A 45,221-nucleotide genomic window follows, 5' to 3' on the forward strand; every position below is an offset into this window, starting at 1 on the left:
TCTCTCGTAAAGGAAATTGTTTGGACAATTCACCAATGGAAAATTTCTTTAGTCTTTTGAAACAAGAAGTATATCATGGACAAGTTTTTCATAGCTACGAAGAACTAGAGAGAACAATCGTCACATTTATCGACTATTACAATCACAGAAGAATCAAACGGAAACTCGATTGGATGAGTCCAATCGACTATCGTAAAGAAATTCAGAACGCCGCTTAGGGTTAGAAGTTTCTTGCGGATAAAAGTAGAAAAAAAGAAGTGGATTTCTCCACTTCAAAAAAGTCTAATATTTGGGGGTCACTACATGAACCATATTTGCTGCTGCCTATTGCTTTCGGCATGCTACTAGTCAATTTACCGCTGGCCCATTTAATGCTGCCACCTGAAAATGGCTCGAACGGAGGTCTATTGTATTACATTTATCAAGGAACAGAATTAGGCATTTATCCTCCGCTGATTTTCCTCTGTTTAGGCTCGACGATCGATTTTGGGCCTTTGATTGCCAATCCAAAAACACTTTTACTGGGTGGAGCAGCACAAATTGGGATTTTTGTTGCTTTCTTTGGCGCTCTTTTGCTTGGTTTGACACCTTTAGAAGCAGCTTCGATCGGAATCATTGGTGGTGCAGACGGACCAACTGCTATTTACTTGACGACCCAATTGGCCGAGCATTTATTGCCCATTATTGCCTTAGCTGCTTATTCTTACATGGCGCTCGTCCCCATTATTCAACCACCGATCATTCGATTATTGACGACGAAAGAAGAACGCAAAATTGAAATGAAGCAACTTCGGGTAGTAACGAAAAAAGAAAAAATTTTATTTCCTATTGTGACGACAATTTTTGTTTTGTTGCTTGTTCCATCTTCTGCACCGCTTATCGGTATGTTGATGTTAGGGAATCTAATTAAAGAATCTGGCCAAGTCCCAAAAATCACCGATGTTCTTCAGCATTCATTGATGTATATCGTGACGATTTTATTAGGTGTCTCAGTTGGTGCTAAAGCTGAGGGCGATTTGCTTTTGACTGTTGCCACTTTGAAAATCATTGCTTTAGGTCTCATTGCTTTTGCTGCCGGAACAGCAGGTGGTGTTTTGATGGGGAAACTGATGTGTAAACTGACAAAAGGTGAGATCAATCCAATGATTGGTGCTGCAGGAGTTTCTGCTGTACCTATGGCTGCTCGTGTTGTGCAAAAAGAAGGCATAAAAGAAAATCCTTCTAATTATATACTGATGCATGCGATGGGGCCTAATGTTGCAGGAGTTATCGGATCAGCAGTAGCTGCAGGAGTTCTGCTTGCTTTCTTCAGCTAAGGCTTCGTTATTTTTCAGCATCTCCTCGAGAAAGAAAAGTGGCTTTTAAAATAGATCATGGTTTTGTTTTCGTGAAAGTCTTGCTATAATTTATTCATGTCATGAAAAGAGTCAGGAGGAGTGCTGATGGAAAATGCACTTGAAAAACAATATACTGAGTTGAAAAAACTCTATCAACAATACCTGAATGATCCGGTGAATCTAAATTTAAAAAGAGGCGTTCCTAGTAAAGAACAATTGGCTTTATCAGAACCTATGCTGACCGTTTTAAATGAGACAGATTCATTTGTCAGCAAAGATGGAACAGATATTCGAAACTATGGAAGCTTAACAGGGATCATAGAAGCTAAGGAATTTTTTGCAGATTTATTGGAAGTAGAGGCTCATGAAGTGATCGTGGGTGGAAACTCCAGCTTGCAATTGATGCATCTTGTTTTGTCTAGCTTGATAAAACACAAAAAAGACATTGCAGCTAATAGTTGGAAAAATGAAGGCAAACGAAAAATGCTATGCCCTAGTCCTGGTTATGATCGACATTTTGCTTTAGCTGATTACCTTGGATTTGAATTGGTCCCAATCACATTAAAAGAAGATGGACCTGACATGGAACAGGTACAAACACTGGTTGCCAATGATGACAGTATCAAAGCAATCTGGTGTGTACCAACTTATAGCAATCCAACGGGGATCACCTATTCTAATGAAGTGGTGCATGCTTTATCACATATGCAAACAGCTGCTGAAGACTTTACCATTATGTGGGACAATGCTTATGTTGTTCATCACTTGAATCAAGAACATGAAGCAGCTCTTAATTTACTAGAAGCTTGTAAAGAAGCTGGCAACCCCGAGCGACCATGGTTATTTTGCTCAACTTCAAAAGTAACTTTCCCTGGAGCTGGAGTAGCGGCTGTAGCCTCTTCTGAAAAGAACATCAAGTGGTTAAGCGAACCATTATCTTTTCAAACGATCGGTTTTGACAAATTGAATCAAATGCGTCACGTAAAATTTTTGAAAGACCGTAAACATTTGCTGGAACACATGGAAAAACATGCGGCTATTCTAAAACCGAAGTTTGATTTGATCGTTCATCAGTTGGAAAAAAATTTCCAAGGAAAAGAGATCGTTCAGTGGACCAATCCAAATGGCGGTTATTTTATTCATTTAACGACGCAAGAGAATTGTGCTGAAAAAACAGTTGAAGCATTGGGAGCTATTGGTGTGCACTTGACTGAAGCAAATGCAACCTATCCTTATGGAGAAAACCCTTTGGATAATAGCATTCGATTAGCTCCAACTTCTGTTTCGCTTTCGGATCTAGAAATGGCGATGGATAGGATTTGTTTATGTCTTGAATTGGTTGCGCTAGAAAATAAAATTAGGAAAAAATGAAATCTAGACCATTCTTTTTTAACGATCAAAGCAGAAAAAGAGAAGAAAAAGTAAAAAAAGTGTATGATAAAAGAAAACAAATATTTTTTGATCGGAAAGGAAGAGCGAGATGTCAAAAGGAACGTTTTGGTTAGGAGCACTCATTGGAGGGGTATCTGCATACGCTGCAGCTTACTTATTTGCACCGAAATCGGGATATGAACTTCAAGAGGAATTGTTCGATAAAGCAAATGAAACAAAAGAAGCAACACAAGGCTATTTAGAAGTGGCGCAAGAGACAAGTCAAGATTTAAAAGCAATGCTGCAAGATGCCTCAACAGGTGTAAAAGAAAGCTTCAGAACAGCTTCTGATGATCTGAAGGGACAATTTAAGGAAGATGCCAAATTCCTTAAAAGCGATGTTGAAGGAATCAAAGAGCAAGTTCCTGGAAGTGTCCGAAACTTAAAAGAAACGGTTGCGGCTAGTATGAAACAGAAAAAAGAGACCACTTTGGATTTAAAACAAGATCTCTCAGCAGTCACTCAAGAAGCAAAAAGTGATTCTGCTGGAATTAAAGACGAACGGATGCAAGAAGTAAAAGAAGTTCAGCAAGAAAATGAACAAAATACTGAATACGAGCTGTATCAAGAAGCATTTGAAAAAGAGTTGGATTTAGATGATACATTTAAAAAATAAACAGTATGTTGATGGTTTATACTCTTAAAATGAAAAAGCGGGGAAGAATGGACTAGCCATTTCCCCGCTTTTTAGCATATATTGTTTTTTCCTCTTCTAACGCTGGTAAAGAAATTTCCTCCAGTCGATGGGCTGCTAAAATTTCTAGAAGTAGAATACTAACGAGTTTAGCCTGAAAAAGGAATGGTTTTTTACTGACCAATGTTAAATATTGTAGAACCCATACATTTTAAGAAAATCTATGAAGTTGGATTGCTTCGAGCCGCTAAAGTATTAAACAAAAGAGGTCTTGACTAAGATTGTTTTTCGCCATTTTCTTTGTATTTAATGACATGACTATCTTTGTTGTCTGCTATTTCTTTGGCTCTTTTGACAGCTTCTGCCTTTGTATTGAATGAATCTGCTGCGTGTTTTGCTTTTACTGTTTTGACTTGCCATTTACCATCTTCATGATAAACTTTAACATCATTATCTAATAAGTCAGGAATTTTGCTTTTTGTATCATGCTTATCATCTTTTTTTGGCGGATCTTCTTTTTTGAATGCTTTCTTTTCTTTTTCGGAAGCATTTTCCATCCACTCTTTCGCTTGCGAAGTTGCAATTGGAATCGCATGATCATCGTTGTAACCTTCCGCTAAAAGAGCATTTGCAATGTCGATGGCCTTTTTTCGCAATAAGGGGTCAAAGTTTTTAAAAGATGCGGGGTAGTCGTTCATGTTCCAAGGCATATTGTTCATCCTTTCTTTTTACTTCATTATCATCAGCTTAGCACCTTTTCTTACCGCATTCAAAATATCTGATTGAGGCAAAATGTCTAATTTTTTTATAATTTTATGAAAATGGTGGTTTGCCGTGTTATAGTTGAAAAGATAATAGAAATGACGTTTTTATTTAGGAATAAGAATGAAACAACGATCAATTTCATATATTAAGGAGCTTTTAAAGTGAAAAAAATAGACCAAGCAAAAAAATTTTTAACGGAACAAATGTCATTGTTTCAATGTCCTGTTTGTAAAGAACCTTTTGAAAAACTACAAGAGCATAGTTTGATTTGTCGCAATGGACATGTCTTTGATCTTTCGAAAAAAGGAACCCTTTATTTTTTAAAGAAAGCTTCTAAAAATGAATATGATAAAAATATGCTCTCCGCTCGCTTTGCCATTGCACAGGCTGGTCTGTTTGACCCTCTCATTGAAATGGTTTATAAAAACATAACGCGAAAGGAAGATGGAACGGTATTAGATGTTGGTTCAGGTGAAGGCTCTCACTTAGATAAGCTGGTGCACTTGGGATTAAAGGGGAATTTAGTAGGTTTCGATATTTCAAAAGATGCCATTATCTTAGCTGCCAGCCATTTTACATCAGCTTTTTGGTGTGTTGCCGACTTGGCTCAGTCTCCTTTTGCAGCTAACCAATTTGATACCATTTTAAATATTTTTTCACCTTCTAATTATCAAGAGTTTGAACGGTTATTGAAAGAAGATGGACAAGTGATTAAAGTCGTGCCCGATGCTGATTATTTAATTGAATTAAGAAAACTTTTTTATCTGGACCAGCAAGAAAAACAGCGCTACTCAAATGAACATGTGATTCAAAAATTCCAAGAACATTTTTCTGAAACAACGATCGTACCTATTCGTTATACTTTTCCACTTGACAGTGAGCTTTTTGATCAATTGATGCTAATGACACCGCTTGGATGGGGCGCAACAGCAGAAGGTAAGCAATATGCCATGCAGCATCCTTTACAAAGCGTGACAGTGCATGTACAAATGCTGATCGGTAAAAAAGGGTCTTAAACGTAAAGAATGCATTTTATTTGTAGTTTATCTAACCTCGCACTATACTTAAATTAAGTTAGTGAAATGGGGAGGAATAAACATGAGTATGTTGAATGAACAAGAAATTAATCAATTGATCGATGATGCAAAGAAAGAATTGGATAGAGTAATGGATAGACGCTCAGAAGACTTAGGAAACTCAGTCCATTTTATTGAAAATGAACTCCAAATAGTGAACTTAAAAGGACAAATTACGGCTTATCAACAAATTTTAAATAATCAAGAAGAGACTCCAATCGAGTAAAATAGGTAAATAAAACACCATAAAAAGTTCTTCATCTATGAATATTAACTTTTTCTCTTGCATAAATGCTGAGTTGGTGTTACATTTATATTTACAAGCCGCAGTTGGTTCATTCGTTTTTATCAGGAATCCATCAGATGTTGATAAAAGTTAATGAATTTAAAGGCTTCACTAACGTATCGCTTCGCAGTGTCTACCACCGAAGCGATACGTTTCTTTGTGTTGATCAAGTTTTTTTATCTTTTATTGTGCCTTTTTCTTTTCAGTTTATAGCAAATCTTTATATTTTGTTTTAAAATAGAAGGGACTGCTAATGCTTTTTGAAAGGAGAAGAAAGATGTCAACTGGAGCTGCTTTAAAAGAACGCATCATCGCAGAGAGCAAAAAGATCGGCATAGATAAAATCGGTTTTACAACAGCAGAACCTTTTGAGGGACTGGAAGAACGACTCCATGCTCAACAAGAAAAAGGGCATCACTCTGGATTTGAACATAAAGTGATCGAAGAACGCGTTTACCCGGAATTGATTTTTGATGAACCAAAGTCAATTATTGCTATTGCATTGGCTTACCCCACTAAAATAGCAAATAAACCACCACGAGAAAAAGGTGTACGTCGTGGAGAATTTGCTCGCGCTTCATGGGGAACTGATTATCATGACATCTTAAGAGAAAAAATGGACCGGCTGATTGAGTATATTCGTGAAGAAGCGGCAGAAGAAGTAACGTTCAAACCAATGGTGGATACAGGGGAACTTGTAGATGTGGCTGTTGCCCAACGAGCCGGACTAGGGTTTATAGGTCGTAATGGACTATTGATCACAGAAGAGTTCGGCAGTTATGTCTATCTAGGTGAAATCATTACAAATCTTTCTTTTCCTGCTGATGAACCTGTTCCATTTGGTTGTGGAGATTGTACACGTTGTATTGATGCTTGCCCTACAGGAGCGCTGCTTGGCGATGGTAGAATGAATGCACAACTTTGCTTGTCTTATCAAACACAAACAAAAGGCATGATGGATGAGAAATTCAGAAGAAAGATTGGCCATGTCATTTATGGCTGTGATATTTGTCAAATCGTTTGTCCATATAATAAAGGAAAAGACTTTCATTTCCACAAAGAAATGGAGCCTGATCCTGAAGCAGTTATGCCGAAACTGAAACCGTTGTTAACGATCAGTAACCGTGAATTTAAGGAGAAATTTGGTCACATGGCTGGTTCGTGGAGAGGGAAAAAGCCTTTGCAAAGGAATGCCATCATTGCGCTTGGTAATTCGCGTGACAAATCAGCCTTGCCGGACTTGTTGCAATGTGTAGAAAAGGATATACGCCCAGTGATTCGCGGCACAGCCGCATGGTCTATTTCAAAGATCGTCACAAGCAGAGACGAGATGGTCGTAGAATTTCTTGAAGAAGCTCTTGAAAAAGAAACAGATAAAGAAGCTTCCCAAGAAATGACTAAAGCGATCGAAACCATTAGAAATAAAAATGAAAAACGTAGAAGATAGTCAGGAGAGAATGTTTGTTATGAATCATATTGCTTTATTTGAACCCCTTATTCCAGCTAATACTGGAAATATCGCTAGAACATGTGCTGCAACCGATACGCGTTTGCATCTGATCGAACCACTTGGATTTAAAACGGATGATAAGCATTTGAAAAGAGCTGGCTTAGATTATTGGCATGATGTGGATATTGTTTATCACCGCAATCTGGAAGAATTTGTTGAATCAGTGGGAGACGGAGAATTATTTTTAATCTCAAAATTTTCTCATAAAGTCTATACGGATGTCGATTATTCAAACACTGAAAAAGATTACTATTTCTTGTTTGGAAAAGAAACAACAGGTCTTCCGGAAAACTTTATGCGGGAAAATGAAGATAAATGTTTGCGCCTGCCAATGGATGATACACATGTTCGTTCATTGAATTTATCTAATACAGCTGCGATCATGATTTATGAAGCATTACGACAACAGCAATTTGCTGGGCTAGAGCTGACGCATCACTATACAAACGATAAATTAGACTAAAAACGAAACGAATGAGCTTGAGACGCCTTCGAATGATCGTTTCTTATGCATCATCAAATTGATTTTAATAAAGAGAAAAGAGCAGGTGGAGCATTGAAAAAAATATTTATCCTTTTGATTAGAGGTTATCAAAAAGGCATCTCGCCGATGTTTCCAGCAAGCTGCCGATACCAACCAACTTGTTCTCAATACACCATCGAAGCCATTCAGCAGCATGGAGCGTTAAAAGGCGCTGTAATGGGAACAGCTCGGATCATGCGTTGTCATCCATTTGTCAAAGGCGGTTATGATCCTGTTCCTGACCATTTTAGTTTGAAACGAAACCAAAAAAAGAGAAACCAAAACGAGTAGAACAGTTTTGGTTTCTCTTTTTTATTGGTTTGATCCTGCTTATTTAAGGATGCAGCGAAAGCTGTTCTTACATTTGATCAGGCGCTTCTACACCTAGAATACGCAAGTCTTCTTTCAATAAGTCCGCCACAGCTTTTACTAAAGCTAATCTTGCAGGTTTTTCTTCGTCTTCTACAAGTACACGGCTGTTTGCATAATATTTGTTAAAAGCTTGTGCCAAGTGAAGGGCATGTTTAGCAATAACAGAAGGTTCAAATTTTTCAAATGCACGACGAAGCGTTTGATCATATTCTTGGATCAACTTGATGACTTCCCAACTGTAATCATCTGTCAGTGAATAGTTATCCGCTACTGGTACCTCATTGATCTCAGCTTTGCGCAAAATGCTCATGGCACGGGCTCGTGTATATTGTACATAAGGTCCCGTTTCTCCTTCGAATTGTACGATTTCTTCAATCGTAAAGTCAAAGTTGTTTACCCGTTCATTCTTAAGGTCGTGGAAGATAACAGCACCGACACCAACTTGATCGGCAACTTTTTCTTTATTTGGCAAATCAGGGTTCTTAGCTTCGATTTGTTTTAAAGCTGTTGCAACCGCATCATCCAGCACTTCATTTAAGAGAACGATTTTCCCTTTACGTGTAGATAATTTTTTACCGCCTTGTGTGATCAATCCAAATGGAATATGGTGCATATCATCTGACCAGTCGTAACCCATTTCTTTTAAAACAGCTTTTAATTGTTTAAAGTGGTTAGCTTGCTCGTTTCCAACAGCGTAAAGAGACATGGCAAAGTCATACGTGCGTTTCCGGTAAATCGCTGCAGCTAAGTCACGTGTGATATAAAGCGTTGCGCCATCTGATTTTTTGATCAAGGCAGGGTTCAAGTTGTATTTCTCCAAGTCGACGATCGTTGCGCCGCGATCAACTGTTAAAATATTTTTTTCTTCCAATAAGTCGATGACTTCTTGCATCTTGTCATTATAAAATGCTTCACCATTATAAGAATCGAAAGTAATGTTCAAACGGTCATAGATTTGATTGAATTCTTTCAAAGATTCAGAACGGAACCATTTCCATAATTCTGTTGCTTTTTCATCACCGTCTTCAAGTTTTTTGAACCATTCACGACCTTGCTCATCAAGTTCAGGATTTTTCTCTGATTCTTCGTGGAAACGGACATACAATTTCAATAATTCTTGGATCGGATTTGCACGAACAGCTTCTTCAGATCCCCATAGTTGGTAAGCAACGATCAACTTCCCAAACTGTGTGCCCCAATCGCCTAAGTGATTGATTTTAACGGGTTGATAGCCCATTTTTTCGACGATATTTGCTAATGCATTACCAATAACAGTCGAGCGCAAATGTCCAAGAGAAATAGGTTTAGCAATGTTTGGAGAAGACATATCGATCGGAACATTGCGATGATCGCCCAAATTAGTATTGCCATATTCAGTTCCTGCTTCAAGCATTTCTTTCAATACTTGTGAGCTGATCAGTTTTTTATCTAAGAAAAAGTTTAGATAAGGACCGACAACTTCAATTTTTTCAACATAGGGGGAAGAAACGTTTTCGCCAATTTCAGCTGCGATTTGTTGAGGCGCTTTGCGGAAAAGCTTAGCCAATGAAAAAGCAGGGAATGCAATGTCGCCGTGACTGGCTTGTTTTGGTTTCTCTAATAAAGTTAAAATTTCTTCAATTGTCAAGGAATCACCGATTTGTTCGTGTAAAGCTTCAGCAACTTTTAATTTGTAATTCATAAGTTTTCCTCCATTACCATTTATTTTTGATTGTTGTGATGAAAAAAAGGGTATAAAAAAAGCCTCTTTCTAGTCTGCAAAAAGACTAAAAAGAGACGAGTTATTCCCGCGGTACCACTCTTGTTGTTGTGTTTGGAACACAACCACTTGTTTCTGTCATAACGGCTGAAATGGCCGGAACTGATCAGTAAAAACTGACTTCATTCTCTCCGAAGTACGATTCCTGCAAATTTCCGTGATTGGCTCCCACCGTCCCAACTCGCTATTGACTTCCATCAGCAGTACTTTCTTCATCAACGATCATTATTTGATTTTTTCCTGTTCATTATACCAATTTGCTCAAGCGATAGCAACTAAGAAAAGAAGAAAGAATTTTTATTCATCCATTTGTAAAAAAAATGCTAAAGTTAACCGTTTTCTAGTCGACTTTGTTATAATACATGTATGAGCATAATGATGAGGGAGGTTCACCGAATGAAAAAATCGGAAAGACAACTGGCCATAAAGCAAATCATTACAAATTTTGAAGTAGCGACCCAAGAAGAGTTGCTGAAACATTTGAAAGAAGAAGGAGTCAATGCAACACAGGCAACGATCTCAAGGGATATTAAAGAGATGCATCTTGTAAAAACAACCACTCCACAAGGAAATGTAAAATATACTTTATATCAAAACAATCAACTGACGAATGAAGAAAGACTGCAGACAACGATCGGTGATGTGGTTACTCAAATCAGTAAAGTACAATTTATGACGATCGTGGTTACGATCCCTGGAAATGCACATGTTGTAGCGGCACTGATCGACGCGCTGGATTATCCAGAGATCGTCGCAACAGTTGGCGGGAATGATACGATCGCTATTATTTCTAAAGATGATGCTGATGCAGATAAAGTGTATAAATATTTAAACCAATTCATTGAAGAATAGTGATCAGAAGAAAACAGTAAAGAAAGGAAGTAAAAAAACATCATGGATCAACAATCATTATTAGACCTACAGAATGGTTCAGATATTCGTGGAGTGGCAACTCAAACGCCGGAAAAAGAAACAACACTGACAGAAGAAAACATCGAAAAAATCGGTTACGGTTTTGCTGTTTGGCTGAATGATGTAAAAAAACTGAAACTAGATGTACCGGGCCAAATGGTGAAAGTAGCTGTTGGACAAGATAGCCGTCTATCCGGAAATAGAATCAAAGACCTATTGATCCAGTCACTTGAAAATGCGGGTATAACGGTTTTTGATGTGGGATTAGCGACAACACCAGCTATGTTTATGGCAACAAAATACGAGGATTACGATGCAGATGCGGCTATTATGATCACTGCCAGTCATTTGCCTTCAGAGTATAACGGATTGAAGTTCTTTACAAAGGATGGCGGAGCTGAACACGAAGACATTACTTTTATTTTAGAACATGCTGATCGTGAACACATTTCCTGGCCAGCTGAGCAAGGAGAGACCATTAAAAAACATCTTTTAAGAGATTATGCGCATGATTTGAAAGAAAAAATTCGTTCTGGTATTAAACATGCAGCTGATCCTGAGAAACCTTTGAAAGGAAAACACATTATCGTAGATGCAGGAAATGGTGCTGGCGGCTTTTTTGCTGATGCTATGTTAGCAAAATTGGGAGCGAATACAGAAGGCAGTCAATTTTTAGAACCCGACGGTAATTTCCCGAATCACGTTCCAAATCCTGACAATAAAGCGGCAATGAAAAGTATCCAAGATGCTGTGATCAGACACCAAGCGGATATGGGCATTATTTTTGATACAGATGTAGACCGGTCAGCACTTGTTGACCGCAATGGAATGACCTTGAACCGCAACAATTTAATTGCTGTTATTTCTGCTATTTTGATCAAAGAGAATCCGGGGACGACTATCGTTACCAATTCAACAACGACAGACCATTTAAAAGATTTTATTGAAAAGTTGGGAGGAAAACAAGATCGCTATCTGACTGGCTATCGTAATGTGATCAACCGTGCATTAGCTTTAAATGAGAAAGGAATCTCGACCAGCTTAGCGATTGAAACAAGCGGGCATGCTGCCTTAAAAGAAAACTACTTTTTGGATGATGGTGCCTATTTGATTGCTAAAATATTGATCGCCGATGCTGAATTACAAAAAGAAGGCAAAGACTTTTCCAGCTTGATTGCTTCGTTGAAACAGCCAGAAGAAACAGATGAAGTGCGCTTTAAAATCTTATCTGAGGATGTTCAAGAAGCAGGAGACCAAATATTGAAAGCATTTGAAGCTTACGTTAAGAAGACCGTTGACCTGCAAATCGAACCACAAAACTTAGAAGGCGTTCGTGTGAATACAGCAGGACAATTTGGTTCTGGCTGGTTGTTGTTGCGTATGAGTTTGCATGAACCGCTTTTAGTATTAAATTTGGAGAATGATGAAGCAGGTGCCATTGTAAAAATCAAAGAAAAATTGAAAGATTTCTTCTATGAACAATCCTTGCTAGATGCATCTCGCTTGTAACTTCAATGATCAATCTACTAAGATAGTAAGTGGATAGAAAAGAAGAATAAGGAAGTGGAATAAAATGGAGAAACCCTTATTGAAGAGTATAGAAATGTATAATGGTGTAAAGATTCCGCAAATTGGTTTGGGTGTCTTTTTGATGAAAGATGAAGAAGAGCTGGTTTCAGCTGTGAAAGCAGCGGTTGAATCAGGCTATCGTCATTTCGATACAGCAAAAATTTATGGAAACGAAGAATACTTAGCAAGAGGCTTGAAAGAATCAGGCGTTGCTAGAGAAGACATCTTTTTAACATCCAAAGTTTGGAATTATGATCAAGGATTTGAAGAAACAAAAGCTGCTTTTGAAGAATCGCTGCGTAAGCTAGATACAGATTACTTAGATCTCTATCTTATCCATTGGCCAGCACCGAAATATATCGAAACATGGAAAGCTTTAATGGAATTATACGAAGAAGGGAAAGTTCGTGCAATTGGCGTATCGAACTTTCAAATTCATCATTTGGAAGAATTAAAAAAACAAGAACTTATGCAGCCAATGATCAACCAAATCGAAACGCATCCTGAATTTCCACAGAACGAGTTGCATGAATACATGAAAGAAAATGGCATTGTTCATGAAGCTTGGGGTCCGATTGGTCAAGGAAAAACAGGTTTGCTTTCTAATCCAGTATTGGTAGCTATTGGGAAAAATTATCAAAAAACGCCTGCTCAAGTGATTTTACGTTGGCATGTCCAACGCGGAGAAGTAATCATTCCAAAATCTGTCCATGCAGAACGTATTAGAGAAAACAGTGATATTTTTGATTTTTCTTTAACAGATGAAGAAATGGATTTGGTGGCTAGTTTAGAAACGGGCACACGTTATGGCTCTGATCCTGATGATCAAGAACGATTAAAAGAAACGTCCATTCGTCCTGAAAATCAATAACGTAATACTGCTCAGCAGAATTAAGACTAGGAAACGTTCTAGTCTTATTTTTTTTATTCTTCATTCTCTAACGTTGGTAAAGAAATTTTCTACGGTAGATGGGGCTACTGATGAAAAGCTGTGAGCAAGTATTGAGCCGAAAACCGCCTCTCGATGCTCGCAAGCTTCAAACTTAGTATCATGGCTAAAGCCTAACATTAAGTGACTCACACTGCATCTTTTTTCATGGCTATTAGTTGTCCTATACCCTTCCTGAAGTTTTTAGAAATAGAATTTTAACAGGATTAGCATCAAAAAAATGATTTTTTACTAACCAGCGTTAAAAATTGTAGAACCCTTTTCTTTAGCAGCAACTCTTTCAACAAATAAATTGAAAATAGTGCATGATAGAAGTAATAATTGAAAAAAGATTGAAATTTTTGACTAGACAGCTTACAATAGCTAGTGTAAAAGCGTCGGGATTAGTAAATTGATGAAGGGTAAAGAGAGTCTTTTCATAGCTGAAAAAAAGACCCCCACTGATCGATCGAACCTGCCTGACAATACGTTATAGAAATATAACCGGGGTTCTGCCGTTATCAGAAAAGAGATGGACTTTTTGTGAAAGCAAATTGTCAATAAAGGTGGTACCGCGGAAGTATATTTCGTCCTTTTTAAAGGATGGAGTATGCTATTTTTTTGCGTAAAAATGTAGTATGAATCAACCTACAGCAGAGTAAAAAGCGGTTTAATGACGTCTGCTTATTCCATGTTGTTGGACATTATAGGAGGGCTCACATGAGTAATTTACAAAAAGAAGATTTTTCTGCTTGGTATATCCAAACGATCAAACAAGCAGATTTAATGGATTATTCGCCTGTACGCGGGTGTATTATCTTTAAACCAGACGCTTTTGAGATCTGGGAACATATCCAAGAAGCTTTTAATCGTCGTTTTAAAGAAGAAGGCATTCGAAATGCTTATTTCCCAATGCTGATTCCAGAATCTTATTTTACAAAGGAAAAGGACCACATTGAAGGTTTCAGTCCTGAACTGCCATGGGTAACGGAAGCAGCTGGAGAAGAGCTAGAAGAACGGTTGGCTTTAAGACCCACTTCAGAAACAATGATCGGAAATGCTTATGCCAACTGGATCCAATCTTATCGTGATTTGCCAATGGAAATGAACCAATGGGCAAATGTTTTTCGCTGGGAAAAGAAAACATTGCCTTTCTTACGTACTTCTGAATTTTTATGGCAAGAAGGACATACTGCACATGAAACGGAAGAAGAAGCACGTCATCGTACAATGCGGATGCTTACGATTTATCAAGAAGTCATTGAATCTTTATTGGCGGTACCTGTTTATGAAGGACAAAAAACACCGTCAGAACGTTTTGCTGGAGCTGTTGATACTTATTCAGTAGAAGCGATGATGAAAGATGGCAAAGCAGTGCAAGCAGGAACTTCTCACTTTATGGGAACTAAGTTTGCTGAAGCTTTTGATATCAAATATTTGAACCGTGACAATGAACACGTTTATGCTCATACGACTTCATGGGGAGTTTCTACACGATTGATCGGTGCTTTGATCATGACGCATGGAGACGAACAAGGACTTGTATTGCCACCAAAAGTAGCTTCTAGACAAGTCGTATTGGTGCCAGTCGGTCCTTGGAAGAAAAATCCTGAAATTATGGAGAAACTGTCTACATTAAGGGATGGCTTACGTGAAAAAGGATTGCGTGTCATTATTGATGACAGCAGCAATTCACCTGGCTTCAAATTTAATGAATGGGAATTAAAGGGTGTACCGATGCGAATAGAATTTGGTCCGCGTGATTTGAAGAATGATCAAGTAATGATCAAAATGCGTGATCTTTCTGAAAAAGAAAGTGTTCCCCTAGACGATGTTTTATCCTACATTCCAACTGCTTTGGACAATATGCAAACACGCTTATTAGAAAAAGCGCGGGAAAATCGCAAACAGCATGAATATACGCATATCAATACGTTAGATGAATTGAAAGAACATATTGAAATGAAAAAAGCAGAAGGAGAAGTACCTGGTTTTGTTTTAGCGGGATGGGATGGAGATCCTGAAACAGAAGCAAAAATCAAAGAGGAAACTGGTTTTACAACTCGGAATATTCCTTTTGATCCTCCTGTTAAAAAAGAAACTTGTATTGTTTCTGGCAAGCCTGCTCAGTATACCATTTGGTTGGCACGCGCTTATTAGAATCATTCAAAAAAGACCTTGGCAAGAGCGCCAAGGTCTTTTTTGAGCTTTTATCATTTTTTGCATGAACCGCTTAAAGTAATTTCTTTTGAAATCGTTTCTTCAAAAGAAAAACTTCAAGAAAATATTTTCCAACTCTTTTTCTCAGAGAGCAGCAAGTGAAACCAAAAGCCAATAAAGCTTATTCTGCTTCTGGTTCCCAATGCCAATGGAAGCCGTCTCGTTTTAATAAATCGTCGCTTTCGATCGGCCCCATCGACCCGCTTGGATAATTCGGGAAGGCACATTCGACTTTGTTCCAAGCCTGACGAATAGCGTCGATAAATATCCAAGAAGCTGCGACTTCATCCCAGTGAGTAAAGTTCGTAGCATCTCCATTCAAGCAGTCGAGAAGCAGTTTTTCATAGGCTTCTGGACTATTAGCAGTCATTTCAGCTGAGTGGGTATGTGTCAAATGGATCGGTTCAGTTCTCATTCCGGGACCAATTTTCTTAGTATTGAGTTTCAAAGAGAAACCTTCAACAGGTGAAATGAAAATAGATAAAACATTTGGCGGTAAATCTTCTTCAGCTTCTTCTTGAAACAGATTCAATGGTACATTTTTAAACTCAATATCGATTTGCGAACCTTTTTCAGCTAATCGTTTACCAGTTCGAACGTAAAAGGGAACGCCAGCCCAGCGATAGTTATCAATGAAGAGTTTTCCAGCAACAAACGTTTCTGTTTGTGATTCAGGATCTACATTTGCTTCTTTTCGATAACCATGAAGAGTAGACCCTTCTATCGTGCTTTTTCCATACTGGCCGCGGACAAAGTTTTTGCGAACTTCTTCATCATTGTAAACACGCAAAGCACGCAACACCTTGATTTTTTCATCTCGTATTTCACTATCTTTTAATCTTGTTGGCGGCTCCATCGCAAGCAAGGCGACGACCTGAAGAATATGATTTTGAACCATATCACGCAATGCACCGCTCGTGTCATAATAACCGCCGCGCTCTTCAACGCCCAGCGACTCACTGAGTGTTACTTGTATATTGCTGATATAACGATTGTTCCACATTGACTCGATCAGTTGATTACCGAAACGAATCGCAGAAATATTTTGGATCATTTCTTTACCAAGATAATGGTCGATCCGATAGATTTGATCTTCTGTAAATGAAGCACGGATTTCTTCATTCAGTTCATAAGCACTATCGTAATCGTGTCCAAAAGGCTTTTCAATGATCAACCGATCAAAGCCATTTTCTGTCAGCAGATTTTGTTCCTTGATATTCTTAGCAATGATGCCGAAGAACTTAGGAGACATAGCCAAGTAAAAGAGACGGTTTTGTTCCAATTGATATTTTTCATCAAGCATACAAGCAAGCTTTTCCAAGTTGACATAATGCTCAGTATCTTTAACATTATGAGATTGGTAATAGAAGTGGCTAGCAAAAGCAGCCGCATGTTCAGTTGATTCTGTTAGTTCTTCAATGTTTTTCATCACGATTTCGCGGTAATAATCGTTTGACCATTCTCGTCTAGCAGTACCGATCACAGCAAAATGGTCTTTCAAATAACCTTTCTTATATAAACGATAGAGTGATGGGTATAATTTCCGATTGGCCAGATCACCTGTTCCACCAAAAATGATAAATAATGCCTTTTTTTCTTCGCCCACTCCAAAAAAACCTCTCTTTCATTTTACGATTTAGAGTTTGACCTTTATTTTTTCAATTCATCTAAATCATTGTACTGTTAAAATGCAGGATAATCAATTTTTCTTTTTTTTATTTACTAACGAATTTAAAACTGTTTATTAGTTTACCATGCTTTTCTCAAAAAATCTAAAGCGTTATCGCGTGGAAAATAAAGTATTTTTACTTTCCTATAAATGATAGAACAAGAAAGAAACTCAAAATATCCAAGGACTCAGCTGCCATTTGTCAGAATGATCAGCTGATATTTTGAGTTTTTTGTTAGCATCAGACAAAAATGTGTTATAATAGATCAGATAGTTTAATATAGAAAGAGGCGAAAAAATGCAACATTCTTTTGAAAAGTTTGGTTTAAAACCATTTTTAATCGACGCCATTCATGAATTGGGATTTAATGAGCCAACTGAAGTACAAGAAAAAATCATACCGCAAATAAAAAAAGGTCGCAGCGTCATTGGGCAGTCTCAAACAGGATCTGGAAAAACGCACACTTTTTTACTGCCATTGATCAACAATATCGACCCAGAAAAAGAAGAAGTTCAAATCGTCATTACTGCACCTAGCAGAGAATTGGCAGACCAGCTGTTTCAAGCAGCTGAACAACTTGTCGCTAAAGCTGATCCGGCTATTTTTGTTCAAAACTATGTGGGAGGAACAGATAAGAGCCGTCAATTGAGTAAACTGCAGCACAAACAACCCCATATCGTGATTGGAACTCCTGGCCGGATCTTAGATTTAGTCAATGAAAACGGCTTGTTGCTTCATACCGCTTCAGTGTTAGTAGTAGATGAAGCAGATATGACTTTAGACATGGGGTTCTTGGAAGATGTTGACCAAATCGCTGGAAAATTGCCTGATCGCATTCAAATGCTCGTCTTTTCGGCGACTATTCCGCAAAAATTACAACCTTTCTTAAAAAAATATATGGAAAATCCTTTATTTGAACAGATCTCGTCGAAAACGTTGCTGTCTCCTTCAATCGACAACTGGCTGATCTCGACAAAAGGAAGAGAAAAAATTGATCTGATTTATCAATTGCTGACGATTGGACAGCCTTACCTAGCTATTGTTTTTGCAAATACAAAAGTTAAGGTCGATGAAATTGCTGCTGGTCTAAAAGAGCGTGGTTTAAAAATCGCTACGATCCATGGCGACATTCCTCCTCGTGAAAGAAAAAGAGTGATGAAGCAGATCCAAAATCTAGATTATCAATTTATCGTTGCTACGGACTTGGCTGCTCGCGGAATTGATATCGAAGGAGTTTCACATGTCATCAATGCTGAGATTCCAAATGATTTAGATTTCTTTATTCACCGAGTTGGTCGAACAGGACGTAAAAACATGGAAGGTATTGCGATCACACTGTATGATCCTAGTGAAGAACAGCAAATTACTGAACTTGAAAAAATGGGGGTTCAGTTTGTGCCAAAACAAATTCGTCAGCAAGAAATCGTAGATACGTATGACCGCAACCGTCGTGAAAAAAGAGAAAAAACAACTACCGAAACATTAGATCCTGCCATCCGTGGAATGGTCAAGAAGAAGAAGAAAAAAATTAAACCAGGCTACAAGAAAAAAATCGATCGCGCCATTAAAGAAAGCAACCGAAAAAAACGGCGGATTGAAACGCGCAATCGTGCGAAAAGAAAATAAAAAAACACGGTAATAAGAAGTTCTTATTACCGTGTTTTTTATGTTATTTTTCGCTGATCGGTATTCTTTAGTACAAAGAAATAAACAAAAAGCGTTAGGACTAATTTGATTTCTAATTGAAAAGCAAGATACAAACCAAAGGTGTTTAAAATTGCAAATAAGATCGTAGGGGCAGTGGAAGCAAACAAAACGATCTTCCAGTTTTCAAAAAATTTCAATGACTTTCGGTAGAAGACAGAGAAGAGATTAGCAAATACGGTATATAAAAAATTGTTGAATAAAGCTGTCACAAACATGATCGCGAACAACAATATACCGATCAGTACGGAAGCACCGAAGTTCATTTCGCCCATCGTTTGAAATAAATCTTTGAAGAAACGCTGGTCCATGCCATTTAGCTGGCTATAGGACAGTTGAACTGGATAACCGCTGATACTGAAATAAAGGCCGTCCTCTAAAAGAGAAATAAATAATCCATTTCCTCTTACTTTGCTTTCAACGTCTTCTTGCGTCATTCTGCCTGAAGGTTCAAATGTAAATACAAATGAATCAGTTCGATAAATATAACTTTTTGCTTGTTCACTAGGAACAATCTGATTATCGGAGATTGTAAAATCTGGAATCGTTTTCGCAATTTCTTTTCCATCAGAAGAAATATTTTGAATGATTTCGTTTGTTTGAATGTAAAACGGAATCGTCATGATCAAAGCTAAAAATAAGAAGTAAAGCACCTGATTCTTTTTTGATACTTTACGTGCTGCTGCTAATTTTTCAGGAGCAACAAATGAAGCTTTGAATAATTGAAATAATTGAATAAAAATCCCTCCATTATTGATAAAAATAACCAACATCTGATTTTACAACAAAAACAGATGACTTCTCCTTTCTATTGTAGACTGTTATTTAAGGAAACTCAATAGAAAGAAAACGAGCTCATTCATAACGTTGAATGAAAAAAAATAGGTTTAAAAATTCTTGCTTCTATATATTCATGTTAAAGAATAGGGAAGAAGAGGTGCGATTCATTCAAGGAAACGAAAATCTGTTGCATTAATGGAACCAAATCAGCTGATGAAAGACATAAAGCCTCGTTCTGCTCGCTTTGCATCATTTTGCTAAGTTTATGACCTCGATCAAGTTCAATGGCAAAAGCGGAGTGTCTGCCCAAAGAACAGTTTTGTTTGTTAAAAAAGTTAAAATAGAACATTATGTCAGCAAAAATGCATAAACTTTTTTCGACCATTCGTTGACACCAACGTTTTGCTCGTTTTATTTGTATTCTTCTAATAAGAGTGTTAGATTATTAATAGTAAGGAATAAATAAACATTGGAGGAATTTGATTATGGCTTACGAATTACCAGCATTACCATATGCATATGATGCTTTGGAACCGCACATTGATGAGGAAACAATGAAGTTTCATCATGACAAACACCATGCAACTTATGTAGAAAAAACAAATGGTGCTTTGGAAAAACATCCTGAGTTGGCGGATAAATCTATTGAAGAATTAGTGGCAGACTTAGCTTCTGTTCCTGAAGATATTCGCACAGTGATCCGTAACAATGGCGGTGGCCATGCTAACCACAGTTTCTTCTGGGAAATTTTATCTCCAAATGGTGGCGGAGAGCCTACAGGAGCATTGAAAGAAGATATCGCATCTACTTTTGGCAGCTTCGATAAATTTAAAGAAGAATTTGCAGCAGCAGGCGCTGGACAATTTGGTTCAGGCTGGGCTTGGTTAGTTGTAAACAATGGTAAATTGGAAATTACTTCTACACCAAACCAAGATTCTCCATTAACAGATGGCAAAACGCCTATCTTAGGAGTAGATGTATGGGAACATGCATACTACTTGAAATATCAAAACAAACGTGCAGCTTACCTTGATGCATTCTGGAATGTTGTAAACTGGGATGAAGTAGCTAAACGTTACGAAGCAGCAAAATAAGCTGTGACGTAAAAAAACAAGAGACGTTGGGATCATATTTCCGACGTCTCTTGTTTTTTATGTTGGATCAAAAAACTTTCTAAACTCTAGTGAACAAATGGGTGATTCCTTTTTAAATACTTTGTGAGCAACAACAATAATGCTGAGAGGATAGACACGATCATTCCTTTTGCAAAGTAAGGTGTGCGATAAGAAAATGACAAAGTGTGACGGCCTTCTTTCATCGGGACAGCCAATAAGCTATCCAATGCTTTTGTTGTTTTGACTGGTACACCATCAACTTTGACTGACCAGCCTTTACTATAAGGAATGGTCGTCATCAATAAGTCTTGTCCGGGTTGAATATTCACGATGCCGTTGATCGCGGTATTGCTGTATTCTTTTATGATCATTCCACCTTGCTTCAGTTCATCAATAGAATGTTCAAAAACAGATTGATCTAGACGATACAGTTGGATTTGATCTAGAGAGACAGATTCGTCTTTCAAGCGCAGCTCGAAAGTTGTCGTTTCGCCTTCATTCTGGTTAGTCATATTTAATACTAAAGTATCACTATAATTGTCGTACTGAGTAAAAGGAACGCCATTTAAAAATAACGACACATCATCATCTTTTACTGATGAGCCCATGGTCAGATAATAAGCTTCACTTGATTGCGGAATAAATTGATACTTAACACTTGCTTCTTTTGAAGAGTCTTGACGTTCAACTTTTGGGATGACTGTAGAGTCCAACATATGGATATTTTTATATAAGGTACTGCTGAAAGGCTCTTTTAAAAATAAAGCTGATTTTTGTCGATTTCCTAAAAGTGCATTTAATATGTTTTCTTGCATTTGAAGGGGATCGTGTTCGATTAACGCAACAGATAATATGTCACTCGAACTGCCAAAAGCAAGCGGCAAGGCATAGGGATTCTGATAAAGGATCACTCGATCTGAAACACTCAATTTTTGATATTGTCGCAAGTCTGGCTTCGTTTGAAAAAGCGTTAGTGAGAAAGCGGGCTCTTCATTGTCCGTATCGTAAAGCGGAAAGCGTAAAGCAGGTGTAAGAACTTCTCGTGTAAAGCTGTCCGTTTTTAGTGGTACCTGCTGATGGTTCATCCGTTCTTTTAACATTTCATTTGGTTTTTGGTAAATGTTATTTTGCTCACTCAAATAGTATTTGACGCCAAATAAAGCGTCTGTGAAGATTGTGCCATTTGAATAGGTCAAAAAGCCGCTGCCTCCTGGAAGCCCCATGTGCCCAAATAATTCAGGAATCGCACTTTCAAAGGTTGAACTGAAATGCGTAATACTTTTAAAATTATTTTGCAAACTGTCATTTTTCGAACGCAGAAATGTTTTTTCGGTACGATAAAAACTTGGATCAACTGTTTGAAGTTGGTTGCTGATATCTTGCATGCTGATCTGATACGTTGAAAAGGAGCTTTGCTTAACATAACTTAAGCGAGAAAGAGTGACTGATGCATTCACTGCCATTTCTGAAGCCGTAAAAATAAAGAAAATGAATGGCAGCCAAGCGTAACGATTGTTCTTCAAGATCATCAGCAGAATAGTGATCATCATAAACAATAAGGTTAAAACAATTTGAATAGGTTCAATAAAGTCAAATTCTTGTTGATAGACATATAGACTAATACTTGCTGAAACAACCACGGCAAAAAAAGTGCTAACTGGTGTCAGTCCTTTTGAGCGCTGAAAACTACGAAAACCTAGAACGATCATAAAGAAACAAACGACAAATGAAAATCGATAAGGATACCAGTTTGGAAACTGCATAGCATGCCAAATTTTATTAAGTGCTTTGATATTCATAGATAGGGTAAATAAGCTCGTCAATAAAAGTGCAGCCAAACGTTCTTTTTTTGAAAAAGAGGCGTTGAAGAAATATAAACAAAAGCTAAGTAAGGCTAAGCTGCCGACAAAAACATTAGGATAGCCAGACGGCATCTGGTCAAAGTTAAAGGCACCGATCATAAACTTTGAAACCAGTTCAGGAACCGGATAATCAAATGACCAATCTAACGTGGATTTCATGTAAGAGACTTTGCTTTCAATCAATGCAGACAGTGTTGGTAAAAGTAAAAATGCAGTTATTCCGCCAGCTAGCAGCGAGTGCCAAGCAAATTGAACAAGCAGCTTTGCAAGGTGAGCGATTTTCTTTAGGTTCGACAGATCCTTAGAAAAATGTATTCCAGTTAATCGATAAATAAAATAAAACACAATGAACAAACAAACCATGTAACCGATATAGTAGTTTGTGAAAAGGGCCAGAGCCAACATCAGGGTATAATAGGTCCCCTTATTTGAATGAATCAAATATTCAACACCAAGCGCTACCAGCGGCAAAAGGATAATGCCATCCAGCCACATGATATTAAACTGATTGACAACTGTATAACCCATGAGTGCATAACTAGAAGCGAAACCGACTAGAATGAAACCTTTGCCATCAAAAGCTTTATGTAAAAAGTAAGCCATTGATAGACCTGAAAGGCCATATTTGAGCAATGTTACAATCGTAACGCCTAGTGAAATTTGGGTTTGAGGCAACAGCAAAAAAAGCAAGTTCAAGGGACTTGTCAGATAGTAAGCCCATAATCCTACCATATCTCCGCCGATAGATTTAGAAAAAGAGTAGAAAAAACTGCTTGGGTCTTCTAGCAACGTGTGACGATAATAAGAAAAAAAATCGACATATTGTTGCCCTAAGTCGATCGTTAATAAAGAACTATTTCCAAAAGGGTAAACGCCTTTTACAGCATGGATGACGAACATCGTTAAAAAGGGTACAAAAAAAGCGAGTAGAAAGGCCCAATCATTTTGTAAAAATGCAATACTTCTTTTCTTCATATTGTAGATTCTCCTCGGATAAAACTATTCTCGTATAGCATAGCATAATCCGCAGTAGATAGGGGAGCGAATACTTAATTTTTTCTATCGTATATGGTTTATCCATTTAAAATCTGTTACAATGTACAAAGTTGATTTGACCAGAGAGGTGTTAGATAAAGTTGAAATCAAATAGTAGACATCACAGAGACAGGAAAAGTAAGTCTCATATTCCTTTTAGATTGAATTTGTTATTTTTTGGCGCGTTTGCTTGCTTTGCTTTGCTCATCCTTCGACTAGCCTATCTTCAAATCGTCAGTGGGGAAGAATATGAAGCTGAAGTACAAAGAACAGAAACGACACTCGCTACTGGAAGCGTTCCTCGGGGCGAGATTTATGATGCTAGTCATCGAAAACTAGTTGGAAACGAAGCAATCCAAACAATTACTTATACAAGAGGCTCTGGTGTTTCTTCTGAAGATATGGCACATATCGCTTTGAACTTAGCCAACTATATTGAAATGCCTAATGTTACACAATTGGAAAGCAAAAAAGACTATGACATTAAAACGCGAGATTTAAAAGACTTCTGGCTTGTTTTAAATCAAGACAAGGTCACAGACCAACGGATGTCTGAAGAAGAAAAGAAACTAACAGGCGGCGAGTTTTATCAAGCACAGATCGCTAAAGTCACAGACGAAGATGTTGCTGATTTTTCCAAAGAAGAAAAGGAAGCTGCTGCGATTTTTTCTAAAATGAATGGCGCTTATGCCTTAACGACGATCAATATCAAAAATGACAATGTCACAGATGCTGAAATCGCAAAAGTTAGTGAAAACTTAAGTTCGTTGCCAGGTGTAGATACTGGAACAGATTGGGTCCGTTCTTATCCGCAAGGTTCGATGCTCAGCAGTATCTTAGGAAGTGTGACTACAGAAAAAGAAGGGATTCCTGCCAGTCAAGCTGCTGCATTTTTGGCAAATGGTTATGCGCGTAATGACCGTGTTGGAAAGAGTCAAATCGAAAAACAATATGAAACAGTTTTGGCAGGATCCAAGTCAAAATCTGAAACAGAAACAAATAGCAATGGTGACGTGATCAATACGATTGAAAAATATGCAGGAGACAAAGGAGACAACCTTGTATTAACCATTGATATGGACTTTCAAAGAACAGTTGAAGAAATCGCACGCGAAGCATTGAAAGATCGTCAAGGATTGAATCGAGGCATTTATATCGTAGCGACAAATCCGAAAACAGGAGCTGTCTTAGCGATGACTGGACAAGAGTACAATCCAAAAACAGGAAAAGTTGAAGATGCTACTTTGGCTACTGCGACAAAAGCTTTTGAAATGGGTTCTACTGTCAAAGGAGCTACCGTTTTATCTGCTTATATGGATGGTGCTTTAACCCTTGATAATAATGTGATCGTCGATGAACCGTTGAAATTCTTAGGTACACCTGAGATCAATTCCGTTTTTAATAGAGTTCCCGGAAATAGAATACCATTGACGGATATTACAGCTTTAGAACGTTCTTCTAACGTTTATATGTCAAAATTGGCCTTAAGAATGGGTGGGAAATACAACTATACCCGTAATGAAGCTGTAAAAGTAGATGCTGATCCTGTATTGACCCGCTTGAGACAGTATTTTGCCCAATTTGGTTTAGGTGCTTCAACAGGTATTGACTTGCCAAGTGAAAGTACCGGTCTTCCTGGTGTCGATCCAAATAAATTCATGTATTTTGCTTTCGGACAGTATGATACGTATACAACGATGCAATTAGCTCAATATGTATCGACGATTGCGAATAACGGTAAACGAATGGGCTTGCACTTAGTTGATGAGATATGGTCTACAGGCAAAGATGGAGAACTTGGAAAAGTAGAGTCTCAAATTGAGCCAACCTTATTGAATACTGTTAACGTTGATCAAAAGTATATAGATCGAGTCCAAAAAGGCTTTTACCAAGTGGTCAATGGCAGCCAAGGAACAGGACATAAAAGATTAGGTGGAACATCTTATGTTTCTGCAGGTAAAACAGGTACTGCCCAATCTAGTTACTATGGCTCTCAAGGTGATCCGAATAATGGAACCCAAACAATCAACAAAACCTATGTTGGTTATGCACCATATGATGATCCTGAAATTGCCATTGCTGTTGCAGTTCCTTACTTGCCGACAAACAATTCTAATTATCAAAGTCAGATTGCTGCAAAAAAAGTTTTAGATGCTTATTTCCAAGTTGGAGCATATGCTAATAAAGCAGATGATCTGCAAAACGAACACAAAGATGAAGAAGTAGAGGTTGCAGAATAAACAACGATAAACTAAAAAGGCAGAAGGTATCGAGTTTAATGCTCAATGCCTTCTGCCTTTTTTAGTTGTCTTTATTGTTTGTTTCTTCTTTTAACGTTGGTAAAGAAATTTCCTATGGTCGATGAGCTACTGATGGAAAGCCATGAGAACACATTGAGCCGAAAATCGCGTCTCAATGTTTGCAAGCTTTAAACTTAGTGTAACGGCTAAAGCCTAATACTAAGTGATTCACATTGCATCTTTTTTCATGGCTATCAGTAGCCCTATGTGCCTCCTGAAATTTCTAAAAATAGAATACTAATGAATTTAGCATTAAAAAAATTGATATTTTACAGATCAATTTTTTTAATGTAGAACCTATTATTTCTGAGGTAGATTGCTGAAAAGAAACGTTCTTCGTTCTATCCCCATTTAAAATATCGTTTCCTTTATTCTTCCTTCATAAGTGATTGTGCGATTTCTTCAAAACTCATCTTACTGTCAACTGGATGAGAACCAGGACGAATAGAAGAAGTATAATTTTTTTCTTCTAAGAAATCATTGAAATCTGAAGGTTGTTCGATAATGCCTAATTCAACAAGCTGTTTGACTGCTGTACTGCTTGGATCTCCTTTATTGATGACAACAGTTCCTTTAATGATTTCCTTTTCAGACGATGTTTCTTTATCTGCTTCTTTTGTGCTTTCTTGTTCGGCATCTTTGCTTTCAGCAGAATCTGTTTTTTCCTTGTCAAGCTTTTCCTCTTCCGTCTCAGCTAGCAAAGATTCATACATTGATTTGTAAGACTGCTCGTCTTTGCTTAATTCTTGTGAACCCGAAGTTTTTCCTTTGTCAGCAGCTGGTTCATTGAAAAAGCTGAACCCTAAAAGAATAACGGCAGAAAGAAGGAAACCAAGAGATAAGTACCGTAATGCTGGTTTACTCATTTAATGAACTCCTTTTTTATTTAGATGATGCAATGACATATTCATCAATGATTTGCTTAACAGTTTCTTCCATTAAGCGCGTTTGGTTGGCAATATCTTCTGTAGATACATCTTGTGTGTATAAATGAATCACATGTTTTTTGATCACTTCATGAATCGTATCGGTTGCCGGCAGATCCTGTGAAGGTATATTTAATTCGCTTTCCAATATACTCACACGTTCTTTTAAATGATAAATATCCTGAAGTAATTGGAGCGAAAGCTCTTCAAATTCTTCTTGGATTTTTTCTCCGCTGTCTTTTTTAAAGAAAGACCATACGATCAAAGCGATGGCGATAATCAGTAATATAATGGCAATGATCCAACTATTCATTTTGTCGTTCACCTCTTTATTTTTTTATTTTTGACGTCCAAATAAAACATCAATGGTAAAAATACGCTTTCTGTTTAAATTACCAACAAAAATTTTACCACAGATTGTAGTGAAAGAGAATGCTATAAATAAACTAAATTCAAAATCGCCTTTATTTTCGTCAGATTCATATTGCTTTTTGAAAAAGCTTTCATTCTAAAAGAAGTATGTTAGAATAAAAACTGGTGATTTAGAAATTTGCAAGAGGAGCGATAGGATGAAAAGCAATTGGTGGAAACAAGCTGTTGTATATCAAATTTATCCAAGAAGTTTTCAAGATAGTAACGGGGATGGCGTTGGAGATTTGCAAGGCATCATTCAGCGTCTAGATTATTTAGAAAAACTTGGCATTGATGTCATATGGCTCAGCCCTGTTTATCAGTCTCCCAATGATGACAATGGCTATGATATCAGCAACTACTATGAGATCCAGCCTGAATTTGGAACGATGGAAGATATGGAGCAACTGATCAACGAAGCCAAAAAACGGAAAATCAAAATTGTCATGGATTTGGTCGTTAACCATACTAGTGATGAGCATCCGTGGTTTATCGAGGCTAAGAAAGGCAAGGAAAACCCTTATCATGATTATTATGTTTGGCGTGATCCGGTAGAGGGAGATGTGCCAAATGATTTGACTTCAGTTTTTAGTGGGTCTGCTTGGACATTTGATCCTCAACTAGAGCAATATTATTTGCACTTATTCAGTAAAAAACAACCTGATTTGAATTGGGAAAATGAGAAGATGCGTCAAGACATCTATGAAATGATGAATTTCTGGTTAGACAAAGGAGTCGGCGGTTTCCGCATGGACGTGATCGAACTGATCGGCAAGGTGCCTGATGAAAAAGTTACAGCAAATGGACCAAGACTTCATGAATATTTACAAGAAATGAATAAACATACTTTTGGACAGCATGATGTGATGACAGTTGGAGAAACCAATTCTGTCACGCCTGAAGAAGCAAAACTTTTCTCAAGTGAAGACCGTAATGAACTGTCAATGGTTTTTCAATTTGAACATATGGTTCTTGATCAACAGATAGGTAAATCAAAATGGGATTTGAAACCTTTAAACTTAACAGATTTAAAGAAAGTATTGTCCATTTGGCAAAGTGCGTTAAAAGATGAAGGCTGGAATAGTTTGTTTTGGAACAATCATGATCAACCTCGAATCGTGTCTCGTTGGGGAAATGAACAAGAGTACCGAGTGAAAAGTGCAAAAATGTTTGCTATCCTTTTACACTTGATGCAAGGAACACCTTATATTTACCAGGGAGAAGAAATTGGTATGACAAATATCAAGGTGAACGATCTTTCGCAGTTAGACGATATCGAAAGCATTAATATGTATCACGAAAGATTAGAAGCAGGATACTCAAAAGAAGAGATCTTTCGTTCTATCAACACGAAAGGAAGAGACAATGCACGCACATTGATGCAGTGGGATACTTCTGAGCAAGCTGGTTTCACTTCTGGACAACCTTGGCTAGAAGTAAATGAAAATTATGATGCGATCAATGCTGCCCAAGCTTTAGAGGATACTCATTCTATTTTTTATTGTTACCAACAGCTCATTCAGATGCGAAAAAATAACCCGCTCATTGTTCATGGCGATTACCAATTGCTGCTTGAAGATCATCCAACGATTTTCGCCTATACAAGATCTTATCAAGGTGAAACATGGCTCGTCGTTGCTAACTTTAGTGAGGAAACAACTGATATTGCGTTGTCAGACCATCCGACGTCTCTTGTTCCTTTGATCAGCAACAGCGAGAAAGAAAACTATGACCTGCAAGATCTAAAACTATCGCCTTACGAAACTTTTGCTGTTCAGCTAGAAAGACCTTTATTGAGCGGTGATGTAAAGTAAAAAATCTTTACAGTTCACTAAAAAGTACTGGAATATTTGCTGAAAAGATGATATTATAGTCAAGTCGGAAGATGAGTGCTTTTGTCTTCAATTTTGTTTAAAGCTTGGAGGGATAAACATGCGCGTAAACATTACTTTGGAATGCACAGAATGTAAAGAACGTAACTACATCAGCGAGAAAAACAAACGTAACAATCCGGACCGTATTGAATTAAGCAAATACTGCCCACGTGAACGTCGCGTTACAGTTCACCGTGAAACAAAATAATGGATGATCCATTAAAAAGAGACGTTTAAGAAGCAAGAACTGAGATCAAAAAGTCTCGGCTCTTGCTTCTTTTTTCTCGAGTTTTTGTGTGCAATGCTACATCATTTAAGACCCATCGTGCCAATTCATGTGAACTATCAAAGCTATAAAGCATTGTTTTCGATTGCTGTCTTTTTCAATAAAGAATTTCTAAAACAAATAGATAGAAGAAGGAGGCTGCTCATTTGAATAAACAAAAGATTCGAACTGATATGATTCAATTGCTCAAAAGCTACCCTAAAAAAGAGAAACAACGTGAAGAAGAAAAGATCATGCATACCTTATTCAAGACAAAAATGTGGAAAAATGCAAAAACAATTGCAGTGGTCATGGCACAAGACTTCGAATTCGACACGAATAAAATTATTGAAAAAGCTTGGGAAGAAGGAAAAACGGTAGCCTTACCGAGGGCAAAGGCTGGAGGCATCATGGATGTCGTTCCTTATTCAAAAGACATGCAGCTGGAAAGAACATCTTTTGGTATTCTTGAACCAGCAAGAACGTTAACTGCGCTGTCTAAAAAAGAGATCGAACTCATCATTGTTCCTGGTTTAGCTTTCTCTACAGATGGATTTAGAGTAGGATTCGGCGGCGGTTACTATGATCGTTTTCTAAAAGACTATGATGGCGTAACGGTTTCTCTTGTGTTAGAAAAACAACTGATCGCATTGCCAAATCCGGAACCGTTTGATGTGCCGTTAGACTTTTTGATCACAGCTGATCAGATTTTTCGCTTTAACCGTTAATAATGGGTAGTCAGCAATTGAAAAACAAAAGGCTCTTTTACTTCTAAAGTTCTCTTAAAGAAATAAAGATAGCTGATTTGACCCTTTTTTCAAATCGTTGTTATGGTATAATGTAAAAAAATAAACAGGCATAGAAATGTAAATTGTTTCTGATATAATAATAGATGGGTGTGAAAATATGATCAAGCAAACCCAGTTGAAGTTTAAAGTGAGACGTTTTTTTCGCAAACCGATCGCTACCTATACCTTTTTTGCGATCCAACTATTGATGTTTCTTTTAATGACACTCGATGGCGGTAGTACGAATATTTATACATTGATTCAGTATGGAGCCAAATTTAATCCTTTGATCGTAGAAGGTGAATGGTGGCGTTTGATAACACCGGTATTTCTGCATATCGGGTGGATGCATTTGTTGATGAATTCAGTAATTTTGTATTACCTTGGAGCTCAGCTCGAAAGTTTGCTGGGAGCGTGGCGCTTTGCACTGATTTACTTAATGAGTGCACTATCTGGAAATTTGGCCAGCTTTGCTTTTAATCAATCTATCTCTGCTGGAGCTAGTACGGCTTTATTTGGCCTTTTTGGCGTTGCCTTGTATTTAGGGAAAGTATATACAGGTAACCCAGCAGTTCAACAGATGGCTAAAAGCTTTGGTACATTAATTTTAATAAACCTTGTTTTTGGCTTCTTTTCTAGTTCGATCGACCTAGCAGGGCATATCGGCGGACTCGCAGGCGGTTATTTAATCGCAACAGCTATTAGTGTTAAAGATCCTTTGCCACGTTGGAAAAAGCAGCGCATTCAATTTGGCTTGCTTTTTGCAGCTATGGTCATTCTATTCTTTATCATTGGCTATATGCGTACCACTAGATTATTTTAAAGGTGAGGATGTTTGAAGTGAGATCCGTTTATGATGTACAACAATTGTTAAAACGTTTTGGGATATTTGTATATGTCGGAAAAAGACTATGGGATATTGAATTGATGATGGATGAATTGAAAAAAATCTACCGCAACGAATTAATTGACCGAAAAACGTACTTAACAGCGTTGAACGTTTTGAAGCAAGAACATCAAAAAGAAGAAAAAAGAGAAAACAATCATACTTTTTAGCAGATTTGGAGGAAGTCAAATGTCAAAAAAAATTATTGGAATCGATTTAGGTGGAACAACTGTTAAGATGGCTATTTTAAATGAAGAAGGTGATATTCAACAAAAATGGAGCATCATAACAGATATCACAGAAGAAGGAACAAAAATCGTTCCTTCAATCATTGAATCGATCAATGAACATTTAGCAAAATACGAAATGACGCCTGATGACTTTATTGGAATCGGTATGGGTTCTCCTGGAACAGTTGATATGAAAGAGGGAACCGTGATTGGTGCCTATAATTTAAATTGGCGGACACTGCAGCCAGTCAGACAGCAAATTGAAGAAGGCACACATATTCCATTTACATTAGACAATGATGCAAATGTGGCTGCTCTTGGAGAAGCTTGGAAAGGTGCCGGCGAAAGTGATCCGAATGTTGTGTTTTTGACCTTAGGAACCGGTGTCGGCGGCGGAATCATTGTGGAACATAAATTGGTACATGGCCATAACGGTGCTGCCGGTGAGATTGGCCATATCACAGTTGAACCTGAAGGCTATCAATGTACCTGCGGCAAGCATGGGTGCTTGGAGACAGTAGCTAGTGCAACAGGCGTTGTTCATTTAGCTAGAGATTACGCTGAATGTTATGCTGGCGATTCAACATTGAAGTATATGATCGATGATGGACAGTTGATCACAGCTAAAGATGTTTATGATCTAGCAAAAGAACAAGATGATCTAGCTGTGATGGTCGTAGAAAAAGTAGCTTATTACTTGGGTCTTGCCTGCTCACACTTAGCAAACATTCTAAATCCTTCAACGATCGTGTTAGGCGGAGGCGTTTCAAAAGCTGGAGAGATCTTACTGGAATCCGTTCAACCTTATTTTGAACAATTCACTTTCCCAACGATTCGCAAAGAGACTAAGCTGCGTTTGGCAGAATTGGGTAATGATGCTGGTGTGATCGGAGCAGGTTCTTTGGTAAGATCAGAAATTGTAACAGAATAGGCATTTTTTTGCTTCAATAATCATCAATATAAACCAAAAAAAGTCGAGCATGCAGATGTCTCGGCTTTTTTTTAGTTTTTGTTTTTTAATCTTTTAACGTTAGTAAAGAAATTTTCTCCAATCGATGGGCTACTGAAATTTCTATAAATAGGATTCTAATGAGCTTAGCAATAAAAAATGATATTTTACAGACCAACGTTAAATATTGCAGAACCAAGTTTTTCCGTCTTTTGATGCGTGTAAAGCTGGAAGGTTAGGGCTTTAAAAAAGGAGAAAACGAAAAGCTGTGCTATAATGAATAAAAGGGCCTCAGGAAACAAGGAAGACGAGAATAAAAATAGGGTGATAAAATGAAAAAAACAATCCACATAAATTGGGTAGCTTTAATTTTGGTTGTTGCCTTGTTTTTAAGCGGCTGTCATAGCCAACAGCCATCTAAGCAAAACAAAATAGATAAAAAGCCTGTTAAAATCGAAAAAACCGCTATCCCTTATTCAAACTTTCGCAAAGTTTCCGGCTGGTTATCGAATGATGAAGTTTTGATTCATTCTGGGTCAGAAGAAGGAGATCGTCTAAGTTCTTTTAATGTATTAACAGGCAAAACAAAAGACCTTTTTTCAACAGATGCTTATATCTTAACGACTGCTGTTTCTCAAAAAGAGCAAGAAATCGTTTTTCAAGAAGTAGCAGATACAAGCTCAAAGATGGTATTGATCGATACGGAAGGAAATAAACTTCAAGAACTGCCGATCAAGGCTAATGGATATGTTTCTTTGAATTGGAATAAAGATGACACTTCGCAGCTCTTCATTGCTTATTATCACACTGCCGAAGAATTGACACTTTTAAACTGGGATACAAAAGAAAATAAAGCTGAAGAATTAAGTGCTTCTTCACTTTATCCTTCTTGGTATTCAGAAAACCTTTATTTATACGTTGATAATAAAGATGATTTTTTACTAGAATCGGGACAACTTTATATGGGAGATGTGCGTTCAAACGATGTCATGCTCATCAATAGTGAGGTCTCAGACTTTTTCTTACATGAAGACACTTTTATAACCTATACTCCTTCTGATTTTAACGAAAAAGAACTTTTATTGACTTACCAATATCCTTTTATGGTAGACAAAGGATTTATGACTATTCCTAAAGTTACGATGAACGAACGCATCAACTTTCCCTACTTGACACAAGCTGGCAGAGATACACCTGTTTACGGCATTATTGCAAAAGAGTCTGCTGAACTTGAGAAAGAGAGTGGAGAATTTGTTTTTGGTTACTTGGATTTTGATCAACAAAAAGTCATACCTGTAACAGATGTACCTGAAAATGCACCCATACAAATATCTGAAAATGGTAAATACTGCCTTTATGGCTGGCGATTTGAATATTTGATTGATAATCAAACAGGAAAAATACATGATTTGATCGAGATACCGGAAGATTTACAAGCATAATAAGGCACATAAAGTAGAAAAAGACTTTTTCCTATCTGATTCTTTAGATGCCTTTAAAATTCTTGGTAGTCAATCACGGTTTTCTTGTGTAAAATGAAGAAGTGTAAGACGTGATGAAAGGAGAGTAATAGATTTTGAATACAACAACAATCATTAACTGGGTATTGTGGGTCATCATTATTATTTGGGGGATCTATGAACTCATACAGTATTTCCGACGCAGACGAGCAGCTAAAGTATTGACTCAAGAAGAATTCAGTAAAAATCTGCGGAAAGTCCAACTGATTGATGTTCGTGAAAAAGACGAATATAATGCTGGACATATTCTAGGAGCACGGAGCTTGCCATACACTGCATTAAAACAGCGAATGGGCGAAATCAGAAAAGATCAACCAGTGTATCTTTATGATCAAAAACAAGCATTAAGCGCACGTGCAGCTCTAAAACTGCGGAATGCCGGCTATGAGAATATTTACATATTAAAAGGCGGCTACAATGACTGGACAGGAAAAATCAAGCGAAAAGCACGCTAAAAAAAGAGGCAGAAACAAAAGGACTCTCAAAAAAACGCATTCCCAAAACTATTGAACTATTTGTTCATTAGCGGGAGTGCGTTTTTCTAGTTGTTCCTCTTCTAACGTCGGTAAGAAATTTCCTCCGGTCGAAAGGCTACTGAAATTTCTAGAAATAGGTTTTAACGGATTTAGCATTAAAAAAAAGTGTTTTTTTACTGTCCAACATTAAATATGGTAGAACCGTTTTTCTATGCATTTATTAAAACTAACTAACGAAAGAGGGACTATTTTTTTTTTTTTGAAAAATGCTTTCGTCCTTGCTTTTTTGTTAGACAAAACACTTAAATACAATCAGTATAATCTGTAAACTGTTTTATGTTATAATGAAACAGTTAGAACAGTTACGGAGGGGAATCATGCAACAAACGAAAGTGATCGCACACAGAGGAAGTAAAGGAACGCATCCTGAGAATACTTTAGCAGCCTTCCAAGAAGCTTTGCGTGTTGAGAGCGACGGGATCGAATTGGATCTTCATTTAACAAAAGACCAACAGCTAGTCGTGATTCATGACGAGTCAGTGAATCGTACAACCAACGGGAAAGGTAAAGTGAAGGACATGACGCTTTACGAGATCAAACAGTTAGACGCTGGCAGTTCCTTTTCGCCAGCTTTTAAAGATGAAAAGATCCCAAGCTTTCAAGAAGTGTTGGATTTGCTGGTGAAAGAGGATTTTAAAGGTCTGCTGAACATTGAACTCAAAACAGATCATGAGCCTTATCCGGGTATTGAAGAGAAAGTCATTCAGATCATGAAGCAGCACAAATGGCTTTTTCAAGTTGTTTACTCCAGCTTCAATTATGATTCACTGATTCGTATGAAAGAACGAGATTATGAAGCAGAAATCGCTCTATTATTTGAAAAATCGAAAGGTGCTCAAAAAAAGATCGGGGAAAAGTATACGATTTGCATGTGGCATCCTAAGATAAATTGGTTGAAGCGGGTAGGTCTAAAAACTTATCCTCATCAATCTATGCGCCCTTGGACTATCAATAGTTTGAGTCAAATGGATTACTGTTTTGAACAGGCCATGTCTGGTTTGATCACAGATTATCCAGAACTTGCTTTGAAACGTCGAAAAAAGTGGCAACCAGATAGATAAAGGAGCAAAAAATGAAAGAAAAAATAGTCGTGATCGTTGGACCGACAGCAGTAGGCAAAACAAGTTTGAGTATCGAATTGGCGAAACACTTTGATGGAGAAGTCATCAGCGGAGATTCGATGCAGATCTATAAAGGATTGGATATTGGAACAGCTAAAGCTTCACTTAAGGAGCAAGCTGGTGTGCCGCACCATTTGATCAATGAAATCAATCCTGATGAAAGTTATTCTGTATCAGACTTTCAAAAAAAAGCGCGCTTATTGATCAAAGAAATCACTGCTCGAGGGAAACTGCCCATTATTGTCGGCGGGACAGGGTTATATATTGAATCTTTACTATATGATGTTAGTCATGGCGGGACAGGAAAAACGGATGAAGCTTTTCGTTTAGAAAAAGAAAAAGAAGCAGATGAAAAAGGCAATGTATATCTCTGGGAAGAACTAAACCGTTTAGACCCAGCAGCTGCTGAAAAAATCCATTACAATAATCGCAGACGTGTGATCCGCGCCATGGAAGTTCATCATGTAACGGGTCAGCTTTTTTCTGTATTCCAAAATGAGCGAGAAAAAAAAGAACAACTTTATGATGCCAAAATCATCGGTTTAAACACAACCCGAGATTTACTATACGAACGGATTGATTTGCGGGTTGAACAAATGATGAACAACGGCTTGGAAAAAGAAGCAAAAAAGTTGTTCAAACTTGGTTTGACAGATACACAATCATCGAAAGGAATCGGGTATAAAGAATGGTTTCCTTATTTTGAAGGGATGTGCTCAAAAGCAGTTGTTCTAGAGATGATTCAACTTCATTCGCGCAGATATGCAAAACGCCAGTTGACTTGGTTCAAAAATCGTCTGAGCGACGTCGATTGGTTTAACCTGATTGAATACCCGAATAACAAAGAATTGATATTTGAAGAAATAAAAGATTTCTTAGATCCTTCAGCTGATCCAACTTAAATGATCATACATTTTGAAGAGGATAACAGCTTGAATAAAAATAAAAAAGAAAGCTGGTGAAAAAATGGAAACAAGTGAACAGCGTAAGCAAAAAGAACGTGTGATTATCGTCGGCGTTCAAACAACTGAAAAAGATGCTACATTTTGGTACTCTCTTAATGAAATGGAGCAGTTAACAGAAACAGCAAAAGGTGAAGTTGTAGGAACAGTCACACAAAAAAGAGATCATCCAGATGCCCGCACTTATCTTGGGAAAGGTAAATTGGTAGAGTTGCTGCATTTAGTAGAGGAAACAGGTGCAGATACAGTGGTGTTTAACCATGCACTCACACCTGGTCAAACAATGAATATTCAGGAACAGCTGGATACAAAAGTCATCGATCGTATTCAGTTGATCTTAGATATCTTTGCTATGCGTGCTCAAAGTAAAGAAGGAAAGCTGCAAGTAGAATTAGCACAGTTGCAATATCTATTGCCGAGATTAGCCGGACAAGGAATCAATTTATCTCGTCTGGGAGGCGGGATCGGAACAAGAGGACCAGGGGAAACAAAGCTGGAAACAGATCGTCGGCACATTCGGAACCAAATCAATGCTATTCGAAAAGAATTAGCAAAAACAGAACAACATCGTGCTTTAACGAGAAAACAACGAAAAGAAAGCCAAATTTTCCAGATTGGTTTGATTGGGTATACAAATGCTGGTAAATCAACATTACTGAATGCTTTGACAGAAGCAGAAACGTTTGAAGAAAATTTATTGTTTGCCACACTTGATCCGTTGACGCGGCAAATGGAACTTCCAACTGGTATGGAAGTGACTTTAACGGATACAGTTGGATTTATTCAAGACCTGCCGACCCAGTTGATCGAAGCATTCCATTCTACTTTGGAAGAAACAAGGGAAGTTGATTTACTGCTACACGTGGTCGATGCTGCTGCTGAAAATATGGAAGAACATGAAAAAACAGTGCTGCAATTATTAAAAGAACTAGGGATGGACAAAATCCCTCTTTTAACCGTGTATAATAAAAAAGACCTCGTACAGAGCGATTTTTTCCCAGATGTTTTTCCAAGTATTTTGATTTCAGCAAAAAATGCAGAAGATATTGAAAAGCTTCAAGATAAAATCATTGAACAAATGAAAGAAATTTTGCAGCCGTATCAGTTGGCACTCTTGCCGCATGAAGGAGATCAACTCGTACAGTTAAAGAGAAAAACGATCGTAGAAGCACAAACCTATGATGAAGAGCAAAATCGTTATATTGTCAAAGGCTATGCTCCGGCACAGTCAAAATGGATTGGAGAGAATAAAGAATCATGAGTTGGTACAGTCAATACACACCTGAATTAAGAGAAAAAATTGAACAAGTAGAAGAAAAAATCCAAGCTAATCAAGAAAAGATCCACGAAACTGCACTAGTGAACCAAAAAAAAGTACTGGATAGTTTTCGCAAAAAAAGAGTAACTGAACAGAACTTCAATCCTTCAACAGGATATGGCTATGATGACTTTGGCAGAGATACATTAGAAGAAGTTTACGCAGATGTATTCAAAGCCGAATCAGGCCTTGTTCGTCCTCAAATTATTTCTGGAACACATGCCATTACAACAGCTTTATTTGGTGTCATGCGTCCAGGTGATGATCTTCTTTACATCACTGGCGAACCATACGACACTTTATTGGAAGTCGTGGGCGTTACTGGAAACGGAATTGGTTCTTTTAAAGAATACCAAATGGGATTTGATTATGTTCCGTTATTAGATAATGGTAAGCCAGACTATGAAGAAATCAAAAAACAAATAACTCTTCGAACGAAAGTCGTTGCGATCCAACGCTCAAGAGGCTATGCAACTAGACCTTCTTTCACGATTGCACAAATTGAAGAAATGATTCGCTTTGTAAAAGAAATCAATCCAGAATTGATCATTTTTGTAGATAACTGTTATGGAGAATTTGTTGAAGAAAAAGAACCGATTGAAATAGGTGCTGATTTAATGGCTGGCTCTCTCATTAAAAATCCAGGTGGCGGGTTAGCTAAAACAGGTGGCTATATCGTTGGGAAAAAAGACTTGGTAGAAGCTTGCGGCTACCGTTTAACTTCACCTGGCATCGGGAAAGAAGCAGGAGCCTCTTTATCTAGTTTGCCAGAGATGTATCAAGGCTTTTTCATGGCTCCTCACACAGTTGGAGAAGCTTTAAAAGGTGCTGTTTATACAGCTGCATTATTAGAATCATGCGGAGTAGAATCTTCTCCTGCTTGGAATGATGAACGTACGGACCTTATTCAAACGATTTCCTTAAATGACGAAGACAAGATGGTCAAATTTGCACAAACGATCCAAAAATATTCGCCTGTCAACGCGCACGTCATGCCTGTAGCGGCTTATATGCCTGGATACGAAGATGATGTCATCATGGCTGCAGGAACGTTTATTCAAGGATCTAGTATCGAACTTACTGCCGATGGTCCTATCCGTCCGCCTTATACGTTATATGTCCAAGGCGGATTGACTTATGAACATGTCAAATTAGCTGTAACAGCTGCTGTCGCAGATTTATATTTCTGATTTTGATGTTTTATTTTAAAAAGTGATAAAAAAATAGGTTACAAAAAGCCCTTTGCCATGACAAAGGGCTTTTTTCATGGTATCGTAAGAAAGGTTATGTGAATAAAAAAGAACATGAAGGAGATTTTTTTTAATCAGCATGAAAAATTATACAAGGCAAGAAATCATAGACAGCGCAGCAGAACATGATGTTCGTTTTTTACGTTTAATGTTTACGGACATTGAAGGTATTGTGAAGAATGTTGAAGTTCCGATCAGTCAGTTAACAAAAGTATTGGACAATAAAATGATGTTTGATGGTTCATCTATCGACGGTTTTGTCCGAATCGAAGAAAGCGATATGCAATTGCGGCCTGACTTTGCGACCTGGCTCGTGTTTCCATGGGAAATGGAACAAGGGAAAGTCGCTCGATTGATTTGTGATATCTATAACCCTGATGGGACGCCGTTTGCAGGCGACCCGCGTTCCAACTTAAAACGAGTCTTAAAAGAAATGGAAAAAATGGGCTTTACTGATTTCAATCTTGGACCCGAACCAGAATTTTTCTTATTTAAATTAGACAAAAACGGCCAGCCTTCAGAGTATTTAAATGACCATGGTGGATACTTTGATTTAGCCCCCACTGACTTAGGCGAAAATTGCCGTCGTGATATCGTCTTACAATTAGAGGAAATGGGTTTTGAAATCGAAGCTAGCCATCATGAAAATGCACCTGGTCAACATGAGATCGACTGGAAATATGCTAATGCCGTCGAAGCTTGCGATAACATTCAAACGTTTAAGCTTGTGGTAAAAACAATCGCCCGCAAACATGGGTTACATGCTACTTTTATGCCTAAACCACTTACAGGAGAATGCGGTTCAGGTATGCATTTCAATATGTCATTGTTTAATGAAAACGGCAATGCTTTTTATGATGAACAGGATAAGATTGGTTTAAGCGAAACAGCTTATCGCTTCATGGCTGGAATATTGAAGCATGCTAAAGCTTATACAGCTGTTTGCAATCCTGTTGTTAATTCCTATAAACGTCTGATCCCTGGCTATGAAGCACCTGTTTATATTGCATGGAGCGCTAAAAATCGTTCTCCATTGGTTCGTATACCAAGTTCTAGAGGTTTATCAACCCGTATTGAACTGAGAAGTGTAGATCCTAGTGCCAATCCTTATCTGGCTTTAGCTGTTTTGATTAAATCTGGTCTAGACGGAATTGAACATCACCGTGAAAATCCTGAACCGATCAATCATAATATTTTTGAAATGTCGCGTAAAGAACGGGATGAAAAAGGTGTATTAGACTTGCCTTCAACATTACACAATGCGCTTAAATATTTAGAAGAAGACGAGATCGTTCAATCAGGACTAGGCAGCCATATTTATAATAGTTTTTTAAGTGTTAAAAAAAGAGAATGGGCAGAATACAGCCAAGAAGTTTCTGTATGGGAAAAAGATAGATATTTTAAAATATTATAAAATAAAAAGAGATAAACCATTTTGCTTCTATGAGTAGAGGCAGAATGGTTTTTTGTTTACCTAAAGATGCACTGAATCAAATCACTAAAATGAGATACATTCAACAATTGGTATAGCCATTCATTTTGAAAACAATGAATTTAAGTGCTCACATGCTTTCAATAGGCAACCAAGAAGTTATCAAAAAAACGAAATATTTTATTGACTTTAGCCTTTCAGATTGCTATTCTAAAAAAGTGGTCGAATGAAAGATCCTCATGAAAGAAAAGGTTTTAAGTTTAAAAACAAAAATTGGTACAGTTGGTATATTGACAGTAAAACATTTTGATTTTGGCAAACAAAACAATGGCTAGAAGTGTTAAGCTGTCTATTAGCAGTTGATTGAAAAAGTGGTCATTCTGACAAGCAGACATGCATCCAGTCAGTTTAAGACAGCGCATTGTTCAGACGAATAGGCCAGTAAAAGGAGAAAAAAGGATGGCAACATACACACGAGAACAGATCTCACAAGCAGCAAAAGAAGAAAATGTAAGATTTTTACGTCTGATGTTTACCGATATTTTTGGTACTATCAAAAACGTAGAAGTCCCGGTCAGTCAGTTAACAAAAGTATTGGACAACAAAATGATGTTCGATGGTTCTTCTATTGAAGGATTTGTTCGGATTGAGGAAAGCGATATGTATTTGTACCCTGACTTAGACAGTTGGCTGGTTTTTCCATGGGAGATCGATAACAAGGACGGAAAGATCGCTCGTTTGATCTGTGATGTGTATCGTTATGATGGAACACCATTTGCAGGAGATCCGCGAAGCAATTTAAAAAGAGTTTTAAAAGAAATGGAAGCATTTGGGTTTACATCCTTTAATGTTGGTCCTGAACCAGAATTTTTCTTGTTTAAATTAGATGAACAAGGTGAGCCAACGATGGAATTAAATGATCACGGCGGTTACTTTGATTTGGCGCCCACAGATTTAGGAGAAAATTGTCGGCGCGATATCGTGCTGCAACTGGAAGAACTAGGCTTTGAAATCGAAGCCAGCCACCATGAAGCGGCTCCAGGACAACATGAAATCGATTGGAAATACGCTGATGCTGTTGCAGCATGTGACAATATCCAAACTTTTGAGTTGATCGTGAAAACAGTGGCTCGTAAACATGGCTTACATGCTACATTTATGCCAAAACCTTTATTTGGCGTGGCTGGATCAGGTATGCACTGTAATTTATCTTTATTTACAGAAAAGGGAAATGCCTTTTTCGATCCAGAAGGAGAGATGGAACTGAGTGAGACGGCAAAGTGGTTTGTAGCAGGAATCCTTGAACACGCCAGTGCTTTTACGGCCATTTGCAATCCAACAGTTAATTCTTATAAGCGTCTCGTTCCTGGCTATGAAGCGCCCGTATATATTGCTTGGAGCGGCTGTAATCGTACACCGCTTGTTAGAATACCTGAAGCAAGAGGAATGTCGACACGAATAGAAGTCAGAAGTGTAGATCCGACAGCAAACCCTTATATGGCAATCGCCGCTCTTTTAAGAGCTGGATTGGACGGTATTAAGCGCAAATTGGAACCACCTAAATCAATCGATCAAAACATTTATGTGATGGGTAAAAAAGAACGTTACCAAGAAGGCATTCGCGAATTGCCTTCGACGTTAAATGAAGCACTCATTTCTCTTTCAAAAGATGAAGTCATCATAGAGAGTTTAGGGGAACATATCTATGCCAACTTTGTAGAAGCGAAGAAGATTGAATGGGATAATTTCCGGCAACAAGTATCACAGTGGGAGAGAGACCATTACCTAAAATTATATTAATGGAAAGCATAAAAACAAGCACCTCGTATGAACAAGGTGCTTGTTTTCTGTTATATGGTTCTACAATATTTAACGTTGGTCTGTAAAAAATCAATTTTTTTAATGCTAAGCTCGTTAGAAACCTATTTCTAGAAATTTCAGGAGGCGCATAGGGCTACTGATAGCCATGAAAAAAGATGCAATGTGAATCACTTAGTGTTAGGCTTTAGCCGTTACACTAAGTTTGAAGCTTGCAAGCATTGAGAGGCGATTTTCGGCTCAATGTGTTCTCATGGCTTTCCATCAGTAGTCTATCGACCGGAGGAAATTTCTTTACCAACGTTAAAAGAGGAAGAACCTGTTATATCAGACTGTTTCTTAAAGAGCGTAAGGGAAGTTATCCAAGAGTGTCTAAGAAGGTTTGAATGTGCTTTAAAAGAGCTTCATCTACTTCATAGGATGAAGAAAAGATATCTTTGTAAATATTATTCAAATAAAGCGTCAGTTCATCCATCAAATGATTCTCATCAACATATACTTTATTATCTTTACCATCAAAACTTTTTATAAAATAATCTCCCTGTTCACATTTAAATAAAATATGACGATTTTCATCAGGTAAAGTGAGGTGTCCAGAAGAAAATTGCAGTATATTTTCTTCAAGCTTAAATAGGGCTTCTCCCGTTTGTTTGTCCGCTTTGAGTTGTATCGTTCCTAGAATATGAAGATATCCAAATCCGCAAATAGGGCAGTGTAGCCGGTTTTCTTCTTGCATTTCCATCATTGAGTCATCCTTTCAGGTTAACGTTCTAGTTTTATTGTAAACAAAAACCTATCTAAAAAACAAAAAAACAGGCTTCTTATAAAGAAGTCTGTTTTTTTATCGACTAATACATTTAAATCAAGATGACAGGAATTGAACCTGCGACCCCTTCGTCCCGAACGAAGTGCTCTACCAAGCTGAGCTACATCTTGGAGATGTTCAGAAAGGTAGAGAAGATACGTCTGCTGATAAAGTAGAAGAGGAGAAGGAAACGAATCATATTTTCCAGGTACATCATTCATCTGCTCTTGCCGTTCCTTTATGGCCTGAGTGGGATTCGAACCCACACGAGATTGCTCTCACTAGTACCTGAAACTAGCGTGTCTGCCTTTCCACCACCAGGCCTAAAAATAAAAGGATTCCCTTTGTTAAAAGGTTATCCTTGTTAAAGTAATTAAAAAAGAGAAGAAAAAAAGAACCTCTCTTATAGAAATTCTTTAAACAAAATACGTCTCAGGAGAGATTCGAACTCCCGACCGTTCGCTTAGAAGGCGAATGCTCTATCCTGCTGAGCTACTGAGACATCTTCTTAACAACAAAATTAATTATAGGCAAGAATGAATAAAAAGTCAATACAGTTTTTATAAAAACATTGAAAAAATTATTTTTAGGATAAAAACAAGAGGCGAAAACCAGATAAAACCAACGTTTAGGATGAAAAATAAAAGAAAACAAAAAAATAACTTTTTATAAAAATAATCTGCATCTTTATTAAGCTCTATTAATTCTCCCATGAACAACTTTTTTGTTATACTAAATAAAAGAACGATGGAATGTATACAAAGTCATTTGTTGAAAATACATTTAACTAAATGAACCTTTGAAAGAGTAGGTGACAAAATGAATATACCAGCACTTATCATCATGTTCCTATATGTTCTATTGTATGTTTCAATGGTTATTGCATTAATTTTAGCATTAAATAAAAAAGACAAGTAGAAAGGGGAAATAACAAACAAATGAGAAATGATGAAATAAGACGAGAAGCAAAACATATTTTAAAAAGTAACTGGAAAATAGCCATTTTAAATTTGATTATTGCAGGTGTGTTAGCCACGATGATCAGTCAAGCACTTCAAAGTTTGACAGGAAATGCAATGATGAATAGGGTTGCTATGATGCAACACCACATGACAGGGCCTGGTTCAATAATGTCAGTTGGAAACAGCTTCATGAGCATTCTGTTGGGTCTATTATCGATGGCTTTTTCGGTACTCCTTTATACAGGGTACGATTGGTCCATGTTAGATTTAGTAGACGGTCAAAGACTGACAGTAGAAGGGTTATTTCAAGCAATGAAAAAAAACCGCATGTTAAAAGTTGTGGGATTAAACATTGCGATAACTGTCTTGGTTGGTCTGTGGTCATTGCTGCTTATTATCCCAGGAATCATAAAGGCTTATAGCTACAGTCAAGCTTTAAATATATTAAAAGACGACCCCGATGTTTCTATTAGAGAAGCCATTCGTGCCAGCAAGGAAGTTATGCATGGGAAAAAAGCTCAATTTTTTTGGCTAGATTTTTCTTTTGCGGTTTGGTACCTTATGATTCTTGGTATATTTGCTTTGTTTGTCTATCAGTCTTTAAACCGAGCTGGCATTCAGTCTTTCTTAACGGATAATGAAGTCTTATTGACGCTCATTATGATGCTGCTTGCCTTTTTAGTTGTGATAACAGTGATCGCGATTCTGTCTTTGTATATTGAGCCTTATCGAAAAACCGCTAAGCAGCTGTTTTATCGTGATTTAGTAGGTTATCCATCTGATACTGAATCTCACATGAACGGAGAAAAGGCGTTCTACCAAGATTTGTCAAACCATGATTCTTTTAATGATTAAACACCCTCAACAACAAAAGGGAAGGGCTTCCAAAATTGAAGCAGCTGTTTAGGTCCTTTATTAAGATCAAACAAATGAAGAATAACAAAAAAAGGGTTCTGCATTCTCTAACATTGGTAAAGAAACGGGATTCTAACAAGTTTAGCATCAAAAAATATCTTTTACTGACCCGCGTTAAATATTGTAGAAACTAAAAAAGCAAAGCAGTAGGGAAGATGTTCCCTGTAGTGACCCCCAAATATTAGACTTTTTTGAAGTGGAGAAATCCACTTCTTTTTTTCTACTTTTATCCGCAAGAAACTTCTAACCCTAAGCGGCGTTCTGAATTTCTTTACGATAGTCGATTGGACTCATCCAATCGAGTTTCCGTTTGATTCTTCTGTGATTGTAATAGTCGATAAATGTGACGATTGTTCTCTCTAGTTCTTCGTAGCTATGAAAAACTTGTCCATGATATACTTCTTGTTTCAAAAGACTAAAGAAATTTTCCATTGGTGAATTGTCCAAACAATTTCCTTTACGAGA

39 protein-coding genes, 3 tRNA genes, 1 pseudogene and 1 other annotated feature are annotated in these 45,221 nt (G+C 37.5%); of the genes and pseudogenes, 31 read left to right on the plus strand and 12 right to left on the minus strand.

Annotated features, from left to right (window positions below; all coding sequences use genetic code 11):
* The 4 genes and pseudogenes from BM057_RS06760 to BM057_RS06775 form a co-directional block, all read left to right on the plus strand.
* A partial coding sequence (locus tag BM057_RS06760; RefSeq protein ID WP_143074489.1) for an IS3 family transposase occupies positions 1–218 on the plus strand: 218 nt, incomplete at its 5' end.
* 84 nt (positions 219–302) lie between these two features.
* Positions 303–1,316: pseudogene (locus BM057_RS06765) on the plus strand (sodium ion-translocating decarboxylase subunit beta); the annotation flags it as partial.
* Between the two features lie 126 nt (positions 1,317–1,442).
* Entirely contained in the window at positions 1,443–2,708 is a 1,266-nt protein-coding gene (locus BM057_RS06770; protein ID WP_092092399.1) for an aspartate aminotransferase type Ic, read from the plus strand.
* Between the two features lie 109 nt (positions 2,709–2,817).
* Complete coding sequence (locus BM057_RS06775; protein ID WP_092092401.1) at positions 2,818–3,384, plus strand: YtxH domain-containing protein; 567 nt, start codon at positions 2,818–2,820, stop codon at positions 3,382–3,384.
* A gap of 293 nt (positions 3,385–3,677) precedes the next feature.
* On the opposite strand, the gene BM057_RS06780 is transcribed toward BM057_RS06775, so the two are convergent.
* A complete protein-coding gene (locus BM057_RS06780) occupies positions 3,678–4,112 on the minus strand; it encodes a DUF2188 domain-containing protein (protein ID WP_092092403.1) in 435 nt (144 codons plus the stop codon).
* A gap of 216 nt (positions 4,113–4,328) precedes the next feature.
* Here BM057_RS06780 and BM057_RS06785 point away from each other — a divergent pair, with 216 nt between their 5' ends.
* The 5 genes from BM057_RS06785 to yidD all read left to right on the plus strand — a co-directional run bounded on the left by BM057_RS06785 (position 4,329) and on the right by yidD (position 7,853).
* Complete coding sequence (locus BM057_RS06785; protein ID WP_092092405.1) at positions 4,329–5,183, plus strand: methyltransferase domain-containing protein; 855 nt, start codon at positions 4,329–4,331, stop codon at positions 5,181–5,183.
* A gap of 82 nt (positions 5,184–5,265) precedes the next feature.
* A complete protein-coding gene (locus BM057_RS06790) occupies positions 5,266–5,469 on the plus strand; it encodes a hypothetical protein (protein WP_245741866.1) in 204 nt (67 codons plus the stop codon).
* Positions 5,470–5,806: 337 nt separating this feature from the next.
* Positions 5,807–6,976: a tRNA epoxyqueuosine(34) reductase QueG gene (gene queG, locus BM057_RS06795; RefSeq protein ID WP_092092407.1), complete on the plus strand. Its 1,170-nt coding sequence runs from the start codon at positions 5,807–5,809 to the stop codon at positions 6,974–6,976.
* A 19-nt stretch (positions 6,977–6,995) separates the two neighbouring features.
* Positions 6,996–7,502: a tRNA (uridine(34)/cytosine(34)/5-carboxymethylaminomethyluridine(34)-2'-O)-methyltransferase TrmL gene (gene trmL / locus BM057_RS06800; RefSeq protein ID WP_092092409.1), complete on the plus strand. Its 507-nt coding sequence runs from the start codon at positions 6,996–6,998 to the stop codon at positions 7,500–7,502.
* Positions 7,503–7,595: 93 nt separating this feature from the next.
* A complete protein-coding gene (gene yidD / locus BM057_RS06805; RefSeq protein WP_047393434.1) occupies positions 7,596–7,853 on the plus strand; it encodes a membrane protein insertion efficiency factor YidD in 258 nt (85 codons plus the stop codon).
* 67 nt (positions 7,854–7,920) lie between these two features.
* Here yidD and argS read toward each other — a convergent pair whose 3' ends face one another.
* Positions 7,921–9,615, minus strand: a complete 1,695-nt coding sequence (gene argS, locus BM057_RS06810; protein ID WP_092092411.1) for an arginine--tRNA ligase — start codon at positions 9,613–9,615, stop codon at positions 7,921–7,923.
* 88 nt (positions 9,616–9,703) lie between these two features.
* Positions 9,704–9,921 (minus strand) — a binding site (T-box leader).
* A 168-nt stretch (positions 9,922–10,089) separates the two neighbouring features.
* Between argS and argR the strand changes: the two genes are divergently transcribed.
* The 4 genes from argR (at position 10,090) to proS (ending at position 15,262) form a co-directional block, all read left to right on the plus strand.
* Entirely contained in the window at positions 10,090–10,545 is a 456-nt protein-coding gene (argR, locus tag BM057_RS06815; RefSeq protein WP_047393325.1) for an arginine repressor, read from the plus strand.
* Positions 10,546–10,587: 42 nt separating this feature from the next.
* Positions 10,588–12,114, plus strand: a complete 1,527-nt coding sequence (locus BM057_RS06820; RefSeq protein ID WP_092092413.1) for a phosphohexomutase domain-containing protein — start codon at positions 10,588–10,590, stop codon at positions 12,112–12,114.
* A 64-nt stretch (positions 12,115–12,178) separates the two neighbouring features.
* Entirely contained in the window at positions 12,179–13,045 is an 867-nt protein-coding gene (locus BM057_RS06825; RefSeq protein ID WP_092092415.1) for an aldo/keto reductase, read from the plus strand.
* Between the two features lie 777 nt (positions 13,046–13,822).
* Positions 13,823–15,262: a proline--tRNA ligase gene (gene proS / locus BM057_RS06830; RefSeq protein ID WP_092092417.1), complete on the plus strand. Its 1,440-nt coding sequence runs from the start codon at positions 13,823–13,825 to the stop codon at positions 15,260–15,262.
* A 181-nt stretch (positions 15,263–15,443) separates the two neighbouring features.
* On the opposite strand, the gene zwf is transcribed toward proS, so the two are convergent.
* Positions 15,444–16,928, minus strand: a complete 1,485-nt coding sequence (gene zwf, locus BM057_RS06835; protein ID WP_047393335.1) for a glucose-6-phosphate dehydrogenase — start codon at positions 16,926–16,928, stop codon at positions 15,444–15,446.
* 361 nt (positions 16,929–17,289) lie between these two features.
* Between zwf and BM057_RS06840 the strand changes: the two genes are divergently transcribed.
* The gene (locus BM057_RS06840; protein WP_092092419.1) at positions 17,290–18,618 is read left to right on the plus strand and encodes a DEAD/DEAH box helicase; all 1,329 of its coding nucleotides are present in this window, start codon (positions 17,290–17,292) and stop codon (positions 18,616–18,618) included.
* A gap of 38 nt (positions 18,619–18,656) precedes the next feature.
* Here the strand turns inward: BM057_RS06840 and BM057_RS06845 are convergent, their stop codons facing one another.
* Positions 18,657–19,469: a DUF1189 domain-containing protein gene (locus BM057_RS06845; RefSeq protein WP_092092421.1), complete on the minus strand. Its 813-nt coding sequence runs from the start codon at positions 19,467–19,469 to the stop codon at positions 18,657–18,659.
* A 492-nt stretch (positions 19,470–19,961) separates the two neighbouring features.
* On the opposite strand from BM057_RS06845, the gene BM057_RS06855 reads away from it, so the two are divergent.
* Positions 19,962–20,570, plus strand: coding sequence for a superoxide dismutase (locus BM057_RS06855; RefSeq protein ID WP_047393339.1), 609 nt, complete (start codon positions 19,962–19,964; stop codon positions 20,568–20,570).
* Positions 20,571–20,656: 86 nt separating this feature from the next.
* Here the strand turns inward: BM057_RS06855 and BM057_RS06860 are convergent, their stop codons facing one another.
* The gene (locus tag BM057_RS06860) at positions 20,657–23,428 is read right to left on the minus strand and encodes a YfhO family protein (RefSeq protein WP_092092424.1); all 2,772 of its coding nucleotides are present in this window, start codon (positions 23,426–23,428) and stop codon (positions 20,657–20,659) included.
* Positions 23,429–23,589: 161 nt separating this feature from the next.
* Here BM057_RS06860 and BM057_RS06865 point away from each other — a divergent pair, with 161 nt between their 5' ends.
* A complete protein-coding gene (locus BM057_RS06865; RefSeq protein ID WP_047393343.1) occupies positions 23,590–25,728 on the plus strand; it encodes a peptidoglycan D,D-transpeptidase FtsI family protein in 2,139 nt (712 codons plus the stop codon).
* Between the two features lie 428 nt (positions 25,729–26,156).
* Here BM057_RS06865 and BM057_RS06870 read toward each other — a convergent pair whose 3' ends face one another.
* Complete coding sequence (locus BM057_RS06870; RefSeq protein ID WP_047393346.1) at positions 26,157–26,654, minus strand: hypothetical protein; 498 nt, start codon at positions 26,652–26,654, stop codon at positions 26,157–26,159.
* A gap of 16 nt (positions 26,655–26,670) precedes the next feature.
* Complete coding sequence (locus BM057_RS06875) at positions 26,671–27,027, minus strand: hypothetical protein (RefSeq protein ID WP_047393347.1); 357 nt, start codon at positions 27,025–27,027, stop codon at positions 26,671–26,673.
* 256 nt (positions 27,028–27,283) lie between these two features.
* Between BM057_RS06875 and BM057_RS06880 the strand changes: the two genes are divergently transcribed.
* The 14 genes from BM057_RS06880 to glnA (BM057_RS06945) all read left to right on the plus strand — a co-directional run bounded on the left by BM057_RS06880 (position 27,284) and on the right by glnA (BM057_RS06945) (position 42,056).
* Positions 27,284–28,939, plus strand: a complete 1,656-nt coding sequence (locus BM057_RS06880; protein ID WP_092092426.1) for a glycoside hydrolase family 13 protein — start codon at positions 27,284–27,286, stop codon at positions 28,937–28,939.
* Positions 28,940–29,057: 118 nt separating this feature from the next.
* Entirely contained in the window at positions 29,058–29,207 is a 150-nt protein-coding gene (gene rpmG, locus BM057_RS06885) for a 50S ribosomal protein L33 (protein ID WP_092092428.1), read from the plus strand.
* A gap of 224 nt (positions 29,208–29,431) precedes the next feature.
* Complete coding sequence (locus BM057_RS06890) at positions 29,432–29,992, plus strand: 5-formyltetrahydrofolate cyclo-ligase (RefSeq protein ID WP_092092430.1); 561 nt, start codon at positions 29,432–29,434, stop codon at positions 29,990–29,992.
* Positions 29,993–30,170: 178 nt separating this feature from the next.
* Positions 30,171–30,875 (plus strand): rhomboid family intramembrane serine protease, encoded by a 705-nt coding sequence (locus tag BM057_RS06895; RefSeq protein ID WP_092092432.1) that lies wholly within the window; start codon positions 30,171–30,173, stop codon positions 30,873–30,875.
* A gap of 17 nt (positions 30,876–30,892) precedes the next feature.
* On the plus strand, positions 30,893–31,108 hold the full coding sequence (locus tag BM057_RS06900) for a YqgQ family protein (protein WP_092092455.1): 216 nt from the start codon (positions 30,893–30,895) through the stop codon (positions 31,106–31,108).
* Positions 31,109–31,127: 19 nt separating this feature from the next.
* Positions 31,128–32,099 carry an ROK family glucokinase gene (locus BM057_RS06905; RefSeq protein ID WP_092092434.1) on the plus strand — a complete coding sequence of 324 codons (972 nt, stop codon included), beginning with the start codon at positions 31,128–31,130 and terminating at the stop codon, positions 32,097–32,099.
* 350 nt (positions 32,100–32,449) lie between these two features.
* Complete coding sequence (locus BM057_RS06910; RefSeq protein ID WP_092092436.1) at positions 32,450–33,559, plus strand: YqgU-like beta propeller domain-containing protein; 1,110 nt, start codon at positions 32,450–32,452, stop codon at positions 33,557–33,559.
* 134 nt (positions 33,560–33,693) lie between these two features.
* The gene (locus BM057_RS06915) at positions 33,694–34,092 is read left to right on the plus strand and encodes a rhodanese-like domain-containing protein (protein ID WP_092092438.1); all 399 of its coding nucleotides are present in this window, start codon (positions 33,694–33,696) and stop codon (positions 34,090–34,092) included.
* Between the two features lie 398 nt (positions 34,093–34,490).
* Positions 34,491–35,234 (plus strand): glycerophosphodiester phosphodiesterase, encoded by a 744-nt coding sequence (locus tag BM057_RS06920; RefSeq protein ID WP_092092440.1) that lies wholly within the window; start codon positions 34,491–34,493, stop codon positions 35,232–35,234.
* A gap of 11 nt (positions 35,235–35,245) precedes the next feature.
* Positions 35,246–36,196: a tRNA (adenosine(37)-N6)-dimethylallyltransferase MiaA gene (gene miaA, locus BM057_RS06925; RefSeq protein ID WP_092092442.1), complete on the plus strand. Its 951-nt coding sequence runs from the start codon at positions 35,246–35,248 to the stop codon at positions 36,194–36,196.
* 64 nt (positions 36,197–36,260) lie between these two features.
* On the plus strand, positions 36,261–37,517 hold the full coding sequence (gene hflX, locus BM057_RS06930; protein ID WP_092092444.1) for a GTPase HflX: 1,257 nt from the start codon (positions 36,261–36,263) through the stop codon (positions 37,515–37,517).
* Positions 37,514–38,764 carry a methionine gamma-lyase family protein gene (locus tag BM057_RS06935; protein WP_092092446.1) on the plus strand — a complete coding sequence of 417 codons (1,251 nt, stop codon included), beginning with the start codon at positions 37,514–37,516 and terminating at the stop codon, positions 38,762–38,764. Before hflX ends, BM057_RS06935 begins: the two co-directional genes overlap by 4 nt.
* Before the next feature lie 139 nt (positions 38,765–38,903).
* Complete coding sequence (glnA, locus tag BM057_RS06940) at positions 38,904–40,238, plus strand: type I glutamate--ammonia ligase (protein WP_047393379.1); 1,335 nt, start codon at positions 38,904–38,906, stop codon at positions 40,236–40,238.
* A gap of 477 nt (positions 40,239–40,715) precedes the next feature.
* Complete coding sequence (gene glnA, locus BM057_RS06945) at positions 40,716–42,056, plus strand: type I glutamate--ammonia ligase (protein ID WP_047393382.1); 1,341 nt, start codon at positions 40,716–40,718, stop codon at positions 42,054–42,056.
* Between the two features lie 376 nt (positions 42,057–42,432).
* On the opposite strand, the gene BM057_RS06950 is transcribed toward glnA (BM057_RS06945), so the two are convergent.
* The 4 genes from BM057_RS06950 to BM057_RS06965 form a co-directional block, all read right to left on the minus strand.
* The gene (locus BM057_RS06950) at positions 42,433–42,816 is read right to left on the minus strand and encodes a hypothetical protein (RefSeq protein WP_047393386.1); all 384 of its coding nucleotides are present in this window, start codon (positions 42,814–42,816) and stop codon (positions 42,433–42,435) included.
* Positions 42,817–42,936: 120 nt separating this feature from the next.
* Positions 42,937–43,010, minus strand: a tRNA-Pro gene (locus BM057_RS06955).
* 110 nt (positions 43,011–43,120) lie between these two features.
* A tRNA-Leu gene (locus BM057_RS06960) sits at positions 43,121–43,203 on the minus strand.
* Positions 43,204–43,307: 104 nt separating this feature from the next.
* A tRNA-Arg gene (locus tag BM057_RS06965) sits at positions 43,308–43,381 on the minus strand.
* A 436-nt stretch (positions 43,382–43,817) separates the two neighbouring features.
* Here BM057_RS06965 and BM057_RS06970 point away from each other — a divergent pair.
* The gene (locus BM057_RS06970) at positions 43,818–44,696 is read left to right on the plus strand and encodes a DUF975 family protein (protein WP_092092449.1); all 879 of its coding nucleotides are present in this window, start codon (positions 43,818–43,820) and stop codon (positions 44,694–44,696) included.
* A 309-nt stretch (positions 44,697–45,005) separates the two neighbouring features.
* Here BM057_RS06970 and BM057_RS06975 read toward each other — a convergent pair.
* Positions 45,006–45,221 (minus strand): IS3 family transposase (locus tag BM057_RS06975; protein WP_143074489.1); only part of this gene is annotated, 216 nt, incomplete at its 5' end.

Source organism: Pisciglobus halotolerans (assembly GCF_900113675.1).
Taxonomy (GTDB): domain Bacteria; phylum Bacillota; class Bacilli; order Lactobacillales; family Carnobacteriaceae; genus Pisciglobus; species Pisciglobus halotolerans.

What these genes read in the sequence shown, in the direction of transcription:
- BM057_RS06820 (WP_092092413.1), top strand. Translation starts at nt 10,588, where the DNA reads ATGGATCAACAATCATTATTAGACCTACAGAATGGTTCAGATATTCGT.
- queG (WP_092092407.1), top strand. Translation starts at nt 5,807, where the DNA reads ATGTCAACTGGAGCTGCTTTAAAAGAACGCATCATCGCAGAGAGCAAA.
- BM057_RS06825 (WP_092092415.1), top strand. Translation starts at nt 12,179, where the DNA reads ATGGAGAAACCCTTATTGAAGAGTATAGAAATGTATAATGGTGTAAAG.
- proS (WP_092092417.1), top strand. Translation starts at nt 13,823, where the DNA reads ATGAGTAATTTACAAAAAGAAGATTTTTCTGCTTGGTATATCCAAACG.
- BM057_RS06790 (WP_245741866.1), top strand. Translation starts at nt 5,266, where the DNA reads ATGAGTATGTTGAATGAACAAGAAATTAATCAATTGATCGATGATGCA.
- BM057_RS06935 (WP_092092446.1), top strand. Translation starts at nt 37,514, where the DNA reads ATGAGTTGGTACAGTCAATACACACCTGAATTAAGAGAAAAAATTGAA.
- BM057_RS06870 (WP_047393346.1), bottom strand. Translation starts at nt 26,654, where the DNA reads ATGAGTAAACCAGCATTACGGTACTTATCTCTTGGTTTCCTTCTTTCT.
- BM057_RS06845 (WP_092092421.1), bottom strand. Translation starts at nt 19,469, where the DNA reads ATGTTGGTTATTTTTATCAATAATGGAGGGATTTTTATTCAATTATTT.
- argS (WP_092092411.1), bottom strand. Translation starts at nt 9,615, where the DNA reads ATGAATTACAAATTAAAAGTTGCTGAAGCTTTACACGAACAAATCGGT.
- BM057_RS06775 (WP_092092401.1), top strand. Translation starts at nt 2,818, where the DNA reads ATGTCAAAAGGAACGTTTTGGTTAGGAGCACTCATTGGAGGGGTATCT.
- argR (WP_047393325.1), top strand. Translation starts at nt 10,090, where the DNA reads ATGAAAAAATCGGAAAGACAACTGGCCATAAAGCAAATCATTACAAAT.
- rpmG (WP_092092428.1), top strand. Translation starts at nt 29,058, where the DNA reads ATGCGCGTAAACATTACTTTGGAATGCACAGAATGTAAAGAACGTAAC.
- BM057_RS06860 (WP_092092424.1), bottom strand. Translation starts at nt 23,428, where the DNA reads ATGAAGAAAAGAAGTATTGCATTTTTACAAAATGATTGGGCCTTTCTA.
- miaA (WP_092092442.1), top strand. Translation starts at nt 35,246, where the DNA reads ATGAAAGAAAAAATAGTCGTGATCGTTGGACCGACAGCAGTAGGCAAA.
- trmL (WP_092092409.1), top strand. Translation starts at nt 6,996, where the DNA reads ATGAATCATATTGCTTTATTTGAACCCCTTATTCCAGCTAATACTGGA.
- BM057_RS06950 (WP_047393386.1), bottom strand. Translation starts at nt 42,816, where the DNA reads ATGGAAATGCAAGAAGAAAACCGGCTACACTGCCCTATTTGCGGATTT.
- glnA (WP_047393379.1), top strand. Translation starts at nt 38,904, where the DNA reads ATGAAAAATTATACAAGGCAAGAAATCATAGACAGCGCAGCAGAACAT.
- BM057_RS06840 (WP_092092419.1), top strand. Translation starts at nt 17,290, where the DNA reads ATGCAACATTCTTTTGAAAAGTTTGGTTTAAAACCATTTTTAATCGAC.
- BM057_RS06905 (WP_092092434.1), top strand. Translation starts at nt 31,128, where the DNA reads ATGTCAAAAAAAATTATTGGAATCGATTTAGGTGGAACAACTGTTAAG.
- BM057_RS06770 (WP_092092399.1), top strand. Translation starts at nt 1,443, where the DNA reads ATGGAAAATGCACTTGAAAAACAATATACTGAGTTGAAAAAACTCTAT.
- BM057_RS06895 (WP_092092432.1), top strand. Translation starts at nt 30,171, where the DNA reads ATGATCAAGCAAACCCAGTTGAAGTTTAAAGTGAGACGTTTTTTTCGC.
- glnA (WP_047393382.1), top strand. Translation starts at nt 40,716, where the DNA reads ATGGCAACATACACACGAGAACAGATCTCACAAGCAGCAAAAGAAGAA.
- BM057_RS06875 (WP_047393347.1), bottom strand. Translation starts at nt 27,027, where the DNA reads ATGAATAGTTGGATCATTGCCATTATATTACTGATTATCGCCATCGCT.
- BM057_RS06855 (WP_047393339.1), top strand. Translation starts at nt 19,962, where the DNA reads ATGGCTTACGAATTACCAGCATTACCATATGCATATGATGCTTTGGAA.
- hflX (WP_092092444.1), top strand. Translation starts at nt 36,261, where the DNA reads ATGGAAACAAGTGAACAGCGTAAGCAAAAAGAACGTGTGATTATCGTC.
- BM057_RS06910 (WP_092092436.1), top strand. Translation starts at nt 32,450, where the DNA reads ATGAAAAAAACAATCCACATAAATTGGGTAGCTTTAATTTTGGTTGTT.
- BM057_RS06970 (WP_092092449.1), top strand. Translation starts at nt 43,818, where the DNA reads ATGAGAAATGATGAAATAAGACGAGAAGCAAAACATATTTTAAAAAGT.
- BM057_RS06780 (WP_092092403.1), bottom strand. Translation starts at nt 4,112, where the DNA reads ATGCCTTGGAACATGAACGACTACCCCGCATCTTTTAAAAACTTTGAC.
- BM057_RS06920 (WP_092092440.1), top strand. Translation starts at nt 34,491, where the DNA reads ATGCAACAAACGAAAGTGATCGCACACAGAGGAAGTAAAGGAACGCAT.
- BM057_RS06880 (WP_092092426.1), top strand. Translation starts at nt 27,284, where the DNA reads ATGAAAAGCAATTGGTGGAAACAAGCTGTTGTATATCAAATTTATCCA.